The organism is Mycobacterium sp. NGS58 (assembly GCF_059812385.1).
Genome location: NZ_JCALCO010000020.1, coordinates 54,387 through 110,070, shown reverse-complemented (window position 1 = coordinate 110,070; position 55,684 = coordinate 54,387). Strand labels below are relative to the sequence as shown.

The 55,684-nt window shown below is 67.3% G+C and carries 58 protein-coding genes and 1 pseudogene (2 of these 59 only partly in view); 39 read left to right on the top strand and 20 right to left on the bottom strand.

The features are described 5' to 3' along the window. From AC5Y4H_RS18970 to AC5Y4H_RS18930, 9 genes are all read left to right on the top strand, one after another. Window positions 1–45, top strand: the 3' end of a protein-coding gene (locus AC5Y4H_RS18970; RefSeq protein ID WP_499983986.1) for a hypothetical protein. The gene continues 762 nt to the left of window position 1, outside the view; the window shows 45 of its 807 coding nt (coding positions 763–807); the start codon falls outside the window, past its left edge; its stop codon occupies window positions 43–45. Window positions 46–154: 109 nt separating this feature from the next. Beyond that, window positions 155–910, top strand: coding sequence for a dienelactone hydrolase family protein (locus AC5Y4H_RS18965; RefSeq protein ID WP_499983985.1), 756 nt, complete (start codon window positions 155–157; stop codon window positions 908–910). An 8-nt stretch (window positions 911–918) separates the two neighbouring features. Beyond that, window positions 919–1,191: a DUF6295 family protein gene (locus tag AC5Y4H_RS18960; RefSeq protein WP_065054221.1), complete on the top strand. Its 273-nt coding sequence runs from the start codon at window positions 919–921 to the stop codon at window positions 1,189–1,191. 3 nt (window positions 1,192–1,194) lie between these two features. Next, a complete protein-coding gene (locus AC5Y4H_RS18955) occupies window positions 1,195–1,977 on the top strand; it encodes a DUF427 domain-containing protein (RefSeq protein WP_499983983.1) in 783 nt (260 codons plus the stop codon). A gap of 400 nt (window positions 1,978–2,377) precedes the next feature. After that, window positions 2,378–3,496 carry a WD40 repeat domain-containing protein gene (locus AC5Y4H_RS18950; RefSeq protein ID WP_499983982.1) on the top strand — a complete coding sequence of 373 codons (1,119 nt, stop codon included), beginning with the start codon at window positions 2,378–2,380 and terminating at the stop codon, window positions 3,494–3,496. Between the two features lie 149 nt (window positions 3,497–3,645). Next, a complete protein-coding gene (locus AC5Y4H_RS18945) occupies window positions 3,646–5,274 on the top strand; it encodes a long-chain fatty acid--CoA ligase (protein ID WP_499983978.1) in 1,629 nt (542 codons plus the stop codon). Between the two features lie 14 nt (window positions 5,275–5,288). Next, window positions 5,289–5,762, top strand: a complete 474-nt coding sequence (locus AC5Y4H_RS18940) for an SRPBCC family protein (RefSeq protein WP_499983976.1) — start codon at window positions 5,289–5,291, stop codon at window positions 5,760–5,762. A 25-nt stretch (window positions 5,763–5,787) separates the two neighbouring features. Beyond that, window positions 5,788–6,678 (top strand): class II glutamine amidotransferase, encoded by an 891-nt coding sequence (locus AC5Y4H_RS18935; RefSeq protein WP_499983975.1) that lies wholly within the window; start codon window positions 5,788–5,790, stop codon window positions 6,676–6,678. A 23-nt stretch (window positions 6,679–6,701) separates the two neighbouring features. Beyond that, on the top strand, window positions 6,702–7,571 hold the full coding sequence (locus tag AC5Y4H_RS18930) for a patatin-like phospholipase family protein (RefSeq protein WP_499983973.1): 870 nt from the start codon (window positions 6,702–6,704) through the stop codon (window positions 7,569–7,571). A 32-nt stretch (window positions 7,572–7,603) separates the two neighbouring features. Here AC5Y4H_RS18930 and AC5Y4H_RS18925 read toward each other — a convergent pair whose 3' ends face one another. Both AC5Y4H_RS18925 and AC5Y4H_RS18920 read right to left on the bottom strand, forming a co-directional pair. After that, window positions 7,604–8,668, bottom strand: coding sequence for a patatin-like phospholipase family protein (locus AC5Y4H_RS18925; protein WP_499983972.1), 1,065 nt, complete (start codon window positions 8,666–8,668; stop codon window positions 7,604–7,606). A 101-nt stretch (window positions 8,669–8,769) separates the two neighbouring features. Then, window positions 8,770–9,213, bottom strand: a complete 444-nt coding sequence (locus tag AC5Y4H_RS18920; protein ID WP_499983970.1) for a lipoprotein LpqV — start codon at window positions 9,211–9,213, stop codon at window positions 8,770–8,772. Between the two features lie 155 nt (window positions 9,214–9,368). On the opposite strand from AC5Y4H_RS18920, the gene AC5Y4H_RS18915 reads away from it, so the two are divergent. Both AC5Y4H_RS18915 and AC5Y4H_RS18910 read left to right on the top strand, forming a co-directional pair. After that, a complete protein-coding gene (locus tag AC5Y4H_RS18915; RefSeq protein ID WP_499984006.1) occupies window positions 9,369–9,944 on the top strand; it encodes a cupin domain-containing protein in 576 nt (191 codons plus the stop codon). After that, window positions 9,941–10,378, top strand: coding sequence for a rhodanese-like domain-containing protein (locus AC5Y4H_RS18910; protein ID WP_499983968.1), 438 nt, complete (start codon window positions 9,941–9,943; stop codon window positions 10,376–10,378). Before AC5Y4H_RS18915 ends, AC5Y4H_RS18910 begins: the two co-directional genes overlap by 4 nt. Here the strand turns inward: AC5Y4H_RS18910 and AC5Y4H_RS18905 are convergent. From AC5Y4H_RS18905 to AC5Y4H_RS18895, 3 genes are read right to left on the bottom strand one after another with little or no spacing between them, the layout of a single operon-like run. Continuing rightward, a complete protein-coding gene (locus AC5Y4H_RS18905) occupies window positions 10,375–12,156 on the bottom strand; it encodes an alpha/beta hydrolase (protein WP_499983967.1) in 1,782 nt (593 codons plus the stop codon). The two genes, AC5Y4H_RS18910 and AC5Y4H_RS18905, sit on opposite strands and share 4 nt — an antisense overlap. Before the next feature lie 9 nt (window positions 12,157–12,165). Beyond that, entirely contained in the window at window positions 12,166–12,948 is a 783-nt protein-coding gene (locus AC5Y4H_RS18900; RefSeq protein ID WP_499983966.1) for an enoyl-CoA hydratase, read from the bottom strand. 14 nt (window positions 12,949–12,962) lie between these two features. Beyond that, on the bottom strand, window positions 12,963–14,000 hold the full coding sequence (locus AC5Y4H_RS18895; protein WP_499983965.1) for an enoyl-CoA hydratase/isomerase family protein: 1,038 nt from the start codon (window positions 13,998–14,000) through the stop codon (window positions 12,963–12,965). Window positions 14,001–14,215: 215 nt separating this feature from the next. Between AC5Y4H_RS18895 and AC5Y4H_RS18890 the strand changes: the two genes are divergently transcribed. Further along, window positions 14,216–15,073: a Bax inhibitor-1/YccA family protein gene (locus tag AC5Y4H_RS18890; protein WP_499983964.1), complete on the top strand. Its 858-nt coding sequence runs from the start codon at window positions 14,216–14,218 to the stop codon at window positions 15,071–15,073. A gap of 242 nt (window positions 15,074–15,315) precedes the next feature. Here the strand turns inward: AC5Y4H_RS18890 and AC5Y4H_RS18885 are convergent, their stop codons facing one another. Together AC5Y4H_RS18885 and AC5Y4H_RS18880 are read right to left on the bottom strand one after the other, a co-directional pair. Further along, the gene (locus AC5Y4H_RS18885) at window positions 15,316–16,533 is read right to left on the bottom strand and encodes an acetyl-CoA C-acetyltransferase (protein ID WP_499983963.1); all 1,218 of its coding nucleotides are present in this window, start codon (window positions 16,531–16,533) and stop codon (window positions 15,316–15,318) included. Between the two features lie 93 nt (window positions 16,534–16,626). Beyond that, window positions 16,627–17,589, bottom strand: coding sequence for an SGNH/GDSL hydrolase family protein (locus AC5Y4H_RS18880; RefSeq protein WP_499984004.1), 963 nt, complete (start codon window positions 17,587–17,589; stop codon window positions 16,627–16,629). A 242-nt stretch (window positions 17,590–17,831) separates the two neighbouring features. On the opposite strand from AC5Y4H_RS18880, the gene AC5Y4H_RS18875 reads away from it, so the two are divergent. The 4 genes from AC5Y4H_RS18875 to AC5Y4H_RS18860 all read left to right on the top strand — a co-directional run bounded on the left by AC5Y4H_RS18875 (window position 17,832) and on the right by AC5Y4H_RS18860 (window position 22,369). Then, the gene (locus AC5Y4H_RS18875; protein WP_499983961.1) at window positions 17,832–18,899 is read left to right on the top strand and encodes an alpha/beta hydrolase; all 1,068 of its coding nucleotides are present in this window, start codon (window positions 17,832–17,834) and stop codon (window positions 18,897–18,899) included. Between the two features lie 60 nt (window positions 18,900–18,959). Continuing rightward, window positions 18,960–20,366: a cystathionine beta-synthase gene (locus AC5Y4H_RS18870; RefSeq protein ID WP_499983959.1), complete on the top strand. Its 1,407-nt coding sequence runs from the start codon at window positions 18,960–18,962 to the stop codon at window positions 20,364–20,366. A gap of 87 nt (window positions 20,367–20,453) precedes the next feature. Further along, complete coding sequence (locus AC5Y4H_RS18865) at window positions 20,454–21,191, top strand: RDD family protein (protein ID WP_499983958.1); 738 nt, start codon at window positions 20,454–20,456, stop codon at window positions 21,189–21,191. 11 nt (window positions 21,192–21,202) lie between these two features. Then, a complete protein-coding gene (locus AC5Y4H_RS18860) occupies window positions 21,203–22,369 on the top strand; it encodes a cystathionine gamma-synthase (RefSeq protein ID WP_499983956.1) in 1,167 nt (388 codons plus the stop codon). A gap of 92 nt (window positions 22,370–22,461) precedes the next feature. Here AC5Y4H_RS18860 and greA read toward each other — a convergent pair whose 3' ends face one another. Next, the gene (greA, locus tag AC5Y4H_RS18855) at window positions 22,462–22,956 is read right to left on the bottom strand and encodes a transcription elongation factor GreA (RefSeq protein WP_067348672.1); all 495 of its coding nucleotides are present in this window, start codon (window positions 22,954–22,956) and stop codon (window positions 22,462–22,464) included. 221 nt (window positions 22,957–23,177) lie between these two features. After that, a complete protein-coding gene (locus AC5Y4H_RS18850; protein ID WP_499983955.1) occupies window positions 23,178–23,612 on the bottom strand; it encodes a DUF4307 domain-containing protein in 435 nt (144 codons plus the stop codon). Between the two features lie 113 nt (window positions 23,613–23,725). Here AC5Y4H_RS18850 and mca point away from each other — a divergent pair, with 113 nt between their 5' ends. Genes mca through AC5Y4H_RS18830 form a run of 4 tightly spaced genes read left to right on the top strand, consistent with a single transcriptional unit; the run spans window position 23,726 to window position 27,307 of the window. Continuing rightward, the gene (mca, locus tag AC5Y4H_RS18845) at window positions 23,726–24,598 is read left to right on the top strand and encodes a mycothiol conjugate amidase Mca (protein ID WP_499983952.1); all 873 of its coding nucleotides are present in this window, start codon (window positions 23,726–23,728) and stop codon (window positions 24,596–24,598) included. Further along, the gene (locus AC5Y4H_RS18840) at window positions 24,595–24,900 is read left to right on the top strand and encodes a hypothetical protein (RefSeq protein ID WP_499983949.1); all 306 of its coding nucleotides are present in this window, start codon (window positions 24,595–24,597) and stop codon (window positions 24,898–24,900) included. Before mca ends, AC5Y4H_RS18840 begins: the two co-directional genes overlap by 4 nt. Continuing rightward, complete coding sequence (locus tag AC5Y4H_RS18835) at window positions 24,887–26,902, top strand: thioredoxin domain-containing protein (protein ID WP_499983947.1); 2,016 nt, start codon at window positions 24,887–24,889, stop codon at window positions 26,900–26,902. Before AC5Y4H_RS18840 ends, AC5Y4H_RS18835 begins: the two co-directional genes overlap by 14 nt. A 21-nt stretch (window positions 26,903–26,923) precedes the next feature. Next, window positions 26,924–27,307 carry a nuclear transport factor 2 family protein gene (locus AC5Y4H_RS18830; protein WP_499983946.1) on the top strand — a complete coding sequence of 128 codons (384 nt, stop codon included), beginning with the start codon at window positions 26,924–26,926 and terminating at the stop codon, window positions 27,305–27,307. A 19-nt stretch (window positions 27,308–27,326) separates the two neighbouring features. Here the strand turns inward: AC5Y4H_RS18830 and trhA are convergent, their stop codons facing one another. Beyond that, window positions 27,327–28,100 (bottom strand): PAQR family membrane homeostasis protein TrhA, encoded by a 774-nt coding sequence (gene trhA / locus AC5Y4H_RS18825; RefSeq protein ID WP_499983945.1) that lies wholly within the window; start codon window positions 28,098–28,100, stop codon window positions 27,327–27,329. A gap of 168 nt (window positions 28,101–28,268) precedes the next feature. On the opposite strand from trhA, the gene AC5Y4H_RS18820 reads away from it, so the two are divergent. The 3 genes from AC5Y4H_RS18820 (at window position 28,269) to AC5Y4H_RS18810 (ending at window position 31,140) form a co-directional block, all read left to right on the top strand. Beyond that, window positions 28,269–29,057, top strand: coding sequence for a (2Z,6E)-farnesyl diphosphate synthase (locus AC5Y4H_RS18820; protein ID WP_459972257.1), 789 nt, complete (start codon window positions 28,269–28,271; stop codon window positions 29,055–29,057). Between the two features lie 48 nt (window positions 29,058–29,105). Beyond that, window positions 29,106–30,485 (top strand): hypothetical protein, encoded by a 1,380-nt coding sequence (locus tag AC5Y4H_RS18815; RefSeq protein ID WP_499983944.1) that lies wholly within the window; start codon window positions 29,106–29,108, stop codon window positions 30,483–30,485. Between the two features lie 232 nt (window positions 30,486–30,717). Further along, a complete protein-coding gene (locus AC5Y4H_RS18810; RefSeq protein WP_499983942.1) occupies window positions 30,718–31,140 on the top strand; it encodes a hypothetical protein in 423 nt (140 codons plus the stop codon). 21 nt (window positions 31,141–31,161) lie between these two features. Here the strand turns inward: AC5Y4H_RS18810 and coaA are convergent, their stop codons facing one another. Continuing rightward, on the bottom strand, window positions 31,162–32,100 hold the full coding sequence (gene coaA, locus AC5Y4H_RS18805; RefSeq protein ID WP_499983939.1) for a type I pantothenate kinase: 939 nt from the start codon (window positions 32,098–32,100) through the stop codon (window positions 31,162–31,164). 116 nt (window positions 32,101–32,216) lie between these two features. Here coaA and glyA point away from each other — a divergent pair, with 116 nt between their 5' ends. From glyA to AC5Y4H_RS18780, 5 genes are all read left to right on the top strand, one after another. Next, on the top strand, window positions 32,217–33,506 hold the full coding sequence (glyA, locus tag AC5Y4H_RS18800) for a serine hydroxymethyltransferase (RefSeq protein WP_499984001.1): 1,290 nt from the start codon (window positions 32,217–32,219) through the stop codon (window positions 33,504–33,506). A gap of 107 nt (window positions 33,507–33,613) precedes the next feature. Next, window positions 33,614–34,441 carry an acyl-ACP desaturase gene (locus AC5Y4H_RS18795; protein ID WP_499983937.1) on the top strand — a complete coding sequence of 276 codons (828 nt, stop codon included), beginning with the start codon at window positions 33,614–33,616 and terminating at the stop codon, window positions 34,439–34,441. A 252-nt stretch (window positions 34,442–34,693) separates the two neighbouring features. Next, window positions 34,694–35,995, top strand: a complete 1,302-nt coding sequence (gene phoH2 / locus AC5Y4H_RS18790) for an RNA 5'-3' helicase PhoH2 (RefSeq protein ID WP_499983935.1) — start codon at window positions 34,694–34,696, stop codon at window positions 35,993–35,995. A 56-nt stretch (window positions 35,996–36,051) separates the two neighbouring features. Continuing rightward, the gene (locus tag AC5Y4H_RS18785; RefSeq protein ID WP_499983932.1) at window positions 36,052–36,927 is read left to right on the top strand and encodes a polysaccharide deacetylase family protein; all 876 of its coding nucleotides are present in this window, start codon (window positions 36,052–36,054) and stop codon (window positions 36,925–36,927) included. A gap of 153 nt (window positions 36,928–37,080) precedes the next feature. Continuing rightward, a complete protein-coding gene (locus AC5Y4H_RS18780; protein ID WP_499983999.1) occupies window positions 37,081–38,523 on the top strand; it encodes an adenylate/guanylate cyclase domain-containing protein in 1,443 nt (480 codons plus the stop codon). 15 nt (window positions 38,524–38,538) lie between these two features. Here AC5Y4H_RS18780 and AC5Y4H_RS18775 read toward each other — a convergent pair whose 3' ends face one another. The 3 genes from AC5Y4H_RS18775 to glpX are packed head-to-tail and all read right to left on the bottom strand — an operon-like array spanning window position 38,539 to window position 42,159. Then, window positions 38,539–39,585: a hypothetical protein gene (locus AC5Y4H_RS18775; protein WP_499983930.1), complete on the bottom strand. Its 1,047-nt coding sequence runs from the start codon at window positions 39,583–39,585 to the stop codon at window positions 38,539–38,541. 53 nt (window positions 39,586–39,638) lie between these two features. Continuing rightward, window positions 39,639–41,054 carry a class II fumarate hydratase gene (locus AC5Y4H_RS18770; RefSeq protein ID WP_499983929.1) on the bottom strand — a complete coding sequence of 472 codons (1,416 nt, stop codon included), beginning with the start codon at window positions 41,052–41,054 and terminating at the stop codon, window positions 39,639–39,641. Between the two features lie 25 nt (window positions 41,055–41,079). Then, complete coding sequence (gene glpX, locus AC5Y4H_RS18765; RefSeq protein WP_499983928.1) at window positions 41,080–42,159, bottom strand: class II fructose-bisphosphatase; 1,080 nt, start codon at window positions 42,157–42,159, stop codon at window positions 41,080–41,082. A gap of 55 nt (window positions 42,160–42,214) precedes the next feature. On the opposite strand from glpX, the gene AC5Y4H_RS18760 reads away from it, so the two are divergent. The 3 genes from AC5Y4H_RS18760 to AC5Y4H_RS18750 are packed head-to-tail and all read left to right on the top strand — an operon-like array spanning window position 42,215 to window position 45,310. Beyond that, window positions 42,215–42,913 carry a DUF4245 domain-containing protein gene (locus tag AC5Y4H_RS18760; protein ID WP_499983926.1) on the top strand — a complete coding sequence of 233 codons (699 nt, stop codon included), beginning with the start codon at window positions 42,215–42,217 and terminating at the stop codon, window positions 42,911–42,913. A gap of 32 nt (window positions 42,914–42,945) precedes the next feature. Beyond that, window positions 42,946–43,743: a dienelactone hydrolase family protein gene (locus AC5Y4H_RS18755; RefSeq protein ID WP_499983925.1), complete on the top strand. Its 798-nt coding sequence runs from the start codon at window positions 42,946–42,948 to the stop codon at window positions 43,741–43,743. A 25-nt stretch (window positions 43,744–43,768) separates the two neighbouring features. Beyond that, window positions 43,769–45,310, top strand: a complete 1,542-nt coding sequence (locus AC5Y4H_RS18750) for a carboxylesterase/lipase family protein (RefSeq protein ID WP_499983924.1) — start codon at window positions 43,769–43,771, stop codon at window positions 45,308–45,310. 10 nt (window positions 45,311–45,320) lie between these two features. On the opposite strand, the gene AC5Y4H_RS18745 is transcribed toward AC5Y4H_RS18750, so the two are convergent. From AC5Y4H_RS18745 to AC5Y4H_RS18730, 4 genes are read right to left on the bottom strand one after another with little or no spacing between them, the layout of a single operon-like run. After that, on the bottom strand, window positions 45,321–46,442 hold the full coding sequence (locus AC5Y4H_RS18745; RefSeq protein ID WP_499983922.1) for a 3-beta-hydroxysteroid dehydrogenase: 1,122 nt from the start codon (window positions 46,440–46,442) through the stop codon (window positions 45,321–45,323). A gap of 60 nt (window positions 46,443–46,502) precedes the next feature. Continuing rightward, a complete protein-coding gene (locus AC5Y4H_RS18740; protein WP_499983921.1) occupies window positions 46,503–46,772 on the bottom strand; it encodes an exodeoxyribonuclease VII small subunit in 270 nt (89 codons plus the stop codon). Then, entirely contained in the window at window positions 46,762–48,006 is a 1,245-nt protein-coding gene (gene xseA, locus AC5Y4H_RS18735) for an exodeoxyribonuclease VII large subunit (RefSeq protein WP_499983919.1), read from the bottom strand. The genes AC5Y4H_RS18740 and xseA overlap by 11 nt, the downstream gene beginning before the upstream one ends. Then, complete coding sequence (locus tag AC5Y4H_RS18730) at window positions 48,003–48,602, bottom strand: lipid droplet-associated protein (RefSeq protein WP_499983918.1); 600 nt, start codon at window positions 48,600–48,602, stop codon at window positions 48,003–48,005. The genes xseA and AC5Y4H_RS18730 overlap by 4 nt, the downstream gene beginning before the upstream one ends. A gap of 89 nt (window positions 48,603–48,691) precedes the next feature. On the opposite strand from AC5Y4H_RS18730, the gene AC5Y4H_RS18725 reads away from it, so the two are divergent. Further along, window positions 48,692–49,702: a 4-hydroxy-3-methylbut-2-enyl diphosphate reductase gene (locus tag AC5Y4H_RS18725; RefSeq protein WP_499983916.1), complete on the top strand. Its 1,011-nt coding sequence runs from the start codon at window positions 48,692–48,694 to the stop codon at window positions 49,700–49,702. Between the two features lie 13 nt (window positions 49,703–49,715). Here AC5Y4H_RS18725 and AC5Y4H_RS18720 read toward each other — a convergent pair whose 3' ends face one another. After that, window positions 49,716–50,933, bottom strand: coding sequence for a DUF6542 domain-containing protein (locus tag AC5Y4H_RS18720; protein WP_499983915.1), 1,218 nt, complete (start codon window positions 50,931–50,933; stop codon window positions 49,716–49,718). A gap of 139 nt (window positions 50,934–51,072) precedes the next feature. Here AC5Y4H_RS18720 and ychF point away from each other — a divergent pair, with 139 nt between their 5' ends. The 3 genes from ychF (at window position 51,073) to AC5Y4H_RS18705 (ending at window position 53,169) form a co-directional block, all read left to right on the top strand. After that, on the top strand, window positions 51,073–52,146 hold the full coding sequence (gene ychF / locus AC5Y4H_RS18715) for a redox-regulated ATPase YchF (protein WP_499983913.1): 1,074 nt from the start codon (window positions 51,073–51,075) through the stop codon (window positions 52,144–52,146). Window positions 52,147–52,270: 124 nt separating this feature from the next. Next, window positions 52,271–52,666, top strand: coding sequence for a nuclear transport factor 2 family protein (locus AC5Y4H_RS18710; protein ID WP_499983911.1), 396 nt, complete (start codon window positions 52,271–52,273; stop codon window positions 52,664–52,666). A gap of 158 nt (window positions 52,667–52,824) precedes the next feature. Next, complete coding sequence (locus tag AC5Y4H_RS18705) at window positions 52,825–53,169, top strand: limonene-1,2-epoxide hydrolase family protein (RefSeq protein ID WP_499983910.1); 345 nt, start codon at window positions 52,825–52,827, stop codon at window positions 53,167–53,169. Between the two features lie 89 nt (window positions 53,170–53,258). Here AC5Y4H_RS18705 and AC5Y4H_RS18700 read toward each other — a convergent pair whose 3' ends face one another. Further along, the gene (locus tag AC5Y4H_RS18700; protein ID WP_499983909.1) at window positions 53,259–53,759 is read right to left on the bottom strand and encodes a nitroreductase/quinone reductase family protein; all 501 of its coding nucleotides are present in this window, start codon (window positions 53,757–53,759) and stop codon (window positions 53,259–53,261) included. 286 nt (window positions 53,760–54,045) lie between these two features. Between AC5Y4H_RS18700 and AC5Y4H_RS18695 the strand changes: the two genes are divergently transcribed. The 4 genes and pseudogenes from AC5Y4H_RS18695 to AC5Y4H_RS18680 all read left to right on the top strand — a co-directional run. Then, a complete protein-coding gene (locus AC5Y4H_RS18695) occupies window positions 54,046–54,444 on the top strand; it encodes a VOC family protein (RefSeq protein WP_499983908.1) in 399 nt (132 codons plus the stop codon). A gap of 66 nt (window positions 54,445–54,510) precedes the next feature. Continuing rightward, window positions 54,511–54,894, top strand: coding sequence for an Mtp family mycobacterial-type pilin (locus AC5Y4H_RS18690; protein WP_499983906.1), 384 nt, complete (start codon window positions 54,511–54,513; stop codon window positions 54,892–54,894). Between the two features lie 79 nt (window positions 54,895–54,973). After that, a pseudogene (locus AC5Y4H_RS18685) lies at window positions 54,974–55,333 on the top strand (hypothetical protein). A 193-nt stretch (window positions 55,334–55,526) separates the two neighbouring features. After that, on the top strand, window positions 55,527–55,684 hold the beginning of the coding sequence (locus AC5Y4H_RS18680; RefSeq protein WP_499983905.1) for a peptidoglycan endopeptidase. It continues 397 nt past the right edge of the window; only the first 158 of its 555 coding nucleotides appear in the window; the start codon lies at window positions 55,527–55,529; the stop codon falls past the right edge of the window.

The window sequence follows — 55,684 nt, the reverse complement described above, 5'->3', positions numbered from 1 at the left end:
AAGTCGTGGCCCTCGACCTACAAGGTGCGCGACAAGCGGCGCTGAACCCGCACCGCGGTTGGGCTACGTTGGTTCTCGGCGGAGCGGCTCCGGGCCCGCCGCGGCGCTCCGCACCCGTGTGGCGCGCCCACCGGAGCGGAGAAGAGGAGTCCGGATGAACGCACCCAGCGCAGACGCCATCCGCGCAGAAACCATCACCATCACCGGCCACGGCGGCGACGAGATCGAGGCATACCAGGCCGTGCCGCTGGCGCAGGGCTCGCGCGGTGGCGTCGTGTGGATCCACCACATGCCCGGATACGACAGGGAAACAAAGGAGTTCGTCCGCCGGCTCGCCGTCAGCGGCTACAACGCGGTGGCGCCGAACCTCTACTCGCGGGAAGCGCCCGGTGCCGCGCCGGATGACGCGGCCGCGGCGGCGCGCGCCGCCGGCGGGGTGCCCGACGAACGACTGGTCGGCGACGTCGCGGGCGCGGTGGAGCACCTGCGCACGTTGGCCGGCGCAAACGGGAAGTTCGGTGTCATCGGCCACTGCTCGGGCGGTCGCCACGCCTATCTGGCGGCCTGCTCGCTGCCCTTCGACGCGGCGGTGGACTGCTACGGGGCGTTCATCGTCGAAGACCCGCCCGAGGGCATGCCCAAGGCGATGAAGCCAATCCTCGACCTGGCCCCGAATCTGCGCTGTCCGCTGCTGGGCCTGTTCGGCCTCGACGACCGGTTCCCGGCCCCCGCCGCGGTGGCCACGCTGGACGCCGAGCTCGACAAGCTGAACAAGCCGCACGAGTTCCATTCCTACGAAGGCGCGGGTCATTCGTTCTTCTCGGTCGACCGGCCGGCGTACCGGCCGGAGGCCGCGGTCGACGGCTGGCGGCGCATCGACGAGTTCTTCGCCACCTACCTGAAGGGTTAGGCACCGCCATGTGCACCTATCTCACCGAACATGTCGAGATCGACGGCAGCGGCAAGGGCGCGACGGGATGGTTCGGTGCCAACCGCGCGACGGTGTACGTCGATCATCCGGTCCATGCGCCCTACGGCCACACCGTCAATATCGACGTGATCAACCCGCAGCTGGGCCCGTCGGCGCGGGTGGCCCTGGAGTTGACCGAGGAGAGCGCGCTCGCGCTGGCCGACGCCATCCGCAAGGCCATCGGCCACGCACCGGCCGGACTGGCTTCGAAGGATCAGTGAGCGATGACCCCCGAAACCGACTACCCGCAGATGGCCGCCGCGCGGGGCAGGATCGAACCCGCCCCCCGCCGGGTGCGTGGTTATCTCGGCGATGCTCTGGTCTTCGACACCACCGCCGCCCGGTACGTGTGGGAAGTCCCGTATTACCCGCAGTACTACATCCCGCTCGACGACGTCCGTTCGGATTTTCTGCGTGACGAAAACCATTCCCAGAGGGTGCAATTCGGCCCCTCGCGGCTGCACTCGCTGGTGGCCGCCGGCCAGACGCACGAAGCCGCGGCGCGGGTTTTCGACGCCGACGGCGACGGCCCGCTGGCCGGTACCGTGCGGTTCGAGTGGAATCCGTTGCGCTGGTACGAAGAAGACGAGCCGATCTACGGTCACCCACGCAATCCCTATTCGCGCGTGGACGCCCTGCGTTCGCACCGGCACGTCCGAGTCGAACTCGACGGAATCACTCTGGCCGACACCAATTCTCCCGTATTACTGTTCGAAACTGGTTTGCCGACAAGGTATTACATTGATCCGACGGACGTTGCCTTCGAGCACCTGGAACCCAGCGCGACGCGGACGTTGTGTCCCTATAAGGGAGTGACGTCGGGGTACTGGTCGGTGCGGGTGGGGCCCCCGGGCGAGCAAGTCCTGCGCGAGGACCTGGCGTGGACCTACCACTATCCGCTTCCGGCGGTCGGACAGATTGCCGGCCTCATCGCGTTCTACAACGAGAAACTCGACATCGCCGTCGACGGCGTGAGATTGGCGCGGCCGCAGACGCAGTTCAGCTAGCGTTGGCGCGGCACGCGGCGGTGTGATCTATCCCTCGCCGACCGCAAAAGCCTGAGAATTCCTTACTTCTGAGTCGATAGCGCTCTCACGTGGGCTGTTAGCGGTGCGGCCGAAATCCGCCGGATGCGCGTTTGCCTGACTTTCGCTGCGGGTAAGCGAGTGCGATAGCGCGCCATTGGAAGTCTGAGCAGAACCTGAGTGCGCGGAGTGACGTAGCTAACGTCGAGCACTTCGAACTGCGGTGGGGCGATTTTTGGCCAGTAGACTACCGAAAACCAGTCTCGTCAGCGCCTTTCGGTGCTGAAAGCCGGTGAATCCGGAGGCCAGTCCGTCGCACACGTAGCGGCGGCTTTGCCACTTGACCACCAGAGCCGACAAACACAGCAAAGGCGGTGCCAGCGTGAACGATGTGAACGGCCCTACGGCCGCGCACGACGATCGAGACGGGCGGGTCTTCGAGCTCGACACCACCTCGGTGGTACGACTCCCGTTGCACAACGGTCCGATCAGCGATCTCGACATCAGTCCCGACGGGCGCCGGCTGGTCGTCACCAATTACGGCCGCGACACGGTCTCGGTCGTCGACGCCCGCACGTGTCGGGTCTCGAGCACCGTGCCCGGGCTGGCCGAACCGTTCGCGGTCGCCATGAGCAGGACGGACTCCAACTATGCCTACATCAGCATCGCGACCGCCGGCTATGACGCCATCGAAGTCATCGACGTGGTCACGAACTGGCGCATCGCCACCCATCGGCTCGCGAACAGCCTGAGCGACCTGGCGGTGAGCCCGGACGGTAAATACCTCTACGCCAGCCGGAATGCGGCTCGCGGCGCCGATGTGGCGGTGCTGGACACCAGCACCGGTGAGCTCGAGGTCATCGACCTCGCGATCGCCCCCGGCACCACTTCCGCATGCGTACGGATCAGCGCCGACGGACGCCGGCTGTATGTCGGGATCAACTCCCCGACCGGCGGCAGTCTCGCCGTGATCGAGACCCGGACGCGGTCCGAAAACCGCCTGATCGGCGGCCGGTCGCGCATCGTCGGCATCGTCGATCTGGGTCTGCCCGTCCGCGACGTGGCGCTGAGCTCCGACGGCGGCACCGCCTACGTGGCAAGCTGCGATCCGGTCGCGGGCGCCGTGCTCGACGTGGTTGACACCCGTGCCACCAAGATCGTCGGCACCCACAAGGTTTCGGAGATCACCGGCCCGCTCACGCGGATGACCCTCAGCCGCGACGGGACGCGGGCCTACCTGGTCAGCGACGACCGCATCACGGTGGTGAGCACCCACCAGCAGGAGGTCGTCGGCGAGGTCAAGGTGTCCAAGCACCCGTCGTGCGTGGTGGAAAGCCCCGACGGTGGCCGACTCTATGTCGCGGACTACGCCGGTGTGGTCACCGCGGCCCGGATCGCCTCCCCGGCACCGACGCACGCCCAGCACGGCGCGAACCACCCTGAGCTGTCGGTCGCCGGCTGGCTGCCCGAGCTTCCGGAGTGGGAGCCGGTCCTGGCCTGACTTCGGGCCCAAAGCGGCCCCGGCCGAACGGGATCCACGCGATCAACCGTCAGTCTCCCCAGGTGCTGACACGCGCGCCGATTTCAGGCTTAGGGTAGAGGCGCCCGACGGCACATGCGGTGCCGCGCCGAGACTAAGGCGGTAGCTCAGTGGATGGCACGATGCAGGACTTTCCGTTGACCATCACCGCGATCATGCGACACGGCTGCACGGTGCACGGCGAGCGAACCGTCACGACCGCCACCGGGGATGGCTACCGGAGCACGACCTACCGGGAGCTGGGGCAACAGGCCGCGCAACTGGCGAATGGCCTGCGCCGGCTCGGCATCACGGGTGATCAGCGCGTGGGCACGTTCATGTGGAACAACGCCGAGCATCTCACCGCATACCTGGCGTTGCCGTCGATGGGTGCCGTCCTGCATACCCTCAACATCCGCCTGTTCCCCGAGCAGATCGCCTTCGTCGCCAACGAAGCCGAAGACCAGGTGGTGCTGGTGGACGCCTCACTGGTCAAACTGCTCGCACCCGTGCTGCCCGACCTCAAGACCGTGCACACCGTGATCGTGGCCGGCGACGACACCGAGCCGCTGCAGGGGTCGGGCAAGACCGTGCTGCGCTATGCCGATGTCCTCGGCGCCGAGTCCACCGAGTTCGACTGGCCACACATCGACGAGAACTCCGCGGCCGCGATGTGCTACACCAGTGGCACCACCGGAAACCCGAAAGGCGTTGTCTACAGCCACCGTTCGAGCTATCTACACACCATGGGCGCGTGCACCACCAACGGAATCGGTGTGGGGTCGGCCGACAGCGTGCTGCCCGTCGTGCCGATGTTCCACGCCAACGCGTGGGGGCTGCCGTACGCGGCGCTGATGGCCGGCGCCGACTTGGTGTTGCCGGACTGCCACCTCGACCCTCCGTCGCTGGTCCGGATGATCGAGGACTTGAAGCCCACCGTGACCGGCGCGGTACCGACCATCTGGAACGGCGTCCTGCACCACCTCGAGGACGAGCCCGACCACGACATGTCCTCGCTGCGGTTGGTGGTCTGCGGTGGCTCGGCCGTCCCGATATCGCTGATGCGCACCTTCGAGGAAAAGCACGACGTGCAGATCCGTCAGCTGTGGGGCATGACGGAGACGTCGCCGCTGGCCACCATGGCGTGGCCCCCACCGGGTACCGGCGAGGACCAGCACTGGGCCTATCGCGGAACGCAGGGCCAGCCCGTCTGCGGGGTGGAGATGCGCATCGTCGACGACGAGGGACGGGTGCTGCCCAACGACGGCAACGCCGTCGGTGAGGTCGAGGTCCGCGGTCCGTGGATCGCCGGCTCGTACTACCTGGGCCGCGACGAATCGAAGTTCGACTCCGGCTGGCTGCGCACAGGCGACGTGGGCCGAATCGACGAGCGGGGATTCGTCACCCTGACCGACCGCGCCAAAGACGTCATCAAATCCGGTGGGGAATGGATCTCCTCGGTCGAATTGGAGAACCTCTTGATCGGCCACCCGGACGTGATCGAGGCCGCCGTCGTCGGCGTTCCCGACGAGCGCTGGGAGGAACGGCCGCTCGCTGTGATCGTGGCCAAGAACGACGCTTCGGTGAGTGCCGACGAGTTGCGAAATTTCTTGGCCGACAAGGTTGTTCGCTGGTGGCTACCCGAAAGGTGGACCTTCATCGATGAGATTCCGCGCACCAGTGTCGGCAAGTACGACAAGAAAACCATTCGGTCTCGATACGCCGGAGACGAGTACGAGGTGGTCGAGGCGCGGAGCTGAAAGGCTTTATACCAGTGGCACATTCGCTCGTCGTCGATCAATCCGTGGTTGCTCCGGTCGCGGTCGAGGACGCTTTTCACCGGACGCTGCCGATCCCGCTCCCGACGCTTTTTCACCGCTGGTATGGACCTTTCCCGCCGATCAGTGAAGTGCGCGAGCAGACCGGAGCCTGGGACGCGGCGGGCCAAACCCGCGTTGTGCGCCTGGCCGGCGGTGCCAGCATGCGCGAGGAACTGACCAGCGTCGACCCGCCACGGTCCTTCGGCTACCGGCTCTCCGAGGTCACCGGTCCCATGGCGCTGCTGGTCGACCACATCCTCGGCGAATGGATCTTCGCCCCGGCCGCGGGCGGCACCGAAATCACCTGGCGCTGGGACATCCGCCCGCGCTCGACGCTGACGGCCTGGGCCCTGCCGGTGCTCGGCAAAATGTGGAAGGGCTACGCGCGCCGGGCGCTGCGCGACCTGTCGACCCTGCTGACGGGCTGACCCTCGACCGCTAGCGTGGGAAGCCATGTGCCGACTCTTTGGCGTACACGCCGGGACACACGCGTGCACCGCGACCTTCTGGCTGCTGGATGCGCCGGACAGCCTGGCCGAACAGAGCAGGAGAAATCCGGACGGCACCGGCCTGGGTGTCTTCGACGAGCACGGCCAACCGCACCTGTACAAGGAGCCGATCGCGGCGTGGCAGGACGCCAAGTTCGCGACCGAGGCGCACCGGTTGACCGGCACGACCGTCGTCGCGCACGTCCGCTACGCGACCACCGGGTCGCTCGACGTCCGCAACACCCACCCGTTCCTGCAGGACGGGCGGATCTTCGCGCACAACGGCGTCCTCGAAGGATTGGACGTCATCGACGAGCGGCTGCGTGAGGTCGGCACCGACGATTTGGTGTTGGGCGACACCGACTCCGAGCGGGTCTTCGCGTTGATCACCGCCGCGATCCGGGCGCACGACGGCGACATCACCGCCGGCATCACCGACGCGATGCGATGGCTCGCCGAGCACGCTCAGATTTATGCCGTCAACGTGTTGCTGAGCACCGCCACCGACATGTGGGCACTGCGCTACCCGGAAACCCATCAGCTCTACATTCTGGATCGATCCGACGATGCGGCGTCGCGCGACCCCGAATTCGACTTGTGCACCAAGCGGATTCACGCCCGCTCAGAGCACCTGTGCGAGCGGCCCTCGGTGGTGTTCGCCACCGAGGTGATGGACGACGAGCCGCGCTGGCGGCTGCTGCCGGCGGGTGAACTCTTCCATGTCGATGCGGATTTGCAGATCCACCGCAGCATGATCCTGCCGGACCCGCCCAAGCACCTGCTGCGTCGCGAGGACCTCAGCTCGCCGGTGGAGGAGTCGCAGCACGCCCTGCCGAACACCCGGCAGCTGGCCTGATCCGTGCTGGCAAGGTGAACGACGTGACAACCAAACGCGCCCTGGTGCTGGCCGGCGGCGGAATAGCGGGAATCGCCTGGGAGACAGGTGTTCTGCGGGGCATCGCCGACGAGTCGCCGGTGGTGGCCCGGCTGTTGGCCGAGTCGGACGTGCTGGTGGGGACATCGGCGGGATCGGCCGTCGCCGCGCAGCTGAGCAGCGGCCACACCCTCGACGAGCTGTTCGACCGGCAGGTCGCCGAGTCGTCGGCCGAGATCGATTCCGGCGTCGACGTCGAGACCATCACCGAACTGTTCCTGACGGCCCTGGGCGAGCCCTATGAGGACACGCTGGACCGGACCCGGCAACAGATGCAGCGCATCGGCGCCGTGGCGCTGGCCACCAAAACCGTTCCCGCGCCGGTGCGCCGCGACGTCATCGCGCGGCGCCTGCCGTCGCACCGTTGGCCGAACCGCGAGTTGCGGATCACCGCGATCGACGTCGACACCGGCGAGTTGACCGTCTTCGACCGCGACTCCGGCGTCGAGCTGGTCGATGCCGTCGCGGCCAGCTGCGCGGTGCCCGGGGCGTGGCCGCCGGTGACGATCGCGGGCCGCCAGTACATGGACGGCGGCGTGGCCAGTGCGGTCAATCTCGTGGTGGCCGCCGACTGCGCGACGGCGGTGGTCCTGGTGCCCTCGGGCGTGGATGCGCCGGCGCCGTTCGGCGCCGGGCCGGCCGCCGAGGTCTCCGCGTTCCCCGGCGCGGCGCTCGCCGTCTTCGCCGATGCCGGTTCGCTGGCCGCCTTCGGTCCCAACGCGCTGGACCCGGGCTGCCGCATCCCGTCGGCTTTGGCCGGACGCGAGCAGGGCCGTCGCGAAGCCGCGGCCATCGCCCGGTTCCTGGGTTTGTGACAGTGGTTGGCGCGCAAGCGATTTGAGCGCGCTCAGCGCTCGATCGCGGGCGGGACCTCGTGGTCGTCTGCGACTTCCAGGGCGTCCAGCGCGTCGTCCGCCAGCGCGCGGCCGGCGGCGATCACCTCCACCGCCCGGTGGAATTCCAGTGCCCGGCACGTCGAGCGCGGGACCTCGATGTGCAGGTCGGGCGGGTAGACCGCCAGCGTGTGGCGCGCCAACGCGGCCTGGGCGATGTCGATCGTGCGGTTCATCACCTCGAAGCTGCCCAGTTTCGGCACGTCGGTTCCCACCCCGGGCAGTTCGGCGGCGTCGTCACCGGCCGCCGGCTGCTCGTCGTCCGGGGCGTCCGACCAGCCCTCCGATTCGCCTGCCGGCCCGCCCAGCCTGCCCAGCACCGCCCGCGCGGTCGGGCGATCGAGCAGCGAACGGGCGGCGGCCGTGTCGAGCAGCGCGGAGGTGCTGCGCACCATCCGGGTCAACCACTCGACGGTGGCCCCGGGCTCGGGTTCGCGGTTGGTGATCGCCTCGCTGCCGGACAGGCTCACCGCGATGGTCAGGTCGGCGTTGACCGCGGCGAGCGGGGCCATCGGCAGCGGATCGAGGATGCCCCCGTCGGCGAGCAGTCGCCCGTCGACCGCGTGCGGTGCGATCACGCCGGGGATCGCGATGGACGCCCGGATCGCCTCGTCGAGCGGTCCGCGCTGAAACCACACCGACTTGCCCGTCAGCAGGTCGGTCGCTACCGCGGTGTAGGGGATAGGCAGTTCTTCGATGGCGACCGGCCCCAGGATGTCGCGCACCGCGTCCAGGATCTTGCCGGCCCGCATCACACCGGCCGCGCTGATGGACGGGTCCAGCAGCCGCAGGATGGTGCGCTGGGTCAGCGACTTCGCCCAATCGGCGAACTCGTCGAGCCGTCCGGCCGCTTGCAGGCCGCCGACCAGCGCACCCATCGACGAACCGGAGACGCCGACGATGTCGTAGCCGCGCGCCGCCAGGGCCTCGATCACCCCGATATGGGCGTAGCCACGGGCGCCACCGCTGCCGAGCGCGAGTGCCACCCGCGTCGCTTCCGATCGGCGTTCGTCAGGCACCCCTCCATTTTGCGCGGAGCGGGCTCGTCACCGGGGGGCGCCGGCACTTTTTTCAGCCGTGATCGCAATTACGCGGCGGCGAAAATCCCGACGCGCGGACGCTACCCGCATTCATCGTTGGCGGCCGCCCGCGCGGCGACGATCACCGCGGCCTGCCGCGCCGGCGTCAGCTTCGACCAGGGGGCATTCCAGCTGCCCGCGGTGCCCGACGGGGACGCCTGCACCATCGACAGATACGGCTCGAACAGCGACGCACCGGTCTTGGGCTGCGCGTCCATCCACTCGTGCGCGGCGTGACAGGCCTGGTAGTACTCCTCTTCGGTCGAGTCCGCGGGGACGTCGACCCTGGTCGTCACGCCGGCTGGGGACAGCCCGACCGAGCCCGGCGGCGCCGAATTCGGGCCGTTGGGAATGCCGGATTGCCGCGTCGACGGCGACGAGGGGGCGCCGCTGTGGGCACCGTGCGAGCATCCCGCAACCGCCAGCACCCCGGCCGCGACGAGAACCGCGGACCACCGTCGGGGCCGATCACCGCGCAGGCGCACGGTCTCAATCTATGCAACACTGGCGGCCGTGATGGAGCGCTTCGGATTTTGCGAGTGTTGTCGGCCGTAACACGCCGCCGCTCGTCCCATCCGTTTTCGCCCGAAAGTTTCCCACTGTGACTTTGCCCCTTGCCGGGCCTGCGCCCGTCGCCACCGTGACTGCCCCGCGCCTGCGGCCGCTGGCCGCCCCATCCTCCGGTCCGACCCGGCTGCGGGTGCCCGATCTGCTCTACGCCACCGACCGGGCCGCCGACGACGTGCTCAGTGGGCGCTGCGACCACCTGTTGCCCGAGGGCGGCATACCCGAGTCGCGGCGCTGGTTCACCCGCATCCACGGCGACGAGGAACTCGATGTCTGGTTGATCAGCTGGGTGCCGGGCCAGCCCACCGAGCTGCACGATCACGGTGGGTCGCTGGGCGCATTGACCGTCATTTCCGGATCGCTGAACGAATACCGTTGGGATGGTCGAGCCTTGCGGCGCCGCCGGCTCGACGCCGGTGATCAGGCCGGATTCCCGTTGGGCTGGGTGCACGACGTGGTCTGGGCGCCGCGGCCGGTCACGGTGCCCGTTTCCGTCGCGGGGGCGCCCAGCCTCGGCGCCGCGCCGACCCTGAGCGTGCATGCCTACTCGCCGCCCCTGACGGCGATGTCGTACTACGAGGTCACCGAAAACAAGAGGTTGCGGCGCGAACGCACCGAACTGACCGACCAGCCGGAGGGATCGCTTTGAGCCGCATCGACGTCGTCTTGAGATCGGCCCGGCGGCGGTATCGCCGCCTGCCCGCCGTCGAGGTGCCTGAGGCGCTGCGGCGCGGCGCGGTGCTGGTCGACATCCGGCCGCAGGCGCAGCGCTTTCGTGAGGGCGAGGTGCCCGGGGCGCTGGTGATCGAGCGCAACGTGCTGGAGTGGCGCTGCGATCCCACCAGCGACGCGAAGCTGCCCGAGGCCGTGGGCGACGATGTCGAATGGGTGATCCTGTGTTCGGAGGGCTACACGTCCAGCCTGGCGGCGGCCGCGCTGCTGGACATCGGCCTGCACCGCGCCACCGATGTCATCGGCGGTTATCACGCGCTGGCCGGCGCCGGCGTGCTGAGCGAGCTGGCCGGCGCCCGGGTCGACACGGCGTTGGCGGACACCGGCGGGGGCGCTCGCCGCTGGCTCTAGCTCGTCTCGTCGGAGTGCAGGAGCGGCCGCAGTTTCGCCGTCTTGTCCGGCGTCCAGCCGGGCGGTGGCAGCACGGCCGCCCAGCCGTCCGCCACGTTGGCGACGTAGCGGTGGCCATGCCCGTCGGGTACATCCACCGCCACGGCCATGTCGGCCGAAACCTGCAGGAAGGTGACCACCGGAATCCAGCGCGTCTGGGGTAGCACGTCATAGCCGCGCGGTTCGTTCAGCCAGTCGGGCTTGCTGAACAACAGGTCCGGCGTCCACCAGGCGATCGGGTCCGACGCGTGCTGCAGATACACCACCCGCGGGTGATCCCACGGCGCGTCGGGGCGCGTCAAATCCTTGGCGCGAGCGACGAATCGGACGAACCGACCGTCCTGGTAGATCGGTAACCACTCCGGCGATCCGCTGTCACGCGTCGACGTCAGATCGGTCCAGATGGTGTTCTTGAAGGTCGGTCCGCTGAACAACGCCCCGTCGGTGCGCGCCAGCACATTGTTCAAGCTCAGGAACGGCGCTTCGCCCCCGAACGATCCCAGGCTCTCGCCGAACACGACGAGCTTGGGCCGCTGGGCCTCGGGCATCTGGCGGATCAACTTGTCGACGGCCTCGAAGAGCGCCTGTCCGGCGTGCCGGGCATTTTCCTTGTCCACCAGGAACGACAGCCAGCTCGGCAGGAACGAATACTGCATGCTCACGATCGCGGTGTTGCCGTTGTACATGTACTCCAGTGCCGAGGCTTCCGCCTCGTTGATCCAGCCGGTACCGGTGGTGGTGCCCACCGCGACGACGGCGCGCTGCAGCCCCCCGGTGCGCTGCAATTCCCGGGCCGCCACCTCCGCGGCCGCCGTGATGCCCTTGGACGAGTCCAATCCGGCGTAGGCGCGGATCGGCTCGATGGCCGGGGCGCCGTTGAACGCGGTCAGATCGGCGACCTTCGGACCGCCCGCGACGAAGATGCGCCCTTGGTGGCCAAGGGATTCCCACGACACCAGCGAGTCGGGGCCACCGGAGCGCAGCGGGGTTTTCGGCGGCGCGCTATCGGGGCTCAACTCGTCGTTGGCCGACGCGAAGGTGTCGTTCATGGTGCGCATGGCGAACTTGAGCACGACACCGTTGAGCACGGCGACGGTCATGACCACGAGCGTGATGACCACGATGGTTGCCGAGAGCCGAAACGGAACGAACCGGTCCACCTGACCGACCAGAAAGCGGACCAGCCAGCGGGTGAACTGGCCTAGTTCGACCACCGTGAACAGCACCACCAACGATAGGACTCCCGCCAGCGGGTAGTCATACCACTGCAAATGCGCCACGCCCATCAAGTCGCGCACGTCGTCCTGCCACACGTGGAACCAGATCGCCATGAGCACCTGGCCCACCACGCCGATCGGGATCAGCACCTTCCATGCCCAGGATGGCGGCGGTGGACTGTGATCCTTTTCGCCCATGAACCGCACCAGCCAGACCGAAAAGACCCCCAGCCCATAGCCGATGGCGCCGGACAGCCCGCTGACCAGACCCTGGAACAACGGGCCGCGCGGAAGCAGCGAGGGCGTCAGCGAAAGCCAGATGAAGATCAGGCCGACGGCGGTGCCGGTGAATGTGTAATGCCTTACCCACCAAGGCTTTTGCGTCCAGGGTAGGGTGGGCGCTGCGCGCCCGCTTCGCGGTGCGGGGGCCGGTTGCGGTGCGACGCCCGGCTCGGCCCCCTCGACGTGGTCGGCCGAGGCGTGGTCTTTCTCGGTGGGTGTCGCGGAAATCGGCTCGCTCATCCAAGCGTCCTAGCGGTGGGTGAAGTTCGGCGGGCGCTTCTCGACGAAGGCCGCCATCCCTTCGGACTGATCCTCGGTTGCGAAAGTCGAGTGAAAAAGCCTGCGCTCGTACAGAAGTCCCTCGGTCAGGGTGGACTCAAACGCACGGTTGACGGCCTCTTTGGCCATCCTGGACGCCGAGCGCGACATCTGCGAAATGGTGGTCGCGACGGCTTTGGCCTCGGTCAGCAGGTCGTCGGCCGGCACCACTCGCGAGACCAGACCGCTTCGTTCGGCTTCTTCGGCGCCGATGGTCCGGCCGGTCAGGATGAGGTCCATGGCCTTGGCCTTGCCGATGGCGCGGGTCAGCCTTTGTGAGCCGCCCATGCCGGGCAGCACACCGAGTTTGATCTCGGGCTGGCCGAATTTCGCTGTGTCGGCGGCGATCAGCACATCGCACATCATGGCGAGCTCGCAGCCGCCGCCCAGCGCATGCCCGGCCACCGCGGCGATCGTCGGGGTGCGAACCGCCGCGAGCCTGCTCCACGGGGCGAAGAAGTCGGCGGCGAAGGCGTCGGCGAACGTCAGTCCCGCCATCTCCTTGATGTCGGCGCCGGCGGCGAACGCCTTGGCCGAGCCGGTGATGATGATGGCCCCGATGCCGGGATCGTCATCGAAATCCGCTGCCGCGCGGGTGACTTCGTTCATCACCTGGGTGTTGAGCGCGTTGAGGGCCTTCGGCCGGTTCAGGGTGATGATGCCGACACGCTCTTCGCGCTCGACGAGGATGGTCTCGTAATCTGTGTCTGTCATCCCAAACCGCCTTCCTAGAAGCTCAAGTCGTCGTCGACCGGGGTGAAATACGCCTCGACGTCGGCCGCGGTGACCGCGGACAGCTGCGCCGGTGACCACTTCGGATCGCGATCTTTGTCGATCAGCTGCGCGCGGATGCCCTCCACCAGATCGTGTGAGCGCAGCGATGCCGAGGACACTCGATAGTCCTGCACCAGAACGTCTTTCAGTGTCTCGAGGTTGGCGGCGCGGCGCACCGCCTCCAGGGTCACCGACAGCGCGATCGGGGAACGGGTGGCGATCAGGTTGGCAGCATCGCTGGCCGGCCCTTTTTGGTGACCCCGCAGACTGGCGACGATGTCCTCGACGGTGTCGCCGGCAAAGCAGTCGTCTATCCATTCCCGTTGCGCGGCAAGCTCACTGGGTGGCGGTTCGACGGCGTACTTGTCGAGCGCCTTATCGACGCCATCGGTGACCACCGCGCGACGGAACGCCTCGACATCCCCATGGGGTAAGTAGTGGTCGGCAAAACCCATCGCGATCGCGTCGGCGCCGGAGAACGGTGCCCCCGTCAACGCGGCGTGCAGACCAAGCCCGCCCGGAGCCCGAGACAACAGATAGACGCCGCCGACGTCCGGAATGAAGCCGATGCCGACCTCGGGCATCGCGATCTTGGACGTATCGGTGACCACCCGGGCGTTGGCGTGTGCGCTGACGCCGACGCCCCCACCCATCACGATGCCGTCCATCAGGGCCACGTAGGGCTTGGGGAACTCGGCGATCTGCGCGTTGAGCAGATACTCGTCGCGCCAGAAGTGTCGCGCCTCGACCCCGTCCTTGCGTGCGCTGTGGTAGATCGAGACCACATCGCCACCGGCGCACAGTCCGCGTTCGCCGGTGCCGGAGAGGACCACCGCACGCACCGCGTCGTCGTCCGCCCACTGGGTGAGGACGGCGGTCAGCGCGTCGACCATCTGCTGATTCAGCGAGTTGATGGCCTTGGGCCGGTTGAGCGTGATCAAGCCGACGCTTCCCTCGACTTCCGTCAGAACCTCATCGGACTCGTCGGTCACGCCCTCGCCTCCCATCGCCGGTCCAGCCCCGAGGAAGAAATCTAGATCCTCGCGACCGGCGCAGTACCCGCGGGTAAGGGTTATCTTTAACGCGACGACAACGGCGAACGCTATATAGACCCCCAAAACGCCCAGGTCCGCTGGGAACCAGGGTGCGACGCCGATCGTTGAGATTGTGTTCGCACAGCTCGAAGCCAATTAGAGAGGATCCGACGGTGCGGGAGACAAGCAACCCGGTATTTCGTTCGCTGCCTAAGCAGAGGGGCGGATACGCGCAATTCGGCACTGGCGCGCCCCCGATGCAGGGCTATGGCTATGGGGCCGACCCCTACGCGGCTCCCTACCAGGCCCCGTATCAAGAGGCCAAAGCCTCGCGTCCGCTGACCATCGACGACGTCGTCACCAAGACCGGTATCACGCTGGCCGTGCTGGCGATAACCGCCGTGGTCTCCTACTTCCTGGTCGCCCGCGACGTGGCGCTGGCCATGCCGCTGGCCCTGGTCGGCGGGCTGGGCGGCCTGGCTCTGGTGCTGGTGGCCACCTTCGGCCGCAAGCAGGACAACCCGGGCATCGTGCTGGGCTACGCCGTGCTCGAGGGTCTGGTCCTGGGCGCCATCTCGTTCGTGTTCGCCAACTTCACGGTGTCGAACGCCAACGCCGGTGCGCTGATCGGTGAGGCGGTGCTGGGCACCTTCGGGGTGTTCTTCGGCATGCTCGTCGTCTACAAGACCGGGGCCATCCGGGTGACACCCAAGTTCACCCGCATGCTGGTCGCCGCGATGTTCGGCGTGCTGGCCCTGATGCTCGGCAACTTCGTGTTGGCGATGTTCCACGTCAACGGCGGCACCGGCCTGGGCCTGCGCAGCGGCGGCACGGTGGCGATCATCTTCTCGCTGGTGTGCATCGCGATCGCGGCGTTCAGCTTCCTGATCGACTTCGACGCGGCCGACCAGATGGTTCGCGCCGGCGCGCCGGAGAAGGCGGCATGGGGCATCGCGCTCGGCCTGACCGTGACGCTGGTCTGGCTGTACATCGAGATCCTGCGTCTGCTGAGTTATCTGCAGAACGACTAGTTCTCTTCAACGAAAAGACCGGCACGCCAATTGGCGTGCCGGTCTTTTCGTCCGTGGCGGTTGTGAACTTTCTCGTGCGGTACGGCGGTTGAGTGTGAAGCCGCGGCGTTGAGCGTGAAGCCGCGGCGTTGAGCGTGAAGTGGCGGCCGGGGCTTCTCGGCGCGTCGCCGCCGGGGTTTCACACTCGCCGCCCAGGTTTCACACTCGGCCCAACGACGGCCGGCCGGCCGGGATCGAGCGCCCTAGCTGAGCCGCTCGATCACCATTGCCATGCCCTGGCCGCCGCCGACGCACATGGTCTCCAGACCGAACGTCTTGTCGTGGGTCTGCAGGTTGTTGAGCAGCGTGGTGGCGATGCGCGCACCGGTCATGCCGAACGGGTGCCCCAGCGCGATCGCCCCGCCGGACACGTTCAGCTTGTCCTCGTCGATGCCCAGCTCGCGCGCCGAACCCAGCACCTGGACGGCGAACGCCTCGTTGATCTCGAACAAATCGATATCGCTGACCGACAGCTTGGCGCGGGCCAGCGCCTTCTTGGTCGCCTCGATCGGGCCCAGGCCCATGATCTCCGGGGACAGGCCGCTGACCCCGGTGGACACGATGCGCGCCAGCGGGGTCAGGCCCAGTTCCTTGGCCTTCGTGTCGCTGGTGATCACCACCGCGGCGGCTCCGTCATTGAGCGGGCAGGCGTTGCCGGCGGTCACCGTGCCGTTGGGCCGGAACACCGGCTTGAGCTGGCTTATCTTCTCGTAGGTGGTGCCGGGGCGCGGGCCGTCGTCGGTGCTGACCGTGGTGCCGTCGGGCAGGGTCACCGGGGTGATCTCGCGCTCGAAAAACCCACTCTTGATCGCTTCCTCGGCGCGGTTCTGGCTGCGCACTCCCCAGTGGTCCTGGTCTTCGCGGCTGATGCCGGTCAGCAGTGCAACGTTTTCGGCCGTCTGCCCCATGGCGATGTAGACGTCGGGGATGTTGTCGTCGGCGCGGGGATCGTGCCACTCCTCGGCGCCTTGGGCCGCGGCGGCCGACCGCTCCTGGGCCTCATCGAACAGCGAGTTCTTGGTGTCCGGCCACGAGTCGGCGCTGCCCTTGGCGAAGCGGGACACGGTTTCCACGCCCGCGGAGATGAAGGCGTCGCCCTCACCGGCCTTGATCGCGTGGAAGGCCATCCGAGAGGTCTGCAGCGAGGACGAGCAGTAGCGGTTGACCGTGGTCCCCGGCAGGAAGTCGAAGCCGAGCTCGACGGCGACGACCCTCGCCAGGTTGAATCCGGATTCCCCGCCTGGTTGGCCGCAGCCCAGGATCAGGTCGTCGATCTGGTGCGGGTTCAGCGCGGGCACCTTGTCGAGGGCGGCGCGCACGATCTGGACGGTCAGGTCATCGGGTCGCATGTTGACCAGCGACCCCTTCATCGCGCGGCCGATCGGCGAGCGAGCAGTTGAGACGATGACGGCTTCAGGCATGGTGGTTCCCTTCAGATCCCTGCAGATCCCACGGATGGGGCTGGCTCGCTTCACCGTCGGGCGGTAGGTCCACCCCGACGGGCGAGAACAAATCTAGTCGCTGCCGACCTCGGGGCACGACGACGGGGCAGGTCCGGGCGTCGGACGCCGCCACAGCCGCGACATCACGCTGGTGCGGGTGTGCAGCTGACCGAGCACCGGTGTCGCCGCGGGCACCGCCGAACTCGGCGGCGGCTGCCCCACCTCCTCGCCCAGCGCATCGCAGAGGGCGAGCAGCAGCGCGTCGGCCGCGAGCGCATAGGCGGGTGCGGAGGGGTGGAAACCGTCGGCGGAAAACATCGCGTCGGGGGTGGCGCGGAATTGCGGCGCCATCAGCTGCGCCAACGGCACCGGCACACCACCGGCCGAGCGGACCACCGCGGTCTGGGCGCGGGCGAGTTGCAGGCAACGCTCGTGCGCCAGCGACCGCAGCGGCTGCGGAATGGCGCTGATGAAGCCGAGGTCGGGGCAGGTGCCGACGATCACCACCGCGCCGCGGGCGCGCAACTTGCGGACGGTCAACGCCAGCCGCTGCGCCGATTGGCTGATGCCGTTGAGAGCGGTCACGTCGTTGGCGCCGACCATGATCACCGCGATGTCCGGCGGTGGGCCGGCCACGAACATCGCGTCGACCTGACCACACACGCCCTTGGAGGTGGCGCCCACGATCGCCTTGGTGCTCAACCGGATTCGTTTCCCGGTCTGCTCGGCCAGGCCCCGGGCAATTCGCACCCCGGGCACTTCGTCGGCGCTCATGCAGCCGTATCCGGCGGCGGTCGAGTCGCCGAAGATCATCAGGTGCTGGTCGACCGCCATGCCGCGGTGCCACCGTTCCACCGGGCCACCGCCGCGCACGTAGACGCCGTCCGCACGCGGCGGGATGTCCCATGCCTTGGGAATGATCGTGCGCGCGTGGGTGGCCTGGCCGACCAACAGACTGCGTGCCCCCAGGTAGGCGGTTCCTGTTGAGGCCAGCGCGCCCGCTGTGGCCAGGGCGATCGTCGAACGACGTGGCACCCGCATGGTCACGCCCCCATTTTAGAGGGGCTTGGGGGTTTGCGCGGGCGGCTGGAAAACGAACTGATCACGGTGCGAAGCAAAACTGGTATCAAATCAGCTATTTCATACGTTGCACTAAGCAACGCCTGTCAAGCTGAAGACAAGGGATTGGCTGAGCGCTCTGGCAAACGGCTGAACCAGACGCTTGGGCTCCTCGTCACATGCTGTATCGCACTACAACGGCGTAGGAAGTGTTGAGCATGACCGCACCTAGTAAGGAATCGGGGTTATCGGCAAATACCGTTCGGCCCCATGACGTCCTCAGAGCGCGTCGAGCCCAGGCGCGCAAATTCGCGATCAGCGACGGCGCCCCGGTCGAGGTCCTGGAATCCGGGCCCAGCGTCGCCGCCCGACTGGCCAACCTCACCTCGCGGCTGACCATCCGGCCGATTCTGTCCGTCGGCAGCCACGTCCCCAACCTGCCGTGGCCCTGGGGTCTCATCGACCTCACGGCACGGGTGCTGATCCCGGCTTCGGCCACCGTCCGCGAGACGGTGAAGCTGCCCCATGCGTCGGCGCAGCTGGTGCGCGCCCCCGGGGTGCTGCCCGCCGATGGCACCCGCCGGGTGATCGTCTACCTGCACGGCGGTGCGTTTCTGACCTGTGGGGCCAATTCCCACGGCCGGCTCGTCGAAGCCCTCTCCAAGTTCGCCGACTCGCCCATCCTGGTGGTCAATTATCGTCTGCTGCCGAAGAATTCGGTCGGCATGGCGCTCGACGACTGCCACGATGCGTACCGGTGGCTGCGGCGGCGCGGATACGAACCCGACCAGATCGTGCTGGCCGGTGACTCCGCGGGCGGCTACCTGGCGCTCACGCTGGCCCAACGCCTGCAGGAGGAGGGCGAGGATCCCGCGGCGCTGGTGGCGATCTCGCCGCTGCTGCAGCTGGCCAAGGAGCCCAAGCAGGCCCACCCCAACATCGAGACCGACGCAATGTTCACGGCCGGGGCCTTCGATGCGCTCGCCGAGCTGGTGGCCGCCGCGGCGAAGAAGAACATCGTCGACGGGAAGCCCGAAGAGATCTACGAGCCGCTGGACCACATCAAGCCGGGGCTGCCGCGCACACTGATTCATGTGTCGGGCTCTGAGGTGCTGTTGCATGACGCGCGGGTGGCGGCGAGCAGGCTGGCCGCGGTGGGCGTACCGGCCGAGGTACGGGTGTGGCCCGGCCAGGTCCACGACTTCCAGCTGGCCGCGCCGATGGTGCCCGAGGCCGTGCGTTCGCTGCGGCAGATCGGCGACTACATCCGCGAGGCGACGGAATAGACGCGCAACTTCGCTAAGAGTAGTTGTGCGCCGCGCGAAACGGCCTGAGACGATGAACGCATGCGGATCGCGCAGCACATCAGTGACCTCATCGGCGGCACACCGCTGGTGCGTCTGAACTCCGTCGTCCCCGACGGCGCGGGCATCGTGGCGGCCAAGGTCGAATACCTCAATCCCGGTGGCAGCTCGAAGGACCGGATCGCGGTCAAGATGATCGACGCCGCCGAAGCCAGCGGGCAGCTGCGGCCCGGCGGCACCATCGTCGAACCCACGTCGGGCAACACGGGCGTGGGGTTGGCACTTGTCGCCCAGCACCGCGGGTACAAGTGCGTGTTCGTCTGCCCCGACAAGGTGAGCGAGGACAAACGCAACGTGCTGATGGCCTACGGCGCCGAGGTCGTAGTCTGCCCGACCGCCGTGCCGCCCGAGCATCCGGACAGCTACTACAGCGTCTCCGATCGGCTGGTCACCGAGATCGACGGTGCGTGGAAGCCGGACCAGTACGCCAACCCGGAGGGCCCGGCCAGCCACTACGCCACCACCGGCCCGGAGATCTGGGCCGACACCGACGGCAAGGTCACCCACTTCGTCGCGGGCATCGGTACCGGCGGAACGATCACCGGCGCGGGCCGCTATCTCAAAGAGGTCTCCGGCGGCGTGGTGCGCATCATTGGCGCAGACCCCGAGGGATCGGTGTATTCGGGCGGCACCGGCCGGCCCTACCTGGTGGAGGGCGTCGGCGAGGACTTCTGGCCGCAGGCGTACGACGCAGGAGTGCCCGACGAGATCATCGCCGTTTCGGACTCCGACTCCTTCGACATGACCCGGCGGCTGGCTCGCGAGGAAGCGATGCTGGTCGGCGGGTCGTGCGGGATGGCGGTGGTCGCCGCGCTCAAGGTCGCCGAGCAGGCCGGCCCCGACTCGATCGTGGTGGTGTTGCTGCCCGACGGCGGGCGGGGCTACATGTCGAAGATTTTCAACGACGCCTGGATGTCGTCGTACGGGTTCCTGCGCAGTCGCCTCGACGGCTCGACCGACCAGTCCAGGGTCGGCGACGTGCTGCGCCGCAAGTCCGGTGAGCTGCCTGACCTGGTGCACACCCACCCCTCCGAGACGGTGCGCGACGCGATCGGCATCCTGCGCGAGTACGGCGTGTCCCAGATGCCGGTGGTTGGTGCCGAGCCCCCGGTGATGGCGGGGGAGGTGGCCGGCAGCGTGTCCGAACGCGAACTGCTGTCGGCCGTTTTCGAGGGCCGGGCGAAGTTGGCCGACGCGGTCGCGCAGCACATGAGCCCGCCGCTGCCCATGATCGGCGCGGGAGAGTCCGTCAGCGCGGCCGGCAAGGCGCTGCGCGATTGGGACGCATTGATGGTGGTCGAGGAAGGAAAACCGGTCGGCGTGATCACCCGCTATGACTTGCTGGGTTTCCTCTCCGATGGGCCTCGGGGGCTGGCCGGGCGCCGGTAGTTCGCGGTGCCGCGCATCTCGCCCGCGCGCGACGCGCTCGGGTACTGTTTCGGCCTAGTTCAGCTGGACGCGAGTGGAAGGTTGCCCATGACCGATCAACCGCCGCCCGGCGGCGCCTACCCGTCACCTCCCTCGTCGCCCGGGCCCTCGGGCGGTCAGCAGCCACCCTCGGGTGGGCAGGAGATCCCGGCGCCGCAGGCGCCCGCCGGCGGTTCCTCTTCGCAGCCACCGCCGCCGCCACCACCGGGTGGGTCCTACCCGCCGCCCCCGCCGTCGGCCGGGGGATACGCGCCGCCACCCCCCGGACCGGCGATCCGCACCCTGCCGACGCAGGACTACACGCCGTGGCTCACCCGCGCGCTGGCGTTCATCATCGACATCCTCCCGTACGTCGTCGTGCACGGCATCGGCACCGCGATCCTGGTCGCCACCCAACAGACCGCCTGCATCACCGACGTCACGCAATATGCCGTCAACCAGTACTGCGCCACGCAGAATTCGACCACTGGCATGGTCGCCCAGTGGCTGGCGTCGATAATTGGGCTGTTCTATCTGATCTGGAATTACGGATATCGTCAGGGCACCACCGGCTCGAGCGTCGGCAAATCGGTGCTCAAGTTCCAAGTGCTCAGCGAAGTCACCGGCCGACCCATCGGCTTCGGAATGTCGGTGGTGCGCTCGCTGGCACACTTCGTCGATGCGATCATCTGCTTCATCGGTTTCCTTTTCCCGCTGTGGGATTCGAAGCGCCAAACGCTGGCGGACAAGATCATGACGACGGTGTGCTTGCCGCTCGACGGGGCCGAGAGGCCGGCCGTCACCTAGGCTGATCGTCGATGAGCGACGACCCCAACGGACATTCCGAGTTCACCGGACTGGCCACCAAAGCGATCCACGCCGGCTATCGGCCGGACCCGGCGACGGGAGCGGTGAACGCGCCGATCTACGCCAGCAGCACCTTTGCCCAGGACGGCGTCGGCTCGCTGCGCGGCGGATTCGAATACGCCCGCACCGGCAACCCGACCCGGGCCGCACTTGAAGCGGCGCTCGCCGCCGTCGAAGACGGCGCCTACGGGCGAGCTTTCGGTTCGGGCATGGCCGCCACCGACTGCGCGCTGCGGGCGATGCTGCGGCCCGGCGACCACGTGGTGATCCCGAACGATGCCTATGGCGGCACCTTCCGTTTGATCGACAAGGTCTTCAGCCAGTGGAACGTCGAATACACCCCGGTGGCGTTAAACAACCTGGACGCCGTTGCCGCCGCGATCACGCCGCGAACCCGGCTGATCTGGGCGGAAACCCCGACAAATCCGCTGCTGTCCATCGCCGACATCGCCGCCCTTGCCGAACTGGGTAAGCGGAGTTCGGCAAAAGTGTTGGTGGACAACACTTTTGCGTCGTCCGCGCTGCAGCAGCCGTTGACGCTGGGGGCCGATGTCGTGCTGCATTCCACCACCAAATACATCGGCGGGCACTCCGACGTCGTGGGCGGTGCGCTGGTCACCAACGAGCAGGAGCTGGACGAGGCGTTCGGCTTCCTGCAGAACGGGGCCGGCGCTGTGCCCGGCCCGTTCGACGCCTACCTGACGATGCGCGGCCTGAAAACCCTGGTGCTGCGCATGCAGCGGCACAGCGAAAACGCTTCGGCCGTAGCGGAATTTCTCGCCGAGCATCCCGCGGTGGGCACCGTGCTCTACCCCGGCCTGCCCTCGCATCCGGGACATGAGATCGCGGCGCGGCAGATGAGCGGCTTCGGCGGCATGGTGTCGGTGCGCATGCGCGGCGGTCGGGACGCCGCCCGCGATCTGTGCGCCAAGACCAGGGTGTTCATCCTGGCGGAATCGCTGGGTGGGGTCGAGTCGCTGATCGAGCATCCCAGCGCCATGACGCACGCCTCGACGGCCGGGTCGCAATTGGAAGTCCCCGACGATCTGGTGCGGCTGTCGGTCGGCATCGAGGACATCGCCGACCTGCTGGCCGATCTCGATCAGGCCCTCGCCTAGCGGCGATCGCGAGGGCGGCGGTGCCGGGCGAAGCGGGTCGCCGCGATTGGGCCAGCGGCGATCGCGAGGGCGGCGGTGCCGGGCGAAGCGGGTCAGGAGTGATAGGGCTCCGCGCTGAGCAGCTTCACCTTCACTGTGTTGCCGTTCGGCACGGTGTAGCTGCGGGTCTCGCCCACCTTGGCGTCGATCAGGGCGCCGCCCAGCGGTGAGTTCGGCGAGTACACCTCGAGTTTGCCGTCGTTCACGCCCTCCTGGCGGGTGGCGATCAGGAAGGTCTCCGTGTCGGACTCGTCGCCGTTGTAGCAGACCTTCACCACCGAGCCCGGCAGCGCGACGCCGGACTGCTTGGGCGCCTCGCCGACCTTCGCGTTGTTGAGCAGGTCCTGCAGCTGGCGGATGCGCGCCTCCTGCTGACCCTGCTCCTCGCGGGCGGCGTGGTAGCCACCGTTCTCGCGCAGGTCGCCTTCCTCGCGGCGGTCGTTGATCTCCGCGGCGATGACCGGACGATTCGCAATCAAGTGATCGAGCTCGGCCTTGAGTCGGTCGTGTGACTCCTGGGTAAGCCAGGTCACGGAAGTGTCCGTCATCTCGTCGTGCTCCTCGTATCTTGTTCCGCGAGTTCGCGTTAAGTCCTGTTAGCTCCGCCGCTCCCGACGTGTGCGCGTCCCGCCCCGTGTGCTGCCGCTCCGTTTTGCTCACGGCCGCTAATGCAGCAACACGGTCCCAACCGGAACCGTGTATTCATCCATGTTACCACCGCGCTAACAGTTGATGACCCCATATTCGCAGTTCGATCGCGGATTGGAGGTCACGCGGGGCGCAGGTAGGCGGGCACATCGGTGCCGCAGCCATAGATGTCGGCCACCACCGGCGGTTCGAATGATTTCACCGTCGTGGTCACCTGCACGGTGGCCGCGTCCGACGGCGGGACCAGCAGCTCTCGGCGGCCCGTCTCGCTGCCGTCCTGCGAGCGGACCCGCACGATGCAGTCCACCGGCCGCGACGGATCCGATCGCGTCACGCTGATCGTTATCGAGGCGGTCTGGTCGTCGATCACCCGATAGCCGGCCATCGTCCCCTTGACGTCGCTGGTGCCGAACCGGTGATAACCGACGAGGGCAACGACGACCCCGGCCACGACTACCAGCGCTCCCAGCGTGACGATCACCCACCGCCGGGAGATACGAGACAACCGGGAGCGCCCGTAGCGGGCCTCCGGACGCTGGATCGGGGATTCGGTCATACCTGGTTATGCCTGGTTGTCGGCTGCCCGGCACCGGCCGACAGCATGCAACGAACTCGGAACTGGAATTATAGGGTCAAACCGGGCGACCACCAGAGGCGACAAGGGGGCACGTGAGCGAGTTGCGGTTGATGGCGGTGCACGCCCACCCCGACGACGAGTCCAGCAAGGGCGCGGCCACCCTGGCCCGCTACGCCGACGAAGGCCATCGAGTGCTGGTGGTGACGTTGACCGGTGGCGAGCGCGGCGACATCCTCAACCCGGCGATGGACCTGCCCGAGGTGCACGGACACATCGCCGAAATCCGCCGTGACGAGATGGCCAAGGCCGCCGAGATACTCGGCGTGGAGCACACCTGGCTGGGTTTCGTCGACTCCGGATTACCTCAGGGCGACCCGCCACCACCGTTGCCCGAGGGTTGTTTCGCGCTGGTGCCGTTGGAGGAGTCGGTCGAGGCGCTGGTCCGCGTGGTCCGCGAGTTCCGTCCGCACGTGATGACCACCTACGACGAGAACGGCGGCTATCCCCACCCCGATCACATTCGTTGCCATCAGGTTTCGGTCGGCGCGTTCGAGGCGGCCGGTGATTATCGTCGCTTCGAGGACGCCGGCGAACCCTGGACGGTGTCCAAGCTGTACTACAACCACGGCTTCCTGCGTGCCCGGATGCAGTTGCTGCACGACGAAGCCGTCAAGCACGGTCACGAACCCCCGTTCAAGAAGTGGCTGGAGCACTGGGACGCCAAGCACGATCCGTTCGAGTCCCGGGTGACCACGCGCGTCGAGTGTTCGGCGTATTTCAGCCAGCGCGACGACGCGCTGCGGGCGCACACCACGCAGATCGACCCCGACCACGATTTCTTTGCGGCTCCGATCGAATGGCAGCAACGGCTCTGGCCCACTGAGGAATTCGAGTTGGCGCGGTCGCGGGTTCCGGTCCGGCTGCCGGAGGACGACCTGTTCGCCGGGATCGAGAGCGACGCGTGAATCACCTGCTCCTCGCCGCCGCCGGCTGGCAAGCCGACGGCCCGCCGCACCACACCGGCCCGGATTTCGGCAAGGCCAGCCCGATCGGTCTGCTGATCGTCGTATTGCTGTTGATCAGCACGTTGTTTCTGCTGCGTTCGATGAACCGGCAGTTGAAGAAGGTGCCGGAGACGTTCGATCCCAAGCACCCCGAACCGGACCAGGCCGCTGACGAGGGCACCGACGCGGTCGACCGGGGCAACGCCCCGGATGACACGGACGGCTCGCCGCGAGCCCCGGGGCCCGGCGATGAGCCCGGCTGACCCGGCTTCGACGAATACCCTTGGGCTGGCGACCAGTCCGTATCTGCGCCAGCACGCCGACAATCCGGTGCATTGGCAGCAGTGGGGTCCCGATGCGCTGGCCGTCGCCGCCGCCCGCGACGTGCCTATCCTGCTTTCGGTCGGTTACGCCGCGTGCCACTGGTGCCACGTCATGGCCCACGAATCGTTTGAAGACGACGAAGTGGCCGCCGCGATGAACGCGGGATTCGTCTGCATCAAGGTCGACCGTGAGGAACGCCCGGACATCGACGCGGTCTACATGAACGCCACGGTCGCCCTCAACGGGCATGGCGGCTGGCCGATGACGTGCTTCCTCACTCCGGACGGTCGTCCCTTCTTCTGCGGCACCTACTATCCGAAACAAGGCTTCCTGCAACTCCTTTCGGCCGTATCCGCGACCTGGCGGGAGCGCCGTGGCGAGGTGGAAGAGGCATCCGACCATATCGCCGGCGAGCTACGCAAGATGGCGTCCGGTATTCCCGGTGGCGGCCCCTCGGTCGGGCCGGATTTGTGCGATCACGCCGTCGCCACGCTGCTGCAGGAGCGCGACGCGGTGCACGGCGGATTCGGGGGCGCGCCCAAATTCCCGCCGTCGGCGCTGCTCGAGGCCCTGCTGCGCCACTACGAGCGCACCGGCTCACCGGCGGCGCTTGCGGCGGTATCGCACACCGGCAACGCGATGGCGCGCGGTGGCATCTACGACCAACTCGGCGGCGGCTTCGCCCGTTACAGCGTCGACAACGCCTGGGTGGTACCGCATTTCGAGAAGATGCTCTACGACAACGCGCTGCTGTTGCGCGCGTACGCGCACTGGGCGCGCCGCACCGGTGACCCGCTGGCTCGCCGAGTCAGCGCCCAGACCGCCCGCTTCCTGCTCGACGATCTGGCCGACGGTGCCATGTTCACCTCGTCGCTGGACGCCGACGCGGACGGCCGCGAGGGCTCGACCTACGTCTGGACGCCGGCGCAGCTGAACGAGGTGCTAGGCCCCGACGACGGGCCGTGGGCGGCAAGCGTTTTCGCGGTCACCCCGAGCGGCACATTCGAGCACGGCGCCTCGGTGCTGCAGGCCCACGCCGACGCCGAGGATCCCCAGCGGCTGAACCGGGTGCGGTCCGCGCTGTTGGCCGCCCGGCTCACCCGAATCCAGCCCGGACGCGACGACAAGGTCGTCTCGTCATGGAACGGGCTGGCGATCACCGCGTTAGCCGAGGCCAGCGTGGCGCTCGACGAGCCCGAACTAGCCGAAGCCGCACGGCGCTGCGCGCGGGCGCTGCTGGATCTGCATGTCGTCGACGGCCGGTTGCGACGCGCCAGCCTGGGCGGCGTGGTCGGCGACAGCGTTGCCATCCTCGAGGACTACGCGATGCTGGCCACCGGGCTTCTGGCGTTGTATCAGCTGTCCGCCGAGGAGATCTGGCTGACGACGGCAACTGATCTGCTGGACACCGCGTTGGCGCACTTCGCCGATCGGGCGCAACCCGGCCGCTGGTTCGACACCGCCGACGACGCCGAGCGGTTGGTGCTCCGGCCGGCCGACCCGTTGGACGGTGCGACTCCGTCGGGGGCATCGTCGATCACCGAGGCGCTGCTGACGGCCGCGCACCTGGTCGACGGTGATCGTGCCGAGCGGTATCTGCGCGCGGTCACCGAATCGCTGGGCGCGCACTCGGTGTTGCTGGAACGCGCGCCGCGGTCGGCCGGGCATTGGCTGGCGGTCGCGGAAGCGGCGGTGCGTGGGCCGCTGCAGATCGCGGTTGCCTGCGACCCGTCGGCCTCGACGCTGTTGGCCGAGGCGCGACGGCTGGCACCGGGCGGGGCGATCGTCGTGGGCGGGGAAGTGGATTCATCGGCGCTGCTGGCCGACCGGGCCCGCGTGGGCGGCGCCGACGCCGCCTACGTGTGCCGTGGCCAGGTCTGCGATCTGCCGGTGACCGGCGCGACCGAGCTGGCTGCCGCCCTGGGTGTTGCGGGTCACTAGCGCGGGGTTACCCTGCGTCCCATGCCGAATGCCGCCAGGACCGAAGCGATCAGGAACACGGTCAACCGCTACATCGAACTGGTCGCCAAGGGCAGCGCCGACGACTTGGTCGAGTTGTACGCCGACGACGCCACCGTCGAGGATCCGGTCGGCGGCGAGGTGCACATCGGCCGGCAGGCCATCCACGGCTTCTACTCCGCGGTCAACGAGTTGCAGCGCGAATGCGAACTGGTCACGCTGCGCATCGCCGGCAACGAGGCGGCCTTCCAATTCCGGCTGACCGTCACCGCGGGCGAGCACCGCATGGTGATCGAGCCGATCGACGTCATGGTCTTCGACAGCCGCGGCAAGATCGCCTCGATGAAGGCCTACTGGTCGCCGGAGGATGACGTCACCCCGGGCTGATCGGGGTGAGGAGGCAGCCCTAGCCGCCCACCAGCCAGGCGTGGTCGCTCGTGTAGAAGACGGCGAACCACATGGCGACGTAATGCAGGATCGCCGCGATCGCGGTGAAGGCGTGGAAGAACTCGTGATAGCCGAACGTCTTCGGCCACGGGTCGGGCCAGCGCAGGCCGTAGAAGATTCCGCCGACGCTGTAGAACACGCCGCCCACCGCCAGCAGCACCATTGCGGCCACGCCGGCCTGGTGCAGGATCGTGGGGGCGAACCAGACGGCCACCCACCCCAGCAGCAGATACAGCGGCACGCCGACCCAGCGCGGCGCCGTCGGCCAGCACATCTTCAACGCGATGCCGGCGGCTGCGCCTCCCCACACGATGCACTGCACCAGAACCCCGGTGTTCTGCGGCATGACCAACCGCGCGAACGGGGTGTAGCTGCCCGCGATGAACACGAAGATCATCGAATGGTCGAGCCGCTTCATCCGGCTGCGCGCGACGTCTGACTTCCAGTGCACCCGGTGATAGGTGGCGCTGACCGCGAACATCGCCACCGTCGCCGCGGCATAGACCAGCGTCGAGTGGCCGGCGCGGGGCGAGGAGACCGCCCACGAAACCGACACCAGCGTGGCGCCGGTGATGATGGCCAGCCACGCCGAGACGAAATGGATCCAGCCGCGCATCCGGGGCTTGCCCAACACCTGGGCGGCGCCCTCGACGAACTGCTCGACGGTGTTGCCCGGGACGATCGAGTCGGGTTCGGGTTCCGGGTTAGGTGCGGTGCTGGTCTGGCTGCTCATGTCTCCTGTGTCTTGCTCTCGCAACTTGGGGTGAAGGGGAAAGCCGCCGAAGGCTGCTCAAGATCCACAGTAGCCAGGGATGGTTACGGCGCAGTCTCGACTTCTCAGACGACCGGGCCGAAATGAGAACCGGTGAATAGATCACCGCTGGCAGTAGGGTAATTGTTCGTGGAAATCATCCCGCCGCGCCTCAAAGAGCCGCTGTATCGCGTCTACGAGCTGCGGCTGCGGCAGGGCCTTGCCGCCTCAAAGTCCCAGCTGCCACGGCATATCGCCGTGCTGTGCGACGGGAACCGGCGATGGGCCAGGGACGCGGGATACGAGGACGTCAGCTACGGCTACCGGATGGGTGCGTCCAAGATCGCCGAGATGCTCCGCTGGTGTCAGGAAGCCGGTGTCGAAATGACGACGGTGTACCTGCTGTCCACGGAAAATCTGCAACGCGACCCCGACGAGCTCGCCGGGCTGATCGAGATCATCACCGACGTCGTCGAGGAAATCTGCGCACCGGCAAACCGCTGGAGCGTGCGCACGGTGGGGGATTTGGAACTGCTCGGCGACGAGCCGGCCCGCCGGTTGCGCGGGGCCGTCGAGTCCACGCCCAGCGTCGCGCCTTTCCACGTCAACGTGGCGGTCGGCTATGGCGGCCGGCAGGAGATCGTCGGCGCGGTGCGTGCGTTGCTCAACAAAGAACTCGCCAACGGCGCCACCGGCGAGGAGCTCGTCGACGCGGTGACCGTCGACGCCATTTCCGAGAACCTCTACACGTCCGGACAACCCGACCCCGACCTGGTGATACGCACGTCGGGCGAGCAGCGTCTGTCCGGGTTTCTGCTGTGGCAGAGCGCGTATTCGGAGATGTGGTTCTGCGAGACGCATTGGCCCGCGTTCCGCCGCGTCGACTTCCTGCGCGCGCTGCGCGACTACAGCCGGCGGGATCGCCGGCACGGCAAGTAACCCCCGAACGTCTTCAGAGCCCGCCCGCCTGCGTGCCACACTGAGTGCATGGCTGCGCTGTCGGCGGTGGTGTTCACGCTGAGCGCCTGGCTGGGTCTCTATCTGGCGGCCCGCGATCCGCGCAAACCCGTCCTCGCACTCACGGCGATCGGACTGTCTGGCTTCGCCCTCGTGGTGGCGCTGGATGCGGTCCGCACCGCCAGTCCTGCGCACGCGCAGGCGCTGAGCAGAGTCGAGATCTACCTGGCGACCGTCCCCGGCCTGGCCTGGTTTGCGGTGCTCGTCGAGTTGTCCCGGCCCAGCGACGGCCGGCGGGCGCGCACCGGCGAGTTGCTGCTCGTAGCCGGGGTTGCCGCGCTGACCCTGTTCGGGGCGGCGCTGGCCGGCGGCGTCGACGGGCCGCTGCGGCCGGGTCACTGGCTGATGTTCGCGGTGATCTCGGTGTCGACGCTCGGGGCGATGGCCGCCGTGCTGCGCCGGCCGCGGCGGCCGAGGCCCGCGGTGGGACTCGCCATTACCGCCACCCTGTTCTTCGCGCTGAGCAACGCGATCCTGATCATTCCGCTGGGCCTGGTGCCGAGTTGGGTTGCGCTGGCATCGACGAGTTGCGACGTTCTGGGGCTCGGGGTCGCCGTCGCCCTGTGGGACGCGTTCGACGAGGGCCACGCGTTGCGCGCCGACATGCTCCGTTCGTTCGCCGGTTCGGCGGCGGTGGCGGTGCTGTTCGGCGGGCAGGCGCTGATCGGGTTGGCGGTGACCCGCGAAGATCCCGGCGCGCGGACCGCGCTGACCGTGCTGCTGTTCACCAGCCTGGCGATCGCGATCACCGTGCAGGTGCTCGCGGATCCGCTGGCCGGCGTGCTCGACCGGCTGGCATTCTCGAAATCGCCTGCGCTGCGGGCGGATCGGGCCGCGCTGCGGCATACCGGGGCGGCGCTGCCGCTGCGCCAGGAGCATCCGCTCGCCGACGTCGATGAGGTCACCTTCGCCAGACTCACCCGGCGGGCGCTGGGCCACTACGGCGACCTGACCAAGCTGGTCGCCAGCCCGCTGACCGCGTTACCGGTGATCGATGAGCGGCTGGCCGCCCGGGGAGCCCCCGACCAACCGATCGAGCGGGCCAACGAACTCAAGGCCGTGCTGGCCGACGGCATAGCGCGCCTCAAACCGCGCGACGGCGGCGACTTCGGGACCAGCGAGGAGTGGCGCTACTACAACTCGCTGTACTTTCCCTACGTCGTCGGGGTACGCGCCTACGCGCAGAACGCCACCGCCTCGGGCCTGGATCCGACCGCTCGCCAGGCCTGGCACTGGTTCGTCACCGAGGTGCCGCAGCGTTCGCTGCACAATTGGCAGAACGCCGCGGCCCGGCTGATCGCCGCCGACCTTCGTGGCCGGGTGCCGGTTCCCAGCGAATACAACGGGTAGACGGTCGGAGCCGTCGTAGGGGCACGGTGTTGTGCGCCTGTGGCTGCTGGTGCCGCTGAGGCCTGCCGATTGGCGCGTGTCAAATATTTACCCGCCGATGGGAATAGCCGGGTGAACCACCACGTCGTTGTATCCGTGGCACTAGTTGGCAGCGTCACGAGTCGATATGGCAGTGCACTGGCGGCACCCTCAAAGCTGTTCGACCCAACCCGCCATCGCGAGGAGTAAGCAGATGAGCTCGATTACCGGCGTATCAACCATCCCGACCCGACCCCTCTACGACTCGACGGACTCGCTGTTGCGTTTTGCCGTGCGTGCCGACGCGACCCTGACCGGGATGTTCGGTCTGGTCATCGCCTTCCTCGCCGACCCGATTTCGTCGCTGACCGGCCTGACGTCCTTCCAGGAATACGGTGTGGGCGTCATCTTCGTGCTTGCCGGCCTGCTGGTGTTCAGCCTCGGGGCGCTGCCGGAACTACGCCGCGTCGGTGTCAGCGTCGTGGTAGTCAACATCGTTTTCACGCTGGCCGCGATCGTCGCCGCGGAAGCGCTGCCGCTGACCCTGACCGGCGTCGCGTTGACGCTGGCCAGCGGCGCATACACCGCGGCCTTCGCGGGGCTGCAATACCTGGGACTGCGTCGCCTAGAGGCGTGACCCGCCGGTCTGTGCGGGACGTTAAAGCTTGCGCAGCCGGAGCCGATTGATCGAGTGGTCGGCGTCTTTGCGCAGAACCAAGGTGGCGCGCGGTCGGGTGGGGAGGATGTTCTCAACCAGGTTGGGGCGGTTGATCGAGCGCCAGATTTCGCGAGCGGCGGCGACCGCCTTCGTGTCGTTCAACGCCGAGTAGTGGTGGAAGTGCGATTCGGGATCGGCGAAGGCGGTGCTGCGCATGGCCAGGAACCGCGAGATGTACCACTGCTCAATGTCTTCTATTCGGGCGTCGACGTAGACGCCGAAGTCGAACAGGTCCGACACCATCAGGGTCGGACCGGTCTGCAGAACGTTGAGGCCCTCCAGGATCAGGATGTCGGGGTGCCGGACCACGTGTTTAGCCCCGGGGATGATGTCGTATTTGAGGTGCGAATAGACGGGCGCACATGCGTAGTCCGAACCGGATTTGACCGAGGTCACAAACCGCATCAGCGCGCGGCGGTTGTAGCTTTCCGGAAACCCCTTGCGGTGCATCAGGTTCCGCCGGTCCAGCTCCGCATTCGGGTATAGGAAGCCGTCGGTGGTGACCAGGTCCACCCGGGGGTGATGATCCCAGCGCGCCAGCAGCGCCTGCAGCACGCGGGCGGTCGTCGACTTGCCGACCGCCACGCTGCCGGCCACCCCGATGATGAACGGCACCGGCCGGTCCGGGTTTTGCTGAGGTTCGCCAAGGAATTCGGCGGTGGCGGCGAACAGTCGCTGCCGCGCGGCGACCTGCAGATGAATCAGCCGGGCCAGCGGCAAATAGACCTCTTCGACTTCGAGCAAGTCGATTTGTTCGCCCAAGCCGCGCAGGCCGACGAGTTCTTCCTCGGTGAGGGCCAGCGGCGTCGACATACGAAGCGCACGCCATTGCTTTCGGTCGAACTCCACGTAAGGGCTCGGCTCGCTAAGCCGCGGCATAGTGCAAGTGTTACAGGAGCGTCGAAATGCCGAACGGCTGGGCTGGCGAAAAGTCAGCGCTGGATAGACTGGCGGCCGTGACTGCTGCACCTGATGCCCGCCCCTCGACGTCTGTGATGTCCGCGCCACTGGCCGACGTCGACCCGGATATCGCCGAACTCCTGGGCAAAGAGCTCGGCCGCCAACGCGACACGCTCGAGATGATCGCTTCGGAGAACTTCGTGCCGCGTGCGGTGCTGCAGGCGCAGGGCAGCGTGCTGACCAACAAATACGCCGAGGGATTGCCCGGTCGCCGCTACTACGGCGGCTGCGAGTACGTCGACGTCGTGGAGAACATTGCCCGGGACCGGGCCAAGGCGCTCTTCGGCGCCGACTTCGCCAACGTGCAACCGCATTCGGGTGCCCAGGCCAACGCCGCCGTGCTGCACGCGCTGATGTCGCCGGGGGAGCGGCTGCTGGGTCTGGACCTGGCCAACGGTGGTCACCTGACGCACGGCATGAAACTGAACTTCTCGGGCAAGCTCTACGAGAACGGCTTCTACGGCGTCGACCCGACGACGCATCTGGTCGACATGGACGCGGTACGCGCCCAGGCGCTCGAGTTTCGCCCGAAGGTGATCATCGCCGGCTGGTCGGCCTATCCGCGGATCCTCGACTTCGCCGCGTTCCGGTCGATCGCCGACGAGGTCGACGCCAAGCTCTGGGTGGACATGGCGCACTTCGCGGGCCTCGTCGCGGCCGGACTGCACCCGTCTCCCGTGCCGCACGCCGACATCGTCTCGACCACCGTGCACAAGACGCTCGGCGGCGGCCGCTCGGGCATGATCCTGGGCAAGCAGGAGTACGCCAAGGCCGTCAACTCTGCGGTGTTCCCGGGCCAGCAGGGCGGGCCCCTCATGCACGTCATCGCCGGCAAGGCCGTGGCATTGAAGATCGCTAGCACCGACGAATTCGTCGAGCGGCAGCAGCGCACGCTCTCCGGTGCGCGCATCCTCGCCGAGCGGCTGCTGGCCGCCGATGTCGCGAAGGCCGGCGTGTCGGTGGTCAGCGGCGGCACCGACGTGCACCTGGTGCTGGTGGACCTGCGCAACTCCCCGCTCGACGGTCAGGCCGCCGAAGACCTGCTGCACGAGGTCGGCATCACCGTCAACCGCAACGCCGTGCCCAACGACCCGCGCCCGCCGATGGTCACCTCGGGGCTGCGGATCGGGACCCCCGCGCTGGCCACGCGCGGCTTCGGTGACACCGAGTTCGGTGAGGTTGCCGACGTGATCGCCACCGCTTTGGCGGCCGGCAGTTCGGCCTCCGAACAGCAAGTGACGGGATTGCGGCAGCGTGTGACGCGGCTGGCGCAGGAGTTTCCGCTGTACGACGGCCTCGAGGACTGGGCGCTGGTCGGCCGCTGACCCGGCCGGACGGCGTGGCCGGGCGCGTCTGAGGACCAAAGTCATCAGTTGCCGCGACACGGCCGGGTCGATTTCATGAACCTGTGTACGCGGGTTACAGTTATCTCATGGCCGAAAGACCTGTCGCTAACGCGCTGACCCTGGAACTCGAGCCGGTCGTCGAAGCGAACATCGACCGCCACCTGTCCACCGAAGAAATCTGGTTCGCGCACGACTACGTGCCGTTCGAACGGGGCGAGAACTTCGCCTTCTTGGGTGGACGTGACTGGGACGCGTCGTCGATGACGCTGCCGCGGCCGTTGACCGACGCGTGCGAGATCATCCTGCTGCTCAAGGACAACCTCGCCGCGCACCACCGCGAGCTGGTCGAGCACTTCATTTTGGAGGACTACTGGGGCCGCTGGCTGGGCCGGTGGACCGCCGAGGAGCACCTGCACGCGATCGCGCTGCGTGAGTATCTGGTGGTGACCCGCGAGGTCGATCCCACCGCCAACGAAGAGGCCCGCGTCCAGTACGTCATGAAGGGCTACCGCGCCGACACCTACTCGCAGGTCGAAATATTGGTGCACATGGCGTTCGTCGAGCGCACCCACGCGGTGTTCTGCGAAAACCTTGCCGCGCAACTCGAGGAGCCCATCCTGGCCGGTCTCATCGACCGGATCGCCCGCGACGAGCGCCGCCACGAAGTCTTCTTCTCGAACCTCGTGGCGCACTGCCTCGAGTACACCCGCGACGAGACCATCGCGGCGATCGCGGCCCGGGCAGCCGACCTGGACGTGCCCGGCGCCGACATCGATGCGTATGTGGACAAGGTGCAGAACGTCGAAAAGGCAGGCGTTTTCGGTCCGGAGCAGCTGCGTCAGGCCATCTCCGACCGCATCGCAGCATGGGGGCTCGCGGACGAGCCCCAACTGCGGCAATTCGTCGTCGGCTGAGCCGACCCGCGCGCACCTCTCGATATGGGCCGCCCACCGAAGGTGGTCTCGGCTCGCCACGTCGGCGCGCCTGCACAGCGGGCGCGCGGCCACGGGGGTAGCGTCGTTCTCGATGGTCAGCGTCATGCTCTGCTGCCAGGGCGGCACCTCCCGTCACCACAACGGAAGGACCGGCCCCGGTCCTGGTGCTGCGGTTCCCGTCGACATGCCTGTGCGGGTCCGCGCGGGCTCATCCCGCTCGAGGAGCGCTACGTGACCGATATCCGGACCTACGTGATCGACACTTCCGTGCTGCTGTCCGACCCCTGGGCGTGCAGCCGGTTCGCCGAACACGAGGTGGTTGTTCCGTTGGTGGTGATCAGCGAGCTGGAGGCCAAACGCCACCACCACGAGCTGGGCTGGTTCGCCCGCCAGGCGTTGCGGCTGTTCGACGACCTTCGGCTGATGCACGGGCGGCTGGATCAGCCCATTCCCGTTGGGGCGCAGGGCGGTTCGCTGCACGTCGAGCTCAACCACACCGACCCGTCGGTGCTGCCGGCCGGTTTCCGCAGTGACAGCAACGACTCGCGCATCCTGAGCTGCGCCGCCAACCTGGCGGCCGAAGGCAAGCGAGTTACGTTGGTCAGCAAGGACATTCCGCTTCGAGTTAAAGCCGCCGCGGTGGGACTGGCCGCCGACGAATACCACGCGCAGGACGTGGTCGCGTCCGGCTGGTCGGGGATGCGCGAGATCGAGACCGCCACCGAGGACATCGACGCCCTGTTCACCGATGGCGAGATCGATCTGATGGAAGCGCGAGACCTGCCCTGCCACACCGGTGTTCGGCTGCTCGGCGGTAGTTCTCATGCGCTGGGCCGGGTCAACGCGGACAAACGCGTCCAGCTGGTGCGCGGCGACCGCGAGGCGTTCGGGCTGCGCGGGCGGTCCGCCGAACAGCGAGTGGCGCTCGACCTGCTGCTCGACGAGTCGGTGGGCATCGTGTCGCTGGGCGGCAAGGCCGGTACGGGCAAGTCGGCGCTCGCGTTGTGCGCCGGCCTGGAGGCGGTGCTGGAGCGGCGCACCCAACGCAAGGTCGTCGTCTTCCGGCCGCTCTATGCCGTCGGCGGACAAGAGCTGGGCTATCTGCCGGGCAGCGAAAGCGAGAAGATGGGCCCGTGGGCGCAGGCCGTCTTCGACACCCTCGAGGGTCTGGCCAGCCCGGCGGTGCTGGAGGAAGTGCTCTCCCGCGGCATGCTCGAGGTGCTGCCGCTGACCCACATCCGGGGCCGGTCGCTGCACGACTCGTTCGTCATCGTCGATGAAGCGCAGTCTCTGGAGCGCAACGTCCTGCTGACCGTGCTGTCGCGGCTGGGCACCGGATCGCGGGTGGTGCTGACACATGACATCGCGCAGCGCGACAACTTGCGGGTGGGCCGCCACGACGGGGTAGCGGCGGTGATCGAGAAACTCAAGGGCCACCCGCTGTTCGCCCACATCACCCTGTTGCGCAGCGAGCGATCGCCGATTGCCGCCCTGGTCACCGAGATGCTCGAGGAGATCGCCGGCCCGCAGTGAGACGCCTGACCAGCGCGCTCGACCCCGGGTAAGGCCCTCTTCGATAAACTTCCACGGTGGCGAAACGACCCGACACCCAAGCCTGGCGCTACTGGCGCACGGTTGTCGGCGTGGCGGCCGCCGTCGCGGTGCTGGTGATCGGCGGGCTTACGGGCCACGTGACGCGAGCCGACGACCTCAGCTGCTCGGTCACCAAGTGCGTCGCATTGACCTTCGACGACGGGCCGGGGCCGTTCGATGAACGACTGCTGCAAATTTTGAAGCAGAACGACGCGAAGGCCACCTTCTTCCTGATCGGCAACAAGGTGGCCGCCAATCCGGCGGGCGCCAAGCGCATTGCCGACGCGGGGATGGAAATCGGCAGCCACACCTGGGAACACCCCAACATGACCATGATCCCGCGCGAAGACATCGCCGCCCAGTTCTCCAAGGCCAACGACGCGATCACCGCCGCGACCGGACGCACCCCGAACCTGTACCGCCCGGCCGGGGGACTGTCCGACCCCGTGGTGCGCCAGACCGCCGGCCAGTTCGGGCTGGCCGAAATCCTCTGGGATGTCATACCTTTCGACTGGGCGAACGACTCGAACACGGCGGCCACGCGCTACATGTTGATGACCTACATCAAGCCGGGCTCGGTGGTGTTGTTCCATAACACGTACTCGAGCACTGTCGACCTGGTGTACCAGTTCATTCCGGTGCTCAAGGCCAACGGCTACCGGTTGGTGACGGTCAGCGACCTGCTCGGGAACCGCGCCCCCGGCAGCAGTTATGGCAGCCGGGAGAACGGTCCGCCCGTCAACGGACTGCACGACATCCCACCCGGCGACATCCCCACGCTGCCCAACACTCCCTCGCCGAAACCAATGCCGAATTTCCCGATCACCGACATCCCCGGGCAAAACTCCGGAGGGCCGAACAACGGTGCGTAGCGCAAATTTCGGATCACACGCGGCTACCTTCGTATGATCACCGCGGGCTGGCTCCGGGATCGGATTCCGCCGTCATGGCATGGCGCGGCCCGGCAGCACGCCAAAGGACAACCAAAGTCTTTTCGGCGGTGGTTGTTTCAGTACGGGTTCGACCTGAGCCTGTCGTACGTTCTGGCAGTCGCCGAAGCGGCCGCCATCCTCATTCCCTTGCGGGGCCACACTTCCGTCGGCGCCAACGCCGACTTCGCACGGCAGAACACCGCGCCGGTGGTGCTGCTGATCGTTCTCAGCATCATCGGTGTCGCTGTGGCCGGTGCCGTGAGCCTGGCCCCCACCGTGCGATGGTACGTGGCGGGCGACGAGCCCACTGCACAACAACGCGAAGCCGTGATGAAGCTGGCCGGGCGCCAGTCGGCGATCCTGGTGACGGCCTGGGTATGCAGCGGCGGCATCTTCATCTTGTTGAATCTGTCTGGCGGGCCACAACTTCTGCTGCCCATCCTGCTCGGTGTGCTGCTCGGCGGATCGGCCGCCGCCGGCACCGGGATGCTGCTCGCGCAACGCACCCTGCGGCCCATCATGCGCGCCGCCACGCTGGGGGCCGAGCCTCGGCTGGCGGTGCCCAGCGTGTATGCCCGGCTGGTCCTGTTGTGGTTTCTGTGTAGCGCATTTCCCATCGCGGTCATTGCGACGCTGGTCGTTCTGCGTTCATACGGCTGGCTGATCGAAAAGTCCGCGTCGCTGGACGTGCCGATTCTGGTGGTGTCGCTGGCGGCGCTGGTGTTGGGACTGCCCATGATGATTCTGACGTCGCGCTCCATCTCGGATCCGGTCGGCGAGGTCGTCGACGCGATGGCCGAGGTCGAGCACGGCCGCATGGACACGTACGTCGGCGCCTACGAACGTTCCCAGATCGGGCGACTGCAAACGGGATTCAACCGAATGGTGACCGGGCTCGCTGAGCGGGACCGGCTACGGGACCTGTTCGGGCGCCACGTCGGGGCCGACGTCGCGCAGCGCGCCCTCGACGAGGGCGCGTCCCTGTCGGGAGACGTGGTGGGAGCGGCCGTACTCTTCATCGACCTGGTGGAATCGACTCGGCTCGCGGAAAGCCGCCCCCCGCAAGAGGTCGCGGAGGTGCTCAACGACTTCTTCCGGATCGTCGTGAACGCCGTCGACGACCACCATGGGCTGGTCAACAAATTCGCCGGCGATGCCGCGCTGGCAGTCTTCGGTGCGCCGTTGCCGGCCAGCGAGCCGGCATCGTCGGCATTGGCGACCGCCCGCGCGCTGGGCTCCCAACTGCGGCGGCTGCCAGTCGATTTCGGCATCGGCGTCTCAGCGGGGCGGGTGTTCGCCGGCAACATCGGCGCCGAAAACCGCTACGAATACACCGTTATCGGTGACGCCGTCAACGAAGCCGCGCGGCTGGCCGACCTCGCCAAAACCTCCGACCGGCGGATCCTGTGCTCGGCGGGTGCCATCGATGCCGCGGACGAGGCCGAGCGTGCGCAGTGGGCCGAATGCTATTCCACGGTACTGCGCGGGCGATCCGAGGCCACCCAGGTCTCGGCGCCGACGGGCTCGGCCAGGTAGCCGGGCCCACCGGCGTCAGGACTTGGAGACCTTCAACGCGGCAATAATTTTGCCGACGAGATCCGCCGACGCGGTGTCACCGATGGGTGTGCTGCCGATGAAGACGGTGACCGGCTTGGTGTCGACGGCGATGATGGTGACGGAGTCGCCCTTGACGTTGCGGCTGGGGTCGGCGATGGTGACGTCGGCGTCGACGCGGGCGGCCTTGGTGCCGTCGACGGTGATCGATGAGGACTTCGTCGGCCCGAGGGTGGGCTGCGCGTTCGCGTAGCCGGGGCCGGCAACGATGCACTGCATCAACTTCGTTGCCTGGGCCGTAAGGTCCATGCTGGGAACGAAATTGGTGACGGCGACCTCCGCGGTCATCATCCACTGGTTGGCCCCCGGAACATCCTGGGCGACGCCCAACCCGCCGATCAGGTTCGGGCCCTGGTCGTCGGAGTACACCGTCCACCCGCCCGGCGCCGCGCTGGCCGGGAACGAAAGCTTGCCTGCGGCAATCGAGTCGGTCCGGGGCATCTCACCACCGGACACGTTCGGGGTGCAATCGGTCGCGTTCTGCGCCGAGTTCTTCGGCTGTGAGACCGAGGTGCTCGTTGTCGAGGGCGCGGTGGCCGGTTTGTTGTCATGACCGCCTCGCATCACCAACAGCGTCACCACCAGCGCGATAACCGCCAGCACGACCAAAGCGGCGAGGATCAGCCACGGCAGCTTCGAGCCGGAACCACCAGGCGGCGGTCCCGGCGGGTAGGGCCCGCCCGGGCCGCCGGGCGGAAAGGGCTGTCCGGGTTGGGGATACTGCTGGTTCGGGTAGGGGGTACCACCGGGCGGAGGGTACGGGTAGGCGCCACCCGGTGGGTACGCGTACGGGCCACCCTGCGGGTAGGGACCGGGACCGCCCGACGGGTAGGGACCGGGGCCGCCGGGCGGGTAGGGACCGGGCCCGCCGGGCGGGTAGGGACCGGGCCCGCCCTGCGGCTGACTACCCCAATTCGGGTCCTGCCCATAGGGGTTGCTTCCGTAGGGTCCCTGGCCGTAGGGACCGCCGGGAGGAGCCGTCATGGAATACCACCCTTACTCTCATCGACCACAGCCGTCACCCCCTGACGGCCGGTTCAGTCTTGGGGCTTGACCTTGGCCATCGCCAGCACGTCGAGCCGCCGGTCGAGTTCGTCGATCGACAACTTGTCGCCGATCAGGCCGCGATCGATCACGGTCTGACGAATCGTCTTGCGCTCCTTGAGCGCTTGTTTGGCCACCGCGGCGGCCTCCTCGTAACCGATGGCCGAGTTCAGCGGCGTCACGATGGACGGCGACGACTCGGCCAGCTCGCGCAGGTGTTCCACATTCGCGGCCAGTCCCGTGATGCAGCGCTCGGCGAACAGCCTCGACACATTGGTCAGCAGCTTGAAGGACTCGAGGATGTTGCGGGCCATCATCGGGATGTAGACGTTGAGCTCGAACGCGCCGTTGCCACCGCCCCACGCGACCGCGGCGTCATTGCCGATCACCTGCGCGGCGACCTGCGTAACGGCCTCGGGCAGAACGGGGTTCACCTTGCCGGGCATGATCGAGCTGCCCGGCTGCAGGTCGGGCAGCTGGATCTCGGCCAGGCCGGTCAGCGGGCCCGACCCCATCCAGCGGACGTCGTTGGCGATCTTGGTCAGCGACACCGCGACGGTGCGCAGCGCGCCGGAAGCCTCGACCAGCCCGTCGCGCGCCGCCTGCGCCTCGAATGAATTTGCCGCCGTCCGTAATTCACTCAGGCCGGTGGAGGTGATCAGCGTTTCGACCACCTTCGCGCCGAAACCGTCCGGGGCGTTCAAACCGGTACCGACCGCGGTGCCGCCGATCGCCAGTTCGCCAAGCCGCGGCAGGGTCGCGCGGACTCGTTCGATACCCGCCTCGATCTGGCGGGCGTAGCCGCTGAATTCCTGACCGAGCGTCACCGGGACGGCATCCATCAGGTGGGTGCGGCCCGACTTGACCACGGTGTGCCACTCGCGGGCCTTGCCGGCCAGGGCGTCGTGCAGCACCTCGAGCGCCGGGATGAGATGGCGTACGGCGGCCTCGGTGGCCGCGATGTGGGTCGCGGTGGGGAAGGTGTCGTTCGACGACTGCGACATGTTGACGTCGTCGTTGGGGTGCACGGTCACACCGTTGGCGGCCGCGATGCTGGCGATCACCTCATTGGTGTTCATGTTCGAGCTGGTGCCCGAACCGGTCTGGAAGACATCGATGGGGAATTGGTCGTCGTGCTGCCCGTCGGCGATCTCGGCCGCCGCGGCGATGATCGCATCGGCCTTCTCGGGAGCCAGCAACCCCAGGTCCTTGTTGACCTGCGCGCAAGCGCCCTTCAGCAGGCCCAACGCGCGGATCTGGGTGCGCTCCAGGCCGCGGCCCGAGATCGGAAAGTTCTCGACCGCGCGCTGAGTCTGGGCACGCCACAACGCTTTTGCGGGTACGCGGACCTCGCCCATGGTGTCGTGCTCGATGCGGTATTCGGTGTCTTCAGAACTGTTCGAGGCCATTGACTGGCGTCCTCGCTCTCGGTGGTCAGGGCAGGGGATAGGCGGCGGAGGTATCGCCGGTGAAGTCGATGGCGGAGTATTCGTTGAGTTTCGAAAGCCGGTGGTAGGCCTCGATCATCCGGACGGTTCCGGACTTCGACCGCATGACGATCGACTGCGTGGTGCAGCCGCCGGGGAAGTACTGCACGCCCTTGAGCAGGTCGCCGTTGGTGACCCCGGTGGCACAGAAGAACACGTTGTCACCGGACACCAGGTCCTCGGTGGTCAGCACCTGGTCGAGGTCGTAGCCGGCGTCAACGGCCTTCCGGCGTTCCTCGTCGTCCGTGGGGGCCAGCTGCGCCTGGATGGCGCCGCCCATGCAGCGGATCGCGGCGGCGGCGATGATGCCCTCGGGTGTGCCGCCGATCCCGGCCAGCATGTCGGTGCCCGAGTGCGGACGGCAGGCCGAGATGGCACCGGCGACGTCGCCGTCGGTGATCAGGCGGATCCGCGCTCCGGTGGTACGCACGTCCTCGATCAGCTTGGCGTGCCGCGGCCGGTCCAGGATGCACACGGTCATGTCGCGCACCGACAGCGCCTTGACCTTGGCGACGGCCTTGATGTTCTCGGAGATCGGGGCGGTGATGTCGAGCACATGCGCGGCCTCCGGCCCGACGGCGATCTTGTTCATGTAGAACACCGCCGACGGGTCGAACATCGCGCCGCGGTCGGCTACCGCCAGCACCGAGATGGCGTTGGGCATGCCCTTGCTCATCAGCGTGGTGCCATCGATCGGGTCCACGGCGAAATCGCACTCGGCGCCGTCGCCGTTGCCGACCTCCTCGCCGTTGTAGAGCATCGGAGCGTGGTCCTTCTCGCCCTCGCCGATGACGACGACGCCGCGCATCGACACCGTGTTGACCAGCTCGCGCATCGCGTCGACGGCCGCCCCGTCGCCGCCCTCTTTGTCGCCACGTCCGACCCAGCGACCTGCGGCCATGGCACCGGCCTCGGTGACCCGTACCAGTTCTAGAGCAAGGTTGCGGTCCGGAGCCTCACCGCGCGGTCGACCCTGCGCCGGGGCCCGGCTTGAGGTGGCGGTCGAGCGGTCGCCCTCAACTGTCATGGTTGTCGATTGTCCCAGAAGCGGATCGGTCCGCTGGAACTGGGATACTTGGGGGATGACGGAGGAGCCGCCGCTGAATGCCCAGCTTGATGGGAATGTGGGCGGTGCGCCGTCTCCGCAAGCTGGACCGGCGCCCAGGCCGGCGAAACCCCGGCTGTTGCAGGACGGCCGCGACATGTTCTGGTCCCTGATTCCGCTGGTCATCGGGTGCGTTGTGCTCGCAGGCATGCTGGGCATGTGCTCGCTTCAGCTCGGCAGCCACCAAGGTCCCGTCCCGTCCTATGACGCGGGCGCGGCCCTGCGCGCCGACGCAGCCGCTCTGGGCTTTCCCATCCGCCAACCGCGGCTTCCCGGCGGCTGGCAGGCCAACTCCGGCCACCGCGGCGGCATCCAGGGCGGACGGACCGACCCGGCGAGCGGTCAGCGGGTGAACGCGCCCCTCTCAGTCGTCGGTTACATCAGCCCGACGGGGATGTATCTGAGCCTGACGCAGAGCAACGCCGACGAGGACAAGCTCGTCAATTCGATTCATCCCTCGGCCTACCCGACGGGAGCGGTCGATGTCGACGGAACCAGCTGGGTGGTCTACCAAGGTTCCGGCCAAGACGGCGCCGACGCCGAGCCGGTATGGACGACCCGACTCAGCGCCCCGGGTGGTGCCACCCAAATTGCGATAACCGGCGCCGGAAACACCGATCAGTTCCGTACGCTGGCGTCGGCGACGCAATCGCAACCGCCTTTGCCGAGCCGCTAGCTCACCCGCGCGAGCAAAGGGATCCTGTCAACGTGACTGCACCAGAGGCTGATCTGTCCGGATGGTCGGCGGCACCGTTCAGCGGTGGCGGATACACCCACGACGTCTACCGCAAGGGCAGCGGCCCCGGCGTGGTGCTGATTCCCGAGATTCCCGGAATCCACCCCGGCGTGCTCGCCCTGGGTAATCACTTGGTAGACAACGGCTTCACGGTCGCAATGCCATCGTTATTCGGCGAGCCGGGCAAGGCGAAGACGGCCGGCTACATCATGGGCTCCCTCGCACGAGTCTGTGTGGCAAGGGAATTCGCCGCGCTTGCCCTGAACAAGCAGCGGCCGGTGTCGCTCTTCCTGCGTGCGCTGGCCCGCGATCTCAACGCATCGACGCCGGGCAGGGGTGTCGGCGTGATCGGCCAGTGCTTCACCGGAGGGTTCGCACTGGCCGCCGCGGTCGATGACAGCGTGCTGGCGCCGGTGCTTTCGCAGCCGTCGGTTCCGTTCCCGCTGGGTGCCGCGCGGCGCCGCGACCCCGGACTGAGCGAATCGGAGCTGGCCACCGTGGCCGGCCGGTGCACCAACGACGGCCTGTGCGCCATGGGCCTGCGGTTCAGCGAGGACAAAACGGCGCCCCGCGAGCGGTTCATCACACTCAAGGAGCGCCTCGGCGATGCCTTCGAGGTGATCGACATCGATTCGGGCCCCGGCAATCAGCACGGCTTCGGCAAGATGGCGCACTCGGTGCTCACCGACGAGGTCCGCGAAGTCGACGGCCACCCCGCCTACGAGGCCCGTAAGCGAGTGGTCGAGTTCCTCACGCAACGCCTTTTCTAGGTCTTTCAGGAGATTCTGCACGCGCATGGCAACCGACGACCTCGTGATCGAAACCCGCTATGGCCCGGTCCGGGGCGTCGAAGAGGCCGGCGTCAAGGCGTGGAAGGGCGTTCGTTATGCGGCCGCGCCCGTCGGCGAGCTGCGTTTCCGGGCGCCCCAACCGCCCGCGCGCTGTACCGAGGTCGCCGACGCCACCGCGTACGGGCCAGCCTGCCCACAACCGGTATTTCCCAACCTGCCATTGGATTTGGGCGCGCCGCAGGGCGAAGATTGCCTGCGGCTCAACGTCTGGGCGTCGTCTGACATCGGGCCGGGTGACGCGAAACCGGTGATGGTGTGGGTGCATGGCGGCGCCTACGTCCTGGGGGCGAGCAGCCAGACGCTCTATGACGGCCGCAGACTGGTCAGCCACGGCGACGTCGTCGTGGTGACGGTCAACTATCGGCTCGGGGTTCTTGGCTTTCTCGACCTGTCATCGTTCGACAGCGTAGGCAGGCGCTTCGACTCGAACGTGGGCCTGCGTGACGTGCTGGCGGCGCTGGAGTGGGTGCGCGACAACATCGCGGCCTTCGGCGGCGATCCGCAGCGGGTCACGCTGTTCGGCGAGTCCGCCGGGGCCGGCATCGTCACCACGCTGCTGGCCAGCCCCGCCGCCGAAGGTCTGTTCGCCAGGGCCATCGCGCAGAGTTCGCCGGCCACATCGGTGTACGACCGCGAACGTGCGGGACGGGTGGCCCAGGCCTTCCTCGGCCGGCTCGGGCTCACCCCGTCGGAATCCCAACGCTTGGTTGATGTCCCGATGAGGTCGATTCTTGCCGCGTCGCAGCTGGTGTTCGACGAAGTGCCCGTGCGCAACCCGGGAACGCTGGCGTTCGTTCCGATCGTCGACGGTGACGTTCTGACCGACTACCCGGTCAAGCTCGCCCAAGCAGGCCGCTCACTTCCGGTGCCGCTGATCATCGGCACGAACAAGCACGAGGCGATGCTGTTCCGGTTGCTGAGGTCGCCGCTGATGCCGATCACCCCGAGGGCGATCACGTCGTTGTTCGATCAGATTGCCGCCGAACAACCCGATCTGCAGCTGCCCACCGAGGAGGAGATCGTCTCGACGTATTCGGGATTGCGGCGCAGAGCACGGAGTTTGAGCATCGCGACGGACGTCGGCTTCCGGATGCCGTCGGTGTGGCTCGCCGAGGGGCACGCCCAGGTTGCGCCGGTGCATCTGTACCGGTTCGACTACGCCACCCCATTGCTGAAGCTGACGATGGTCGGGGCCGCACATGCCACCGAATTGCCTTACGTCTGGGGCAATCTCGGTGCGCCCAAGGATCCCACGCTGATGCTGGGCGGCGCCAAGTCCGCCAAGGCGGTGTCCAAGAGGGTGCGGACTCGATGGGTCAACTTCGCGGCGCACGGCGCGCCGGCCGGCCCCACCGGCGAGCCGGAATGGACGCCGTACACGGACGAGCGTTCCTGCCTGATCATCGATCGCCGAGATGCTCTCGCGCACGATGTCGACGCCAACATCCGCGCGGCCTGGGGCAGCGAGATGGTGAGCTTTCGCTAGGCGATCGGTTCTACTGCCGTCCGCCGGCCGAAGCGGTGGAAGCCTTGCCCGCCAAGGCTTCCCGCTTCATCTCGTCGAACATCTCGACGTAGTACGACAGGCATTCCGACAGCGCCTGTTCGGTATTGAACAGCGGCCGGTACCCCAGGTCGCGGGACGCCTTCGCGATCGAGAAGAAGTTGTCCAGATACAGCCGCTCGACGGCCAGCGGCTCGAGTAGCGGTGCCGGTATCCCGAACCGGAAATGCAGCCGCTGCCAACCCGTCATCGCCGCTCGCACGATGGGGCCGTTCACCCGCACCCGCGGCCACTTCTCGCCGCAGGCCTCGACCACCGGTCTGGCGAACTCGAACATGTTGATCGGCTCGTCATCGTTGATGAAGTATGCCTGGCCGGGCGCGGTGCCGCCCGGCGTCAGGTGTTGCGCCGCCAGGATGAAACCGTGAATCAGGTTGTGCACGTAAGAGTTATCCAACCGGGCGGACTTGCGTCCGATCAGCACTTTGACGTGGCCCGCGATTACGCTTTCGAACAGCTTGCGGAACATCGTTTGATCGCCGCGGCCCCAGATGCCACTAGGCCGAATCGCGCATGTCAACAGGCCGTCAACACCGTTCTGGCCCAGGACGAATCGCTCGGCGATGACTTTGGTCTCGGTGTACAGGTCGTTGAACCGGTTGGTGTAGGGCAGCGTCTCGTCGCCCCCGGCGATGTTCTGGCCGCCCATGACGACGCTGTTGGACGAGGTGTAGACGAAGCGCTGCACACCCGCGGCCTGCCCGGCGCGGACCAGGTTTTCAGTGCCCCCGACGTTGACCCCGAAGCTGCGCTGGCGGTACTCGTCGGTCACCGACGCGCCGCCCATCAGGTCGATGATCGCCGCGGTGTGGAAGACGGTGTCTATGCCGTCGACCGCTTGGGCGCACACGGCCGTGTCGGTGATGTCGCCCTGCAGGACGTGAAGCTGCGGATGTGGTGGCAGCGGAGACGGCGCACGATCAAAGGAGCGGACCTCGTGTCCGCGCTCGAGCAAGGTGGACACCAGGTTGGCGCCGACGAATCCGGAGCCTCCGGTGACCAGGACGCGGCCGAGTTCGGCCGTCAGCGATGCATCACCCATGGCCGAAAGCATAACTGAAACGTGTTCCAGTTTGGAAAAGAATTTTCAATCAAGCCCTCCGGCGTCCCGAATTCAGGCGTCGTCGGCGTCCCCCGCCGCCAGTGCGTCTTCGATTCTCTTGCGAGCGCCAGCTAAGTGCTCTTCACAGCGTTTAGCCAGCTTTTCGCCTCTTTCCCACAACTTCAGCGACTCATCCAAGTCCAAGCCCCCCTGCTCCAGCACGCGGACGACTTCGATCAGTTCGTCCCGGCACGCTTCGTAAGCCAGGTGACTAATAGGCGTAATGGATTCGCCCTCTTCGGGGTCGTCGGAGTCCGCCGCGCCGCTGGCTTTACGCGCCATCGCTGGCTCCCTCGCTCACCGCGGCCAAGGCACCGTCGGCCACCCGCACGCGCAGCCGCGTGCCCACCGGCGCGTCGTCGACCGAACGGAGCACGCGGTTCGTCGCCCCGATGGCTTGCACGACGGCGTAGCCGCGAGCCAGGGTGGCCGCCGGCCCCAACGTCGCCAACCGGGCGCTCAGGTGGCCGACACGTTCGGCCTCGGTGGCGGCCAGCCGGGTGATGTCGCGGCGAATCGCCGAACGGGCGCGGTGGACCTCGTCGGCGCGCGCCGTCAACGCCGCCAGCGGCTCCGCCAGCACCGGGCGGCTGCGTATCTGGGCCAGCGCCCGCTGCTCGCGGGACACCCAGCTGCGCAGCGCCTGCGCGCTGCGCCGGCGCAGGTCATCGAGCAGCCGTTGCTCGGCGGCGGTGTCGGGCACCACCTTCTTCGCCGCGTCGGTGGGAGTGGCCGCGCGTAGATCGGCGACCAGGTCACACAGCGGATTGTCGGGCTCGTGGCCGACCGCGCTGATCACCGGGGTGCGGCACGCCGCGATGGCGCGGCACAGCGTCTCGTCGGAGAACGGCAGCAGGTCCTCGACGCTGCCGCCGCCGCGGGCGAGCACGATGACGTCCACCTCGGCGTCGCGGTCGAGTTCGCCCAGCGCCTCGACGATCTGGGCGACGGCGTTGGGTCCCTGCACGGCGGTGTTGCGCACCGCGAAGCGAACCCCGGGCCAGCGCGCGGCCGCCACGGTTGTCACGTCGCGTTCCGCGGCGCTGGCCCGGCCGGTGATCAAGCCGATCACGTTGGGTAAGAATGGGATTGGTCGCTTGAGCCGGGGATCGAAAAGCCCCTCGGCGTCCAGCAGCCTACGCAGCCGATCGATACGGGCCAGTAGCTCGCCCACGCCGACCGCACGAATCTCGGTGAGCCGCAACGAGAATGTGCCCCGGCCCGTGTAAAACGACGGCTTGCCGCGGACCACCACCTGGGTGCCTTCGGCCAGTTTCACCGGCGCGCCGAGCACCAGGTCGCGCGGGCACGTGACGGTAAGCGACATGTCGGCGGCCGGGTCGCGCAGGACCATGAACACGGTTTTGGAGTCCTGACGCATCGAGATCTGGGCGAGCTGGCCCTCGACCCAGACGGTGCCCAGCTTGTCGATCCAGCCCGCGACGCGGATGGCCACCGCGCGCACCGGAAAGGGATTCTCGGCGGAGTTGGGTTCGGAGGTAACGGCCGGGGTCACTTCGCGTTCGCGCGGGTGATCCTGTTGGCAAGCAGCGTCTGAAATGGGGCGCGGCCCTTGGTGGCCTGTTCGTAGGCCAGTAGGGCTTCGAGGTCGTCCACACTCAGCGATTGCAGGCGGGCCCGCAGCTGCGCCAGCGTCAGCGACGAGTAGTCCAGCTCGGCGACCACCTCGGGTTGCGGAACCGAGGCGTTGGCGGCCGGGATCTTCGACTGGCGGGCGGACTTGGTCAGGGCGCTGGCGTCTTCGTGCGCGTCGGCCACCGAGTAGAGCGCGAACCGGCCCTCGGCCCTGCGCTCGCCCTCGCCGCCGTCCTGCGCCGGGCTGTAGGCACTGTCGATGGCGTCGTTCGCGTCCTCGTCGAAGGTCGCCCATTCCGGCTTCTCGTCCCTGGGCGGGAAGATCGATTCGAGGGTGCTGTCGCCCTTGATCGCCAGCTCGGCGAGGTTCTGCTGAAAGCGCATCACGATGTGCGCCGCCTGGCTGGCCAGTGTCATCGGGTACATCAGGATGGTTTTCGGCAGCCTGATGGTCTCCTCGACAGCGAGCGTTGCCGCGCCGACCAGCAGCCGAACTCCATACGGTGCAGTGCCCATGGGTCCAAGATTGCCCTAAGCGGCGGATAACTCCAAGCCCACCGGCACGAGCTGGCAACCCCGTGTCGGCAGTCAGTACCCTGGACGACATGCCGCCGACTATCGACATGGGGATTCCCGGCCGTGTGGGAGGACCAGCGCGATCGGTAGCCAGCGACCCAGCCCGTAGGCGAGTGCTCCTGGCCGAACCGCGTGGGTACTGCGCGGGCGTGGACAGGGCCGTGGAGACCGTGGAACGCGCACTGGAAAAGCACGGCCCGCCGGTCTACGTGCGTCACGAGATCGTGCACAACCGCCACGTCGTCACCACCCTGGAGAAGGCCGGTGCCGTGTTCGTCGAGGAGACCGACGAGGTTCCCGAGGGCGCCATCGTGGTGTTCTCCGCGCACGGTGTCGCCCCCACGGTGCACGCGGCGGCCGCCGACCGGAACCTGCACACCATCGACGCGACCTGCCCTTTGGTGACCAAGGTGCACAACGAGGCCAGGCGGTTCGCGCGCAACGACTACGACATCCTGCTCATCGGCCATGAGGGCCACGAGGAGGTCGTCGGTACCGCCGGGGAGGCCCCCGACCACGTGCAGCTGGTCGACGGGGTCGCCGCCGTGGACAACGTGACGGTGCGCGACGAGAACAAGGTGGTGTGGCTGTCGCAGACGACGCTGTCGGTCGACGAGACCATGGAGATCGTCGAGCGGCTGCGGCAACGGTTCCCGAAGCTACAGGACCCGCCCAGCGACGACATTTGCTACGCGACCCAGAACCGGCAGGTCGCGGTCAAGGCGATGGCACCCGAATGTGAGCTGGTGATCGTGGTCGGGTCGCGCAACTCATCGAATTCGGTGCGGCTGGTCGAGGTGGCGCTGGGTGGCGGGGCCGCCGCCGCGCACCTCGTCGACTGGGCCGACGACGTTGACCCCGCGTGGCTGGAAGGCGTCACCACCGTAGGCGTCACCTCGGGGGCGTCGGTCCCCGAAGTCCTGGTGGAGGGCGTGCTGGCGCGGCTCGCCGAGTGCGGCTTCGGCGTGGTGCAGCCGGTCACGACCGCTCAGGAGACCCTGGTGTTCGCGCTGCCGCGCGAGATCCGGTCCGTTCGCTGAGGCGCGCTGCGCCTCAGACGTCGTACTCCCAAGATTCGGCCGGTAACCGTCCGGGTGTCCGAGAGCGGCTCCGGCGTTCAGTGTGCGGCTCGCGCGGCGGGTCTTGCGGGCCCGCACCTCGGTAGCGCACCTGCGAGATGGGGTGATGGGTCGTATTGGAGCCGTTTGACGGGGGTCGCCGGCGCCTCGGTTCATAGGACGGCTGGTACGGCTCGCGGCTCTCGTACCGACTCTCATAGCGGCCCCCGTAATTCGTGCCGCTCGGCGGTTCATACCGGTCGCCATAGGAATCGAAATCGTCGAAACGGCTGCTCCGCGGGGTGGGCCGCTCGTAGGGGTTGCGGCGCGTGCGCGGTTCGCGACGGCCTTCCCGGGGCGCTTGGCCGCGCGGTTCGGGATCGGCGTCCGGCCGGGGCCGGCGGCGCGACCGCCGGGGCGCCTCGGTGGGGTCGTAATCGCGGGCCGACGCGGCGCCGCGCCGGGTGCTGCGCCGGGAACGCTCGGGCCGCTCGGGCCGCTCGGCCGGTTCGGGCGCATCGCCCAGCGGCTCGCGTGAATGCCGGGCGCGGGTCCCGGCCGACCGCGTGGCGGAGCGGGTGGTGCGTGTCGTGCGGCGGGTCCTCGACGACGAGCCCGACGTACGGGTACGGCGGGAACCGGCGCCGTCATCGGCGTCGTCGCCGCCGTCATCGGACTGCAGCACCGATTGCGCTTTGGCAACGATGCCGCTGAAGAAGGACTTGACGTCGACACTGGTGGCCCCCGCAGCGTCACCGGAGGCATTCGCCGTGCTGTTTCTCTTCTGGGTGTTTCCGAAGTACCAGCGGGTCAGCCCGATCGCCAGCACGACGCCGGCGGTGCCCAGCATCAGCGGGAAGCGCTCGATCAGCGGGTAGCCGCAGTTGATCAGCAGGTCTTTGAGGCGGCCGACCTTCGCGTCGTGGAACAGCCAATAGGCGCCCGGGACCGCGCCGAACAGGATCAGGGGCGGCTGGATGATCGCGGTGAAGATGCCGTCCTGGCGCACCGCCAAAACCGCCGCCACGCAGCCGGCTATATAGAAGCCGGCGAAGACGTGGGTCAGTTCTTTGTGACCAGCGTCGATTCCGTAGCCGACGGCGGTCGCGGTCACGGCGATAAGCAGGGCTGCGTACCAGGGCACACCTGGGATATTTGGGTGGATCGAGCGGTGAGCGCCCTCCACCGTCGAACTTGCCCGCTGTGCTGACACATGTAGACCGTACCGGGAATGGGCCGAAAGGCCCGTAAATACCTCGTAGGGATCCTGGGCGTGCCACGCCGGGGGCGCGGTCCGCGTGACCAATGGTCCCCGCCGCCCGCCGCCGCCAAGACCCTAGACTTGGTTCCCCGTGAGCCTGAGTCTGGGAATAGTGGGTTTGCCCAATGTCGGCAAGTCGACCCTGTTCAACGCGCTGACCCGGAACAACGTGGTGGCGGCCAACTATCCGTTCGCGACGATCGAGCCCAACGAGGGCGTCGTCCCGCTGCCCGATCCGCGGCTGGACAAGCTGGCGGAAATGTTCGATTCCGAGAAGATCGTGCCGGCGCCGGTGACGTTCGTCGACATCGCCGGGATCGTGAAGGGCGCCTCCGAGGGCGCCGGCCTGGGCAACAAGTTCCTGGCCAACATTCGTGAGTGCGACGCGATCTGCCAGGTGGTGCGGGTCTTCGCCGACGACGACGTCGTGCACGTCGACGGCAAGGTTGATCCGGGGTCCGACATCGAGGTGATCGAGACCGAGCTGATCCTCGCCGACATGCAGACCCTGGAGAGGGCCGTTCCGCGACTGGAGAAGGAAGCCCGCAACAACAAGGAGCGCAAGCCCGTGCACGAGGCGGCCGTCGCCGCCGAGGCCGTGCTCAACGGGGGCCAGACGCTTTTCGCTGCCGGCGTTGACACATCACTGCTGCGCGAACTGAACCTGATGACCACCAAGCCGTTTCTGTACATGTTCAACGCCGATGAATCCGTGCTGACCGACGACGCCCGGAGGGCCGAGCTGTCCGCGATGGTCGCACCCGCCGACGCGGTGTTCCTCGACGCGAAGATCGAGGCCGAACTGCAGGAGCTGGACGACGAGTCGGCCGCTGAGCTGCTGGAGTCCATCGGCCAAACCGAGCGTGGGCTGGATGCGTTGGCGCGGGCCGGTTTTCACACCCTCAAGCTACAGACCTATCTGACAGCCGGCCCAAAAGAGGCGCGCGCGTGGGTGATTCACCAGGGCGACACCGCGCCGAAGGCCGCCGGGGTGATCCACACCGATTTCGAAAAGGGCTTCATCAAAGCCGAGATCGTCTCCTACGACGACCTGGTCGCTGCGGGCTCGATGGCGGCGGCCAAAGCGGCCGGCAAGGTACGCATGGAGGGCAAGGACTACGTCATGGCCGACGGCGACGTGGTCGAGTTCCGTTTCAACGTCTAGTCGGCAAAGCCGCCGGGAAATGAGCAGTGGCCCCTAATCCAAAGTGACCCCTTTCGATGACGTACGGCTTAGGCTGCACTGCACGTACTGTCAACGAACCCATCTCGGGGGAAGGCGCAACGCTGTGACCGATGCACCGGATTCGGTAGTACGGAAATTCTTTGCTTGTTTTCCGCGCTCCGACGTGGATGAGCTCGTCAGCTTCTTCAGCGAGGACGCTATCTACATAGATGGTCCTCGCGGCGTTCACCGCGGCGTCGACGCGATCAAGGCCGAATTTCAGGTGACCGTCGGAATGGTGCCTAGCACGACAGTGACGATCGGCAGTCTCGCGGTGAGCGGCCAAACTGTGCTCGTCGAGCGAGTAGACACGTTCGAAATCGAAGGTAAGCCAATCGGCATGGAAGTGATGGGCGCACTCGACGTCGACAGCGGCGGGCGCATCACGCGTTGGCGTGATTACTACGATCTGCCGACACTCGTTGAGCAAGTCACCGTCGCGACTACATCCTCAAGCTGAGCACACCAGCCGGTGAAGTGATCGAGTTCCGGTTCAACGTCTAGTCAATAGAAAAGAAGGCGTAGCGGAACGCTGTCAACCGGCTAGAAAGTGCAGCAGGCGCTGGCGTTGCTACGTACTCTGTACTGCGTTCTCCGTCGACAAACACGGGAGGCGTGGTGAAACCAGAAGATGTTGTACGCGCCGAGTTGGATGCTTGGCATGGTCTCGATGTGGATGAAATCGTCGGCCACTTCCATCCGGACGGTATCTGGGACAACGTGGCACTGGGCGCTCATCACGGACACACCGAGATTCGCGCAGCCGTCGAGGGCTACGTGCGGCGCACGGAATCGGCTGAGTTGCGGCTGTTGAACATAGCCGTCAACGGCAACATTGTGCTGACCGAGCGCCTTGACGAAATGGTCTACGACGGCAATAAGGTTTCAGCACGTTGTATGGGCGCCTTCGAGGTGAAAGACGACAAGATCATCGCTTGGCGCGACTACTTCGACGTTCCGTGAGGACACCGGTCGGGCAGGGGTCGATGGACCGTGACGCGGTCGAATTCGGTTTCAACGTCTAGGCGGCAAAGCCGCTGCGCGACAAGCGGTTACTGTGAATCCTCGGCAGTGAAGACGTCGATCGGCCGTCCGAGGGACAGCATCACCAGCGGGATTTGGCGGCTGGTCGACTGCTGATAGGTGATGTACGGCGGGTACAGATGAGCCATATATGCCCACACCGCATGGCGCTCTTCACCTTCGGGCTCACGCCACGTTGCCTCGAAAGCTTGGGTCGCGATCTGCACACCGATCGTGTCGCTCTGCCGGATATTCAGGTACCACTCCGGATGCGTGTCGGCACCTCCCTTCGACGCGACGATCACGATCTCGCCACCGAAGTTGCCGTAGATCAGCGGCCTGACATAAACCTTCCCCGACTTCCGACCCGCGCACTTGATTAAGCAGTGTGTCGTCATCTCACGGCCCCCGACCGCAGTCACGTCCATGATGTGGCCCCGCCGGCCACCGGAGGTCAGGTAGGTGTCTAGGTGCTCGCTGATCCAGTTGCTTCGCGCCGTTCGGATCGCTGCGGCATCGGCGTCGGTCATTGGGTGACTCCTGAACGTAGAAGGAATTTGAGCTGCAATTGCGACGCTGACTTCGCCAAGGTGATCCATGTAACCACGTGCCCACCCAGTTAATTTGCGGGGCCGTCGACGGTGACGTGGTGAAGTGCGGCTTCACTGCCTAGGCCCAGGCAATAGCCGGAGCAACGGACCGTGGCCCGATGCGCCGACGCACCATTTTGCGCTCGCAAGCGGCGCGTTCTCGTTGTCGGAGGCGGCGCTTAGCATTCGGTGCTCAGACACGCATCGGATCACCTGGAGGGATCGCATGAAGTTCATTTCGACCCGAATCATCACGGCCGATGTCAGGCGGCTCGTCGATTTCTACGAGATGGTCACCGGCGTCGCCGCTATCTGGGGAAACGAGCTGTTCGCCGAGATCGCAACCCCGATCGGCACGCTGGCAATCGGCAGCGACAAGACCGTCCCGCTGTTTGGCGCCGGATCCGCCGAAGCCGCGGCCAACCGCAGCGCCATCCTCGAGTTCATCGTCGAGGACGTGGACGCCGAATACGAGCGGCTTTGCGAGCAGGTGGGCGAGGTCGTGACGGCGCCGACCACGATGCCCTGGGGAAATCGCGCGCTGTTGTTCCGGGATCCAGACGGAAACCTGGTCAACCTGTTCACTCCGGTGAGCGAGGAAGCACGGGCCAAGTTCGGGGTGTGATCGGCCGGCCCGAACGAACCCGAATTGCCACTTGCCGCGATCCTCGTCGGGGGAAATCCTTAGGGGATGGCGGCTGTAAAGCGGGCAGGACGGTGGTCGGCAATCGTGATGGTGTGCGGCGCGTTTGCGCTGTCCGCTCCGGGTCTGGCCGGCGACATCGTCGCGCAAGCGGCCCCAGCCCCGCTGCCCACGGGTCATTGGTGTCCGGGTGATCCATGGAACCCGGCCTGGGGCAACGTCTCGGACTGGGACTGGCATCAGTGCCACGACTGGCAAGACCCGGGCGGTCCGTCCGCCCCAGCGGGGTGGGGGCCCTGGGGGCCTCCGCCGCCATGGGCTCCGCCGCAGCCACCTCAACCGGCCTGGGCGCCCGGCGCGCAAATGATGTGGAACCCGACGGGGGCCGGTAACTGGGGAATCTGGAACAACGGAATTTGGACGCCGATCTGAGCAGGGCAATCACCATCGGGCGGCTTCGGGCAGGCGGCGCTGGCCGGGTCAAATCGCGCCCCCAGCGTTAAGGTGAGCTGTGGCCGTTGAGGAGCGCGCCGAGCCGCCCGCGGAGCTGAAACGGCGAGCTCACGCGCTCGATGAGCGCGAAGATGCCCTCGCCCAACGCGAGGCGGACCTCAGGCGACGCGAATTCTAGGCGGGCATAAGGGACCGGGTTGCTGACCAGCGCGAGCGGATAGCGGACGACCGCGAGCAGGTGGCGGACGAACGCGAGCAGCGCGCGGACGAACGTGAGGGCACGGCGGCGCAGCGCGAACGCGAGCGGCTCGAGCGTGCCGACGACCGCAGAAAGCGGGTGCGAGCCCGGGCAAAGCGCGAGCAGGCCGACGTCGACCGCGAGACGGCGCGAAGCGAACGAGGGTGCGACCCCGCCTAAGTCGGTCACCGCTGGGGAGCGACCGCGAGGGGCTGCTGAGCCGAAACCCCGAAGCAGCATGTATTTGCTGCGGAAAATATACCGGCGCGTAATCAGTTTGCCGTGCGTGCGGCGCACATCATTGACGGCGTAGCGAATGACGTGCGCCACAAATTTTGGTTCGCGATAATTATTATTGCTAGCCTCGCTGCCCATGGTCGTAATTGCAACATTGATGTCGTTGATCGGTCAGGTCTCCGGCACGCCTTATATTGCGGGTGGAGATTCCCCCGCTGGTACCGATTGTTCGGGACTTGCGTCGTGGATTGCGAATGCAGCGACTGACAGGCCCGTATTTGGGAACCGATTCAA

Excerpts from the sequence above, each read along its gene's own strand:
- AC5Y4H_RS18885 (WP_499983963.1), bottom strand. The coding sequence starts at position 16,533 with ATGCCTGAAGCCGTCATCGTCTCAACTGCTCGCTCGCCGATCGGCCGC.
- greA (WP_067348672.1), bottom strand. The coding sequence starts at position 22,956 with ATGACGGACACTTCCGTGACCTGGCTTACCCAGGAGTCACACGACCGA.
- AC5Y4H_RS18750 (WP_499983924.1), top strand. The coding sequence starts at position 43,769 with ATGGCAACCGACGACCTCGTGATCGAAACCCGCTATGGCCCGGTCCGG.
- AC5Y4H_RS18730 (WP_499983918.1), bottom strand. The coding sequence starts at position 48,602 with ATGGGCACTGCACCGTATGGAGTTCGGCTGCTGGTCGGCGCGGCAACG.
- AC5Y4H_RS18830 (WP_499983946.1), top strand. The coding sequence starts at position 26,924 with ATGCCGAATGCCGCCAGGACCGAAGCGATCAGGAACACGGTCAACCGC.
- glpX (WP_499983928.1), bottom strand. The coding sequence starts at position 42,159 with ATGACAGTTGAGGGCGACCGCTCGACCGCCACCTCAAGCCGGGCCCCG.
- AC5Y4H_RS18900 (WP_499983966.1), bottom strand. The coding sequence starts at position 12,948 with ATGACAGACACAGATTACGAGACCATCCTCGTCGAGCGCGAAGAGCGT.
- AC5Y4H_RS18865 (WP_499983958.1), top strand. The coding sequence starts at position 20,454 with ATGACCGATCAACCGCCGCCCGGCGGCGCCTACCCGTCACCTCCCTCG.
- AC5Y4H_RS18810 (WP_499983942.1), top strand. The coding sequence starts at position 30,718 with ATGAGCTCGATTACCGGCGTATCAACCATCCCGACCCGACCCCTCTAC.
- AC5Y4H_RS18700 (WP_499983909.1), bottom strand. The coding sequence starts at position 53,759 with ATGACCGACGCCGATGCCGCAGCGATCCGAACGGCGCGAAGCAACTGG.
- AC5Y4H_RS18770 (WP_499983929.1), bottom strand. The coding sequence starts at position 41,054 with ATGGCCTCGAACAGTTCTGAAGACACCGAATACCGCATCGAGCACGAC.
- AC5Y4H_RS18835 (WP_499983947.1), top strand. The coding sequence starts at position 24,887 with ATGAGCCCGGCTGACCCGGCTTCGACGAATACCCTTGGGCTGGCGACC.
- AC5Y4H_RS18935 (WP_499983975.1), top strand. The coding sequence starts at position 5,788 with ATGTGCCGACTCTTTGGCGTACACGCCGGGACACACGCGTGCACCGCG.
- AC5Y4H_RS18795 (WP_499983937.1), top strand. The coding sequence starts at position 33,614 with ATGGCCGAAAGACCTGTCGCTAACGCGCTGACCCTGGAACTCGAGCCG.
- AC5Y4H_RS18740 (WP_499983921.1), bottom strand. The coding sequence starts at position 46,772 with ATGGCGCGTAAAGCCAGCGGCGCGGCGGACTCCGACGACCCCGAAGAG.
- AC5Y4H_RS18775 (WP_499983930.1), bottom strand. The coding sequence starts at position 39,585 with ATGACGGCTCCTCCCGGCGGTCCCTACGGCCAGGGACCCTACGGAAGC.
- AC5Y4H_RS18815 (WP_499983944.1), top strand. The coding sequence starts at position 29,106 with ATGGCTGCGCTGTCGGCGGTGGTGTTCACGCTGAGCGCCTGGCTGGGT.
- AC5Y4H_RS18870 (WP_499983959.1), top strand. The coding sequence starts at position 18,960 with ATGCGGATCGCGCAGCACATCAGTGACCTCATCGGCGGCACACCGCTG.
- AC5Y4H_RS18860 (WP_499983956.1), top strand. The coding sequence starts at position 21,203 with ATGAGCGACGACCCCAACGGACATTCCGAGTTCACCGGACTGGCCACC.
- AC5Y4H_RS18760 (WP_499983926.1), top strand. The coding sequence starts at position 42,215 with ATGACGGAGGAGCCGCCGCTGAATGCCCAGCTTGATGGGAATGTGGGC.
- AC5Y4H_RS18965 (WP_499983985.1), top strand. The coding sequence starts at position 155 with ATGAACGCACCCAGCGCAGACGCCATCCGCGCAGAAACCATCACCATC.
- AC5Y4H_RS18850 (WP_499983955.1), bottom strand. The coding sequence starts at position 23,612 with ATGACCGAATCCCCGATCCAGCGTCCGGAGGCCCGCTACGGGCGCTCC.
- coaA (WP_499983939.1), bottom strand. The coding sequence starts at position 32,100 with ATGCCGCGGCTTAGCGAGCCGAGCCCTTACGTGGAGTTCGACCGAAAG.
- AC5Y4H_RS18690 (WP_499983906.1), top strand. The coding sequence starts at position 54,511 with ATGGCGGCTGTAAAGCGGGCAGGACGGTGGTCGGCAATCGTGATGGTG.
- AC5Y4H_RS18955 (WP_499983983.1), top strand. The coding sequence starts at position 1,195 with ATGACCCCCGAAACCGACTACCCGCAGATGGCCGCCGCGCGGGGCAGG.
- glyA (WP_499984001.1), top strand. The coding sequence starts at position 32,217 with ATGTCCGCGCCACTGGCCGACGTCGACCCGGATATCGCCGAACTCCTG.
- trhA (WP_499983945.1), bottom strand. The coding sequence starts at position 28,100 with ATGAGCAGCCAGACCAGCACCGCACCTAACCCGGAACCCGAACCCGAC.
- AC5Y4H_RS18745 (WP_499983922.1), bottom strand. The coding sequence starts at position 46,442 with ATGCTTTCGGCCATGGGTGATGCATCGCTGACGGCCGAACTCGGCCGC.
- AC5Y4H_RS18725 (WP_499983916.1), top strand. The coding sequence starts at position 48,692 with ATGCCGCCGACTATCGACATGGGGATTCCCGGCCGTGTGGGAGGACCA.
- AC5Y4H_RS18905 (WP_499983967.1), bottom strand. The coding sequence starts at position 12,156 with ATGAGCGAGCCGATTTCCGCGACACCCACCGAGAAAGACCACGCCTCG.
- AC5Y4H_RS18695 (WP_499983908.1), top strand. The coding sequence starts at position 54,046 with ATGAAGTTCATTTCGACCCGAATCATCACGGCCGATGTCAGGCGGCTC.
- AC5Y4H_RS18875 (WP_499983961.1), top strand. The coding sequence starts at position 17,832 with ATGACCGCACCTAGTAAGGAATCGGGGTTATCGGCAAATACCGTTCGG.
- AC5Y4H_RS18960 (WP_065054221.1), top strand. The coding sequence starts at position 919 with ATGTGCACCTATCTCACCGAACATGTCGAGATCGACGGCAGCGGCAAG.